The sequence below is a fragment of the Paenibacillus sp. sgz302115 genome (assembly GCF_056120445.1).
The window spans coordinates 1-50132 of the sequence record NZ_JBVYOK010000034.1 but is presented as its reverse complement, the minus strand read 5'-3'; the positions used below and the strand labels follow the sequence as shown (position 1 = coordinate 50132).

At 50.9% G+C, this 50132-nt stretch carries 38 protein-coding genes and 1 pseudogene; 14 read left to right on the top strand and 25 right to left on the bottom strand.

The features are described from left to right. The first annotated feature begins 144 nt into the window (after nucleotides 1-144). Complete coding sequence (locus AC0LWN_RS30975) at nucleotides 145-366, top strand: hypothetical protein (protein ID WP_474672193.1); 222 nt, start codon at nucleotides 145-147, stop codon at nucleotides 364-366. Nucleotides 367-446: 80 nt separating this feature from the next. Here AC0LWN_RS30975 and AC0LWN_RS30970 read toward each other — a convergent pair whose 3' ends face one another. Genes AC0LWN_RS30970 through AC0LWN_RS30960 form a run of 3 tightly spaced genes read right to left on the bottom strand, consistent with a single transcriptional unit; the run spans nucleotide 447 to nucleotide 4779 of the window. Then, complete coding sequence (locus AC0LWN_RS30970) at nucleotides 447-2030, bottom strand: glycoside hydrolase family 43 protein (protein ID WP_474672191.1); 1584 nt, start codon at nucleotides 2028-2030, stop codon at nucleotides 447-449. Next, nucleotides 2027-4006: a YjhG/YagF family D-xylonate dehydratase gene (locus AC0LWN_RS30965; protein WP_474672189.1), complete on the bottom strand. Its 1980-nt coding sequence runs from the start codon at nucleotides 4004-4006 to the stop codon at nucleotides 2027-2029. Before AC0LWN_RS30965 ends, AC0LWN_RS30970 begins: the two co-directional genes overlap by 4 nt. A 17-nt stretch (nucleotides 4007-4023) precedes the next feature. Then, the gene (locus tag AC0LWN_RS30960; RefSeq protein ID WP_474672187.1) at nucleotides 4024-4779 is read right to left on the bottom strand and encodes an IclR family transcriptional regulator; all 756 of its coding nucleotides are present in this window, start codon (nucleotides 4777-4779) and stop codon (nucleotides 4024-4026) included. 97 nt (nucleotides 4780-4876) lie between these two features. Here AC0LWN_RS30960 and AC0LWN_RS30955 point away from each other — a divergent pair, with 97 nt between their 5' ends. Next, on the top strand, nucleotides 4877-5791 hold the full coding sequence (locus tag AC0LWN_RS30955; protein WP_474672185.1) for a dihydrodipicolinate synthase family protein: 915 nt from the start codon (nucleotides 4877-4879) through the stop codon (nucleotides 5789-5791). A gap of 115 nt (nucleotides 5792-5906) precedes the next feature. Here the strand turns inward: AC0LWN_RS30955 and AC0LWN_RS30950 are convergent, their stop codons facing one another. Together AC0LWN_RS30950 and AC0LWN_RS30945 are read right to left on the bottom strand one after the other, a co-directional pair. Then, entirely contained in the window at nucleotides 5907-7484 is a 1578-nt protein-coding gene (locus AC0LWN_RS30950; RefSeq protein WP_474672183.1) for an alpha-L-rhamnosidase-related protein, read from the bottom strand. A gap of 34 nt (nucleotides 7485-7518) precedes the next feature. Further along, a complete protein-coding gene (locus AC0LWN_RS30945) occupies nucleotides 7519-7716 on the bottom strand; it encodes an ABC transporter permease family protein (RefSeq protein ID WP_474672181.1) in 198 nt (65 codons plus the stop codon). Between the two features lie 272 nt (nucleotides 7717-7988). Between AC0LWN_RS30945 and AC0LWN_RS30940 the strand changes: the two genes are divergently transcribed. After that, nucleotides 7989-8891, top strand: coding sequence for a helix-turn-helix domain-containing protein (locus AC0LWN_RS30940; protein WP_474672197.1), 903 nt, complete (start codon nucleotides 7989-7991; stop codon nucleotides 8889-8891). Between the two features lie 123 nt (nucleotides 8892-9014). Here AC0LWN_RS30940 and AC0LWN_RS30935 read toward each other — a convergent pair whose 3' ends face one another. The 17 genes from AC0LWN_RS30935 to AC0LWN_RS30855 all read right to left on the bottom strand — a co-directional run bounded on the left by AC0LWN_RS30935 (nucleotide 9015) and on the right by AC0LWN_RS30855 (nucleotide 30962). Continuing rightward, on the bottom strand, nucleotides 9015-10439 hold the full coding sequence (locus AC0LWN_RS30935; protein WP_474672179.1) for a Sapep family Mn(2+)-dependent dipeptidase: 1425 nt from the start codon (nucleotides 10437-10439) through the stop codon (nucleotides 9015-9017). Nucleotides 10440-10466: 27 nt separating this feature from the next. Beyond that, the gene (locus AC0LWN_RS30930; protein WP_474672177.1) at nucleotides 10467-11411 is read right to left on the bottom strand and encodes a D-2-hydroxyacid dehydrogenase; all 945 of its coding nucleotides are present in this window, start codon (nucleotides 11409-11411) and stop codon (nucleotides 10467-10469) included. 13 nt (nucleotides 11412-11424) lie between these two features. Further along, nucleotides 11425-12612: an aminotransferase-like domain-containing protein gene (locus AC0LWN_RS30925; RefSeq protein WP_474672175.1), complete on the bottom strand. Its 1188-nt coding sequence runs from the start codon at nucleotides 12610-12612 to the stop codon at nucleotides 11425-11427. 13 nt (nucleotides 12613-12625) lie between these two features. Continuing rightward, complete coding sequence (locus tag AC0LWN_RS30920; protein WP_474672173.1) at nucleotides 12626-13840, bottom strand: MFS transporter; 1215 nt, start codon at nucleotides 13838-13840, stop codon at nucleotides 12626-12628. Further along, the gene (locus AC0LWN_RS30915; protein ID WP_474672171.1) at nucleotides 13821-14813 is read right to left on the bottom strand and encodes a M20/M25/M40 family metallo-hydrolase; all 993 of its coding nucleotides are present in this window, start codon (nucleotides 14811-14813) and stop codon (nucleotides 13821-13823) included. Before AC0LWN_RS30915 ends, AC0LWN_RS30920 begins: the two co-directional genes overlap by 20 nt. Before the next feature lie 429 nt (nucleotides 14814-15242). After that, entirely contained in the window at nucleotides 15243-16211 is a 969-nt protein-coding gene (locus tag AC0LWN_RS30910) for an ABC transporter ATP-binding protein (protein WP_474672195.1), read from the bottom strand. After that, the gene (locus AC0LWN_RS30905; RefSeq protein ID WP_474672169.1) at nucleotides 16201-17235 is read right to left on the bottom strand and encodes an ABC transporter ATP-binding protein; all 1035 of its coding nucleotides are present in this window, start codon (nucleotides 17233-17235) and stop codon (nucleotides 16201-16203) included. The genes AC0LWN_RS30910 and AC0LWN_RS30905 overlap by 11 nt, the downstream gene beginning before the upstream one ends. Nucleotides 17236-17246: 11 nt before the next feature. Further along, a complete protein-coding gene (locus AC0LWN_RS30900) occupies nucleotides 17247-18164 on the bottom strand; it encodes an ABC transporter permease (RefSeq protein ID WP_474672167.1) in 918 nt (305 codons plus the stop codon). A gap of 4 nt (nucleotides 18165-18168) precedes the next feature. Beyond that, nucleotides 18169-19128, bottom strand: a complete 960-nt coding sequence (locus AC0LWN_RS30895; protein WP_474672165.1) for an ABC transporter permease — start codon at nucleotides 19126-19128, stop codon at nucleotides 18169-18171. Nucleotides 19129-19145: 17 nt separating this feature from the next. After that, nucleotides 19146-20768 carry a peptide ABC transporter substrate-binding protein gene (locus tag AC0LWN_RS30890; RefSeq protein WP_474672163.1) on the bottom strand — a complete coding sequence of 541 codons (1623 nt, stop codon included), beginning with the start codon at nucleotides 20766-20768 and terminating at the stop codon, nucleotides 19146-19148. A gap of 529 nt (nucleotides 20769-21297) precedes the next feature. After that, nucleotides 21298-22518 (bottom strand): PucR family transcriptional regulator, encoded by a 1221-nt coding sequence (locus AC0LWN_RS30885; RefSeq protein ID WP_474672161.1) that lies wholly within the window; start codon nucleotides 22516-22518, stop codon nucleotides 21298-21300. 185 nt (nucleotides 22519-22703) lie between these two features. Next, nucleotides 22704-24230, bottom strand: a complete 1527-nt coding sequence (gene glpK, locus AC0LWN_RS30880; protein WP_474672159.1) for a glycerol kinase GlpK — start codon at nucleotides 24228-24230, stop codon at nucleotides 22704-22706. An 11-nt stretch (nucleotides 24231-24241) separates the two neighbouring features. Beyond that, nucleotides 24242-25177: a transketolase family protein gene (locus AC0LWN_RS30875; protein ID WP_474672157.1), complete on the bottom strand. Its 936-nt coding sequence runs from the start codon at nucleotides 25175-25177 to the stop codon at nucleotides 24242-24244. Between the two features lie 20 nt (nucleotides 25178-25197). Then, nucleotides 25198-26025, bottom strand: a complete 828-nt coding sequence (locus AC0LWN_RS30870; RefSeq protein WP_474672155.1) for a transketolase — start codon at nucleotides 26023-26025, stop codon at nucleotides 25198-25200. A 24-nt stretch (nucleotides 26026-26049) separates the two neighbouring features. Continuing rightward, nucleotides 26050-27495, bottom strand: coding sequence for an L-fucose/L-arabinose isomerase family protein (locus AC0LWN_RS30865; RefSeq protein ID WP_474672153.1), 1446 nt, complete (start codon nucleotides 27493-27495; stop codon nucleotides 26050-26052). A 243-nt stretch (nucleotides 27496-27738) separates the two neighbouring features. Continuing rightward, nucleotides 27739-29613, bottom strand: coding sequence for a beta-glucoside-specific PTS transporter subunit IIABC (locus AC0LWN_RS30860; protein ID WP_474672151.1), 1875 nt, complete (start codon nucleotides 29611-29613; stop codon nucleotides 27739-27741). A 74-nt stretch (nucleotides 29614-29687) separates the two neighbouring features. Continuing rightward, entirely contained in the window at nucleotides 29688-30962 is a 1275-nt protein-coding gene (locus AC0LWN_RS30855; protein WP_474672149.1) for a glycoside hydrolase family 140 protein, read from the bottom strand. Nucleotides 30963-31207: 245 nt separating this feature from the next. Between AC0LWN_RS30855 and AC0LWN_RS30850 the strand changes: the two genes are divergently transcribed. Beyond that, the gene (locus AC0LWN_RS30850; protein ID WP_474672147.1) at nucleotides 31208-32245 is read left to right on the top strand and encodes a LacI family DNA-binding transcriptional regulator; all 1038 of its coding nucleotides are present in this window, start codon (nucleotides 31208-31210) and stop codon (nucleotides 32243-32245) included. A gap of 109 nt (nucleotides 32246-32354) precedes the next feature. Here AC0LWN_RS30850 and AC0LWN_RS30845 read toward each other — a convergent pair whose 3' ends face one another. Continuing rightward, nucleotides 32355-33857, bottom strand: coding sequence for a response regulator transcription factor (locus tag AC0LWN_RS30845; RefSeq protein ID WP_474672145.1), 1503 nt, complete (start codon nucleotides 33855-33857; stop codon nucleotides 32355-32357). Nucleotides 33858-33873: 16 nt separating this feature from the next. After that, the gene (locus AC0LWN_RS30840) at nucleotides 33874-35658 is read right to left on the bottom strand and encodes a cache domain-containing sensor histidine kinase (RefSeq protein WP_474672143.1); all 1785 of its coding nucleotides are present in this window, start codon (nucleotides 35656-35658) and stop codon (nucleotides 33874-33876) included. A 189-nt stretch (nucleotides 35659-35847) separates the two neighbouring features. Between AC0LWN_RS30840 and AC0LWN_RS30835 the strand changes: the two genes are divergently transcribed. From AC0LWN_RS30835 to AC0LWN_RS30825, 3 genes are read left to right on the top strand one after another with little or no spacing between them, the layout of a single operon-like run. Further along, entirely contained in the window at nucleotides 35848-37176 is a 1329-nt protein-coding gene (locus tag AC0LWN_RS30835) for an ABC transporter substrate-binding protein (RefSeq protein WP_474672141.1), read from the top strand. 13 nt (nucleotides 37177-37189) lie between these two features. Continuing rightward, complete coding sequence (locus AC0LWN_RS30830; RefSeq protein WP_474672139.1) at nucleotides 37190-38062, top strand: carbohydrate ABC transporter permease; 873 nt, start codon at nucleotides 37190-37192, stop codon at nucleotides 38060-38062. Further along, nucleotides 38062-38892, top strand: coding sequence for a carbohydrate ABC transporter permease (locus AC0LWN_RS30825; RefSeq protein ID WP_474672137.1), 831 nt, complete (start codon nucleotides 38062-38064; stop codon nucleotides 38890-38892). Before AC0LWN_RS30830 ends, AC0LWN_RS30825 begins: the two co-directional genes overlap by 1 nt. Before the next feature lie 740 nt (nucleotides 38893-39632). Here AC0LWN_RS30825 and AC0LWN_RS30820 read toward each other — a convergent pair. Beyond that, nucleotides 39633-40604 (bottom strand): LacI family DNA-binding transcriptional regulator, encoded by a 972-nt coding sequence (locus tag AC0LWN_RS30820; protein ID WP_474672135.1) that lies wholly within the window; start codon nucleotides 40602-40604, stop codon nucleotides 39633-39635. A gap of 128 nt (nucleotides 40605-40732) precedes the next feature. Between AC0LWN_RS30820 and AC0LWN_RS30815 the strand changes: the two genes are divergently transcribed. From AC0LWN_RS30815 to AC0LWN_RS30785, 7 genes and pseudogenes are all read left to right on the top strand, one after another. After that, a complete protein-coding gene (locus AC0LWN_RS30815; protein ID WP_474672133.1) occupies nucleotides 40733-42151 on the top strand; it encodes a glycoside hydrolase family 1 protein in 1419 nt (472 codons plus the stop codon). Between the two features lie 212 nt (nucleotides 42152-42363). After that, nucleotides 42364-44151 (top strand): cache domain-containing sensor histidine kinase, encoded by a 1788-nt coding sequence (locus AC0LWN_RS30810; protein WP_474672131.1) that lies wholly within the window; start codon nucleotides 42364-42366, stop codon nucleotides 44149-44151. Beyond that, on the top strand, nucleotides 44144-45703 hold the full coding sequence (locus AC0LWN_RS30805) for a response regulator (RefSeq protein WP_474672129.1): 1560 nt from the start codon (nucleotides 44144-44146) through the stop codon (nucleotides 45701-45703). The genes AC0LWN_RS30810 and AC0LWN_RS30805 overlap by 8 nt, the downstream gene beginning before the upstream one ends. 127 nt (nucleotides 45704-45830) lie before the next feature. Beyond that, nucleotides 45831-46787, top strand: a complete 957-nt coding sequence (locus tag AC0LWN_RS30800; RefSeq protein ID WP_474672127.1) for an ABC transporter permease — start codon at nucleotides 45831-45833, stop codon at nucleotides 46785-46787. 9 nt (nucleotides 46788-46796) lie between these two features. Next, entirely contained in the window at nucleotides 46797-47699 is a 903-nt protein-coding gene (locus AC0LWN_RS30795; RefSeq protein WP_458963938.1) for a carbohydrate ABC transporter permease, read from the top strand. Nucleotides 47700-47773: 74 nt separating this feature from the next. Beyond that, complete coding sequence (locus AC0LWN_RS30790) at nucleotides 47774-49528, top strand: ABC transporter substrate-binding protein (protein WP_474672125.1); 1755 nt, start codon at nucleotides 47774-47776, stop codon at nucleotides 49526-49528. Nucleotides 49529-49738: 210 nt separating this feature from the next. Beyond that, nucleotides 49739-50014, top strand: a pseudogene (locus tag AC0LWN_RS30785) (Rpn family recombination-promoting nuclease/putative transposase); the annotation flags it as partial. Nucleotides 50015-50132 lie beyond the last annotated feature (118 nt).

The following is a 50132-nucleotide window of genomic DNA, read 5'->3' as shown; positions in this document are numbered from 1 at the left end:
TGATCCCAGAGAGTGCTTCTTTCACAATCTCGAGTCGGATTTCCTCATAGGCTTTTCTCTTCTTCATGAAACTCGCCTCCCTCTTCTTTCAGTGTAATAAATTGGGGGGCAACTCTCCAGTTTCATTAGGGGGCCTAGGAGATAATGCTGTTGTTGACGCAGGATCGAAGGGAACAGCTGGAAATAACGGCAATAATGCCGTTGTTGGAGCAGGATTGGGTGGTACGCTCGGAAATAACAGCAATAATACCGTTGTTGGAGCAGGATCGGGAGGAACGACTGGAAATAAAAGCAATAATGCTGTTGTTGGCGCAGGATAAACTGAAGTGGAGAGACCCCACTTCAGTCTTCCAGCAGCCAGGGTGAACGCTATTTATTCCTGAAATTTGAACGCAGGGCGTAAACGATTGCCCTGAATGAACAGGGCTCTAATCACCAGATTTCTATTATTTGTGCTCCTTGTATTCAAAATAATCAAAATCAGCAAAATGACAGGAGCCGCTTAGGTCCTGGGCGCACATCCCGATGAAGGTGCCTGTAAACCTGATATAAGCCGGAAAATCATCGGATAAATGATAGATTTCCATGCTCTGGCCAATCTTCTCCCAGCTTGTATCACCGATACAGTAATAGAACTGTGCAAATTCCCGGTTGATTACTACCTTTAACTTGCAGCTTGTTGCGGCGGGCAGTGGAATCTGCTCAAACATAGAATCGTCGTACACTCCGTCCATGGAACGAACGATCCCCAGACATTTGCCTAATTCTTCATCATGAGTGATTCGCAAATACACGTAATCCTTCGTATCATAATAGACAATCAGTCCGGCCATCTGCTGAAAATGCTCCGGTTCGAACTCTAGGCTTGTTTCAGCACTGCAGCAGAAAGCCTGCTGGCGCAGGGCAACCAGGCTCTGGCGATGCAGGGAGCTCATGGACTCTCTTCCTCTCAAGCGCAAGTAGCCGGGCCGCTCCTGCAGGGAGAGCCAGGACTCATCGGCAGGAACACGCAAGGTGCTCCAGCGGACATCCAGCTCCGGGGCGTCAAAATCATCTCTCTCCGGGGGTGCTGGAAAGGGATGCGCAGGCATATCCGGGCCTTCTACCGTAAGGAAAGGCTGGTTCCCTCCACCGGAAAGGGCCAGCCATCCATCCGCTGTGAAGGCGCAGCGCTGAATCGCTGTCTCTCTGCCCAGATTGCAGTACTTATCCTTCACGGGACGGCCGCACAGATGGACCATATACCATTCATCTGTATGCGTGTGAACGAGGCAGGCGTGCCCGGCCTTTTGCAGCTCTAGTCCCCTGTCCCCGGCTGAGGTCAGCACCGGATTGTCAGGAGCGGTTTCATAAGGTCCTTCGATTTGCCGCGCCCGCGCTACGGTCACTGCATGGTTATACTGGGTGCCTCCCTCAGCCGTAATGAGATAATACCAGCCGTCTTTCCGGTACAGATGGGGACCTTCCGTCAGCCCGAGAGCTGTACCTTTATAGATAGGCAGCACCGGGCCGGTCAGCTTGTTCAGCTCTGGCGAGTATTCCTGCAGGACAATTCCGGCAAAGCTGTTGTTCCCGGTCCGATGGTCCCACCGCATATTAACCAGCCATTTGCGCCCGTCAGCATCGTGAAACAGGGAGGGATCAAATCCGCTGCTGTTCAAATAGACAGGCTCTGACCAAGGTCCTTCGATACTGGAGGCTGTTACTACATAATTGGGGGTGTCCTTGAACGCTCCCTGTCTGCTCTTGACATCGGTATACACCAGATAAAATGTCCCTGCGTCGTAGCTAAGGCAAGGAGCCCAGACTCCGCCGGAGTCGGGATCACCCTCCATATTGAGCTGCGAGCTGCGGGTCAGCACATGCGTAAGCAGCCTCCAGTTCACAAGATCACGGGAATGATGAATCCGCACTCCGGGAAACCACTCAAATGTAGATGTGGCAATATAATAATCCTCTCCCACTCTGCAAATAGACGGGTCCGGATGAAACCCGCGTAGAATAGGATTCTGAATCAGACTTCTGCTCATGATCTCCACCCCAATGCCTGCTGTCCCGCTTCTAGGACGGCAATAATTTTATCAACATCATAGACACAGCCTTGCCAGGTTCCGCCACTGGCCGCTTGCAGCGCTGCCCACAGCCGGGTATCGTCCGGCAAGCCCGGATCGACGGCCAGGGACGGGTGCGGAGTGCGGGAGGCCAGGATTCTGTCTCCTACCTCCCGCGATTCAGGCTGTTCACCCTCGCCAACCAGATTCACGCTTCCTTCAAGCCTGACAGTATCGACGAGCACTTCAACCCAATCATTATCCCGCAGTCTGCCGAGCGGTCCCCCGGCCAGCGCTTCAGGTCCCATATGGCCGATGCAGGCCCCCGTAGACACACCGGAGAAACGTGCATCAGTGATCAGAGTAACATGCTTCCCAAAGGGCAAATGCTTCAGCGCGGACGTCAATTGGTACGTCTCTTCCATTCCTGTTCCACTGGGGCCGCGTCCGATGACGGCAAGAATATCCCCTGCATGAATGAGACCGTCCTTAATGCTTCTGATCGCATCCTTTTCCGCAGTAAAAACCTTCACTCTCCCCACATGACGGTAAATGCCTTCACCGCTTAGAACCGCCGGATCAATCGCCGCCGATTTGATCACCGCACCTTCCGGGCACAGATTGCCGGTTGGAAACGTCATTGTGGAAGCAAGGCCATTCCGCTTGGCGTCCTGAGGACTCATGATAACAGTATCGGGATCAATGCCATCCGCCTCTCTCAAGCGATTGCGCATTTCCATCCGTCTCTGTGAGGTCTCCCACCAGTCCAGGTTTTCTCCCAGCGTCTTCCCGGTAACCGTCAGCACCGATTCGTCGATCAGTCCCAGCCGCCGCAGATGCAGCATAACCTCAGGAACTCCTCCGGCAAGAAAAACACGGATTGTCGGATGCGGAACGGGTCCGTTAGGAAGCACACTAACCAGACGCGGCACCTTACGGTTCACCCGATTCCAATCTTCAACCGATGGAATCCTCAGCCCTGCGGCATGTGCAATTGCCGGCAGATGAAGCAGCAGATTGGTAGAACCTCCAAATGCCGCATGAACCACCATGGCATTGGCTATCGCCTGATCCGTAAGAATATCCCTCATTACGATTCCGCTTTGGTCCATATGCAGCAGCGCGCGGAAGGATTGACGGCCTATATTCATCCACACAGGCTGTCCTGAGGGAGCCAGAGCAGAATGGGGTACCGCCATCCCGAGCGCCTCGGCAATGACCTGGGCCGTTGCGGCAGTCCCCAGGAATTGGCATCCCCCTCCCGGAGTGGCACAGGCACGGCAGCCCAGCTCTGCGGCCTCTTCCAGAGACAGCTCTCCATTGCTGAATCTCGCGCCGATACTTTGCACTTTACCTGCATCCTCTCCCTGGACCGGAGGAAGAGAAACGCCCCCGGGCACAATAATCCCCGGAAGATCACGCATTCCGGCCAGCGCGAGCATCATTGCAGGCAGCCCTTTATCGCAGGTGGCTACACCCAGCACTCCTTTACGCGTTGGCAGAGAACGGATTAACCGGCGCAGCACCGTGGCCGCATCATTCCGGTACGGGAGAGAGTCGAACATGCCCGTCGTTCCCTGGGAACGGCCATCGCAGGGATCACTGACATAACCGGCGAACGGAATGCCCTGATTGTCAGTGATTTCCCGGGCAATTTCCTCCATCATCACACCGATTTCCCAGTGGCCTGTATGATAACCAAGGGCCAGCGGACTGCCGTCCTCCCGCCGTATTCCCCCCATCGTGCCCAAGATGAGATATTGCGGCAGATTCAAGAGGAGCGGGTTCCAGCCCATTCCGGCATTCTGGGTCATTCCAAATATTTCACCGCTCGGGGCGCTGCGCAGCACCTCACCTGTAATGGGGAGGCTGCCTGTGGGGCCTTTCGCGGCTGTATGTACAGGAGCAGACTTATCCGGGGCCTCCCGCATGATCTCTTGCAAGCTCATTTCCACTCTGAACCCTTCTCTCTTTAAGAAGATAATTTCTTGGCAAGGTGAACAACTTCCGTTACCGCAGCCTCCTGTTTGTCGGCATAAGCGTGCTGCAGCATCGAGGTGCTCACTGACGCAACAGCATTCCCGGAAGCATCAAGAACCGGTGCAGCCACACAGCAGATTCCTTTAATGACCTCCTCCTGATCCACAGCGTACCCGTTATTGCGGATAGCGGCCAATACTGCGATGAATTCATTCCAATCCGTAACCGTATGTGCAGTGACCGGTGCTAAAGCTCTGTCTGGATATCGTCTTTCGAGCTCTTCCAAAGGAAGCATGGCGAGCATCATCTTGCCCATCGCTGTCGCATGTGCCGGGAACCGCATCCCTGGGCTGGACTCCAATTTTACCAGCGAAGCACCTTCCTGCTTGGCCAAATAAAGGATTTCGCTCCGGTCCAGCACAGATAACTGGAAGGTTTCACCAACATTCTTGGCACTCTCCGAAGAGAGCTTCAGAAAATGCTCCACAAGATTAATGTTCTGCTTACGGGATTCATTAAAAACCGTATTGTAATAAGAAACCCCCGCTCCCAGCGCGTATGCCTCATTCTCGTCCTTCTTCACCCAGGCCAATGCTTCCATCGTGCGCAGAAGAGAAAACATCGAGCTTTTATTGATGCCCGTGGCTTCACACAGATCCATCAGCTTATACTCCCCTGGCTTCTTGGAAATTGCCGTAAGAATCAAATCCGCCCTCTCCAGAGCGGGAACCCAATATTTTCGGTCCAAGCCTCAAGCTCCTCTCTTAAAAACCATTTGATAAAGCGTTTTTAGTTCAATATAATAATCTCATGTTTATAATAACAAACTAGGAGGCAAAAATAAAATGAATCTTATTCATGCAAATGCAGGAATCATTCCCCCTGTACCTACTATTTTGGATGAAAAAGGGAAACTTGACCGCACTGGAATGAAGACGCTAATCGACAGCTTGATTAAGAAGGGTGTACATGGTCTCTTCTTCCTGGGAACAGCCGGGGAATTCAGCCAGTTCAGCGCAGAGGAGCGGGAGGAAATTGCGAAGTTCTGTATTGATTGTACGGACGGACGCCTTCCGGTCTGGATTGGAACGGGCAGCAACACTACCTCCGAAGCTATCCGCCTTACTCAGCATGCTGCCAGAAGCGGCGCCACCGGCGTTGTCGTGATCAATCCCTACTACTGCAAGCTGAGTGAGGAAGCCTTATTCTCGCATTATTCCGCCATTGCCGAAGCGTCAGAGCTCCCCCTGATGCTGTACAACTTTCCCGCGCTTACCGGCCAGGATTTGAGTCCTGCCTTTGTCAGCCGCCTTGCGGCACGTTATTCCCATGTTATCGGAATCAAGGAAACGGTAGACCAGCTAAGCCATATCCGCCAGATGATTATGCAGGTAAAAGAGGTGAATCCGGCGTTCGCTGTATTCTGCGGATTTGATGAATATTTATTGCCTACCCTTGCGGCAGGGGGAGCCGGAGCCATTGCAGCCAGCGCCAATTTTGCCCCGCAGCTTATGCTCGGTGTGTACAGCAGCTTCCAGAATAACGATTGTGCAGAGATGCTTGAATATCACCGGAAGGTTATTGAGATCCCGCCGCTGTACAGTCTGGATGAGCCCTTTATCTCCTCGATCAAAGAAGCCGTGCGGTTGTCAGGTATTCCTGTCCCTACCTTCAGTCTTCCTCCATCAAGCCCTTGGAGTGAAGAGAAGGAGGAACAATTGAAACGAATCTTCAATAGAGCCGGTATTCCTTTTGTCTGATTAACTGGACTACTGCCAAAAAAACAGGTGAAGCACGCCATATATCAGCATGCCTCACCTGTTTTTTGCAAATTTGCCGGCCTGTCATCTTCCATCATCAGTTCAAATTAAGCCGTTATAAATGATATTTACGGATAAAATAAGACGGTGTACAGCTCCAGGCATGGCAATAGCTGTTGATTAAGTAACTTCCATAAGGAGAGAAATTTTTGTTCTCCGGATCATACAGCTCCCAGAAGGTGTCCGCTCCGTCTTTAATCATCTGTCCCCAATATTTTTTGATCTCCAGCGTTGCTCTTTCCCGTTCGCCAACCTGGATCAAGGCCTCAATCAAGTGATGCATCATATAAGGAGTGGTCAAGGATAAACCGGGTTTCTCCTCAAGCAGACGCACAAGCAGCTCTTTCCCTTTCGCTTCATCCAATACACCGGCCAGTACCATCCAGATTTGCGAGGCCCAGGAGATTTGCTGTTGTTCTCCGCTCACGAAGCAGTGCTCTGTATCACTCCATAGAAATTGCAATGCTGCCGCTGTGAGCTGTTCAATTCTCACCTTAAGGAACTCTTGATTGTGATCCTCCAGTATTGCCGCAAGCTGCAGTGCCGACTTCATATTATAGATTAGAATCGCCTGGGCGGAGGCTACTTTACTGAGCTGATCCTTCCAATCAACAAATGCCCACCACGTCTCATCGTCTTGTACGATATCACGCGTATTAATCCGTTCCAGCGACAATTCGATTTGCCGACATGCGGTTGGCCACAGCTCACGAAGCGTGTCTATATCCTGCGTGGCTTCATAATAGTCACTCAGCGTTGCAACAAAAAAGAGCGAATAGTCGAACAGATAGGTATCATCGGGAATGACCGCTGGCTTCATGAACAGGTTAGCCGAAATCAGCCCTTTATCTGTTGGATACGCGGCAAAAAGATACAGGCAGCGTTTGACCAAATCGTAATTTTTGAATGTTTCGTAATTGGCGAGCGCCTGCAGCCGCAGATCACCAAGCCAAAGTCTGCGGTCCCGCTTAGGCCCATCTTCAAAAACCTCCTGCATGCAGTCTTCCAACGTCTTGATGCTAACCTCATCAATTCGCCCAAGCTCCTCGTCCGGATGCTTCAGCGGAGCAATCAGCCCGCGCGAGGCCGACGTAACGGTAGTGCAGTAGACATTATCGAAGATCACCTTATACTTCACAGAGGTGTCGATTACCTGAAGCTTCAAATACCTGAAGCTATAGCGGCGCTCCATATGCAGTGTGTGAGGCAGCACATCCAGGTGACAGGTCTCCTCCTGCAGCCAGGAACGGCTTAACCAGCCATTGTATTCGGAAAAAACTTCCCCCATTTCAACCGGCATCTCTCCCAGGGTTACCTTTAAATACAGCGGCGAATCGGGCGGACTTCCGTCCGGCTCAATATGAAACGACAGCTTGCCTACCAAATGTTTGCCGAAATCAAGAATCACCTCATCCCCTTTCCCAAGGACAAGTGCCTGCAACTCATCTGCCGGCCCTACAACCTCCGTTCTCCATCCATGAACAGCTTCTTCATCGGCTATAACTTTAATCAAATGCTGCGGACGGCAGACCTCATGGAATAATTCAGGAATAAGCCGATCTGCCACCTGGGCAAAAGCTTCATTCTTCTCAATCCTCACTGCTACCTGCTGTTGAATGGCTTGGGACATCATCCAGCCTCCTAATTAAAATTCATCAATAAGCAGATCAACCCTTTACTGAACCAACGGTAAGCCCGCCCACAAAATATTTCTGCATGAAGGTAAATGCGATGAGCAGCGGCAGTGCGCACAGGAAGCAGGCGGCGAACAGCACATTCCACTGTGTAGGGTTCTGCTGGTCGCCCATGAAACCGAGCATAGCCAGCGGCAGCGGGGATTGCGAAGCTTTGGTAATGAAGATCATATTGAAAAAGTAATCATTCCAGATCCATACACCCTGCGTGATAATTACGGAATCAGCTGGATCAGCAAAAGCTGCTGCATCTTATCCTGGATGATCATACAGGCAAACCCCTGTCTTTTCAGTCCGAGCAGATGAACCGCTTTGCGGCTGCAAGTTACTATGTTCTGCTGACTGTATATAGTTCCGCGCAGATAGATTCGAAGCTTTTTGAAGGTGGCATTCATGAAAATTACATTTCAGTCCCGCACCCGGTGAACGAACATTTGGTATTCGTGGTATTCGCTTCTTATGAGCGGGTTACCTATAAAGGAATGGACACCAGCTTCGCGCTTCATTCCGCCGATCAATTGCTCGAACCGCTGCGCTCGATTCCCTATAATAAAGTATTTGCGGGTCTCAGCGCCGCTAGGTCCAATATGGGTGAATTAAATCAGGCGCAGAAGGAATGCTTAAGCGCAATGAATAGAAAGGGGATCATGGATTTCGGCTCCGTATTCCTGTACAACGCAGAAGACCGTCCTTCGGAAATGCCTTTATGGAATAAGACCGGGGATTTGATGTTCTATTTGGAAGCAGGACATTCCTCGAAAGTTAGGGAAAGTGTCGTTGATTTCTTTACTTTTTATATGCAGTTGCCGAGCGCCACACTATTCCAGCTCAAGCACCAATGCCGGGAACTGGCTGCGGAAATCAAACAATTGCTCGGATTACGTCTTCCGGATACTGCTTACCAAACGAGTTCTTCCAGCATGGAGACTGTACTTAATACATCATTTGACCCGGAGGAAATCCGGCAGTATTTTATAAATGTGCTGCCAGACCTGGCGGAATTGCTTAAAGACAGCACCCCTTATTCTTCACCGAATGTGATTGATAACGTGAAGGTTTATATTCACAGAAACTATTTGCAGGATCTGACCTTGGAGAAGGTCTCCTCTTTATTTTTTATGAACTCGAGTTATTTAAGTTATTTGTTCAAGGAGAAAACCGGAGAGAATTTCACGGATTTCATTAACAAACTGCGGATTGAAGACGCCAAAGCTTTGTTAAAATCCACCGACGACAAAGTATACATCATAGCAAATGCCCTGGGCTTTGAGAATGAGAAGTATTTCTTCCGCCTGTTCAAAAAGAGCACTGGACTCACACCCGAAGCTTACCGGAATCAGTCTTGAGTGCTAATCCAAAAACCCCGCCCAGATCTTGTGATTAGTCAAGCACCGGGCAGGGGCTTTGCCGCCGATGTATTGTGCGCCTAAAGATCGAATGCCAATAGCCGTGATGCCAGCTAGGCCACGTTATTCCTCAGCGCATATATCAATGATCACCTGTGTATAGATCTTGGCCGCAGTCAGCAGATCGTCTATAATCGCAAATTCATCTGCTCCATGTATCTGCATGTCCAAGTCCGGCATGGTCGGTCCGAAGCAGACGGCTCCCTCGATGCCATGCACATAGGTCCAGCCGCCGATGGACTGGCAACTGCCCTGAAGTCCGGTGTACTGAGTGTAAGCCGCCAGCAGGCATTGAACAAAAGGTGAGTCCGCGGGTGTATGATGCGCCTTGGTGAATCCCGAACGTTCCAACTGAATGCCGGACGCCGCAAGCTTCTCTGCCAGAACAAACATCGTGTTCTCCTCGGTGGCACAGACCGGAGTGCGGCAGTCCAGGAATCCGTACAATTTCACCGGCGTAAAATCGAAGATTCCGAAATTCAGCGTAAGCTTTCCAGATACCTCGTCTTGCATCGCAATTCCCGCCGCCTGGGCGTAATAATCGCCATGCGGGAAGATTTGCGCGAGGCTCCGCAGTGCACGAAAGCCTGCACTGTCGGGGAAAGGAAGCTCCGTCAGTAGCGCAATCAGGGCGGTCACAGCATTAATTCCTTGTGCCGGACCCGCAGCATGTGCCCCTACTCCTTCGGCAGCAAGCTTCACTTGTCCGTCCTCCAGTGCCGTGACCTTGAATGCTGCCCCTGTCTTCCTCCCGATCTCACGGGCATAGGCTTCAATGACCACATGATCCAATCCTTCAATGACCGCTTCAGCTTCAGCAGGCACGACATTGGAACGGGAACCGCCTTTGGCGTACACGATGGCCGGCAGCAGCCCTTCATCGGCAAATTCCGCTTCAAACGAAGTGTGAAGCCCGCCCTTCTCTGTGTTCAGCACCGGAAATTCGCCGTCCGGTGTAAAGAGATGCGGCGGTGCCTGGTGCTTGGAGAAGTAGTAGCGAATATCCCCGAAGCCGCTCTCTTCATCTGTTCCGAGAATAAGCCTGACGCCTGACTTCAGCGGAATTCCCAGTTCCTTCACAGCAGCGAGTGCGTACAATGCCGCAACTGCCGGCCCCTTGTCATCGGTCGCCCCTCTTCCAAAGATTTTCCCATCCAGAACCGTTCCCGCATACGGATCGAAGGTCCAATTAGAGCCTTCCGGCACAACATCCAGATGGGCGAGAATGCCCAGCTTGGCCTCTTTGTCATTGACCTCCACCGTGCCGACATAATTCTCGACATTAGCGGTGCGAAGCCCGAGGCCGTCGGCCAGCTCAAGCGCCAGCTTCAGGGCTTCTGCCGGCCCCTCTCCAAACGGCTTGCCCGGAAGCGCGTCACCCTTGACGCTCCGGACAGCAATCAGCTTCCTGATGTTCTCGATGAACTCGCTTCTACGCTCGGCGAAATAATACTCAATCTGTTCCCGCACGACTGCTTCCTCCTTCATTTCCGCCCTGCTCCCATGCTCTCTGCATCAATAGCATTCCACAAGATCGACGGGACTGAGCAGCTCCTGCCCGCTTCTGAACAGCAGCAGATTTTTCACAAAATGCCGGATGGAGCTTTCCACATAATTCCGGGTAATACCGGCGCTGTGCGGAGTAATGATCACATTCTCCATATTCCAAAGTGCACTTTCAGCCGGCAGCGGCTCCTGCCGGAAAACATCCAGTGCCGCGCCGGCGATCAAACCGCTGCGGAGCGCTGCGATCAGCGCTGCCTCGTCTACTGTCTCTCCGCGCGACAGATTCAGAAATACTGCCGTCTTCTTCATCGCGGCAAATTCCCGCGCGCCCATTAAATTCTCGGTCTCCTTCGTAAGCGGCGTCAGCAAAATCACGTAATCAGCCTGCCCGAGCACTTCATGCAGCCTGCTCATATCATAGACCTGCTCAAAGCCCTCAACCGGAGAGGCAAACCGCTTGAGGCCGATGACCCGCATGCCGAAGACGGATGCCGCCTTGGAAATCTCCTTGCCGATCCGGCCGGCGCCAATAATGCACAGCGTCTTGCCCGCCAGCTCGCCCAGGCGGCTGTAGTCGCCCCATTTCCGCTTGGCCTGATTGCGGATGCTGCCGCTGATATCGCGGCTGAAGGCAATCATGGCCCCCAGCGCATGCTCCGTCATCTGCTGCCCGTGAATGCCGCTTGCATTGCAGACACGGATTCCCCGTGCCCGAAGCTCCGGGAAGGGCAGCTTGTCCACACCGGCGCTCATAATATAGAGCAGCTTGAGATTTATGCATTTTTCCAGAATCTCCGCCTCAAACAGCTCGTTTCTGGCAATGATAACGTCCGCAAGGATAAGCTGCTCCTCAGGAAGTTCGGAAATTTTGCTGCACACGGCAATTTCCTCTCCCGTCTGCTCCAGCACCATACGGCGAACCTCATCATTAAGATGTACTGTCGAAATAATCATGTTAATCCTCCTGTCAGTTCTTCAGAGCCTTGAGCACAGACGCCATTTTCCCGATTCCCTCAACGATTTGCTGATCGCTCGGGGTGGAGAAATTGAGCCGGAACGCATCGGTGCAATCCGTAGGTGAAACAGCCAGCATATTGCCGGGGATGAAGGTCACCCCAAGCTCAGCGCATTTGGCGGAGAATTCAGCCGGATTGATGTCCTGGTGAAGGTTGCACCAGATGAACAAGCCCCCTTCAGGTTTGTTGTAAGTAACTCTGTCCCCGAAGCCTTCGTCCATGCAGGAGAGCATGAGATCGCATTTGCGCCCGTAAATCTTTTGCAGCATCGCTATATGTCCATCGAAGTTATAGTCATTCATGAACCTTTCCGCCAGCACCTGCGCGAACAGATTCGTATGCACATCGGCGCTTTGTTTGACGACCACCATTTTCTGTGCAATTTCCAGCGGAGCGAGCACATAACCTACCCGGATTCCGGCGGAGAGCACTTTGGAGAAAGAACCCACATAGATGACAATACCTTCGGTATCGAGCGACTTGATGCTGGGAATGTCCTCTCCGTGGAAACGGACCTCGCCGTAAGGATTGTCTTCCAGAATCATAACGCCGTAACGCTTCGCCAGCTCGTAGACGGCCTTGCGCTTCGCAAGGGACATCGTGACTCCCGTCGGATTCTGAAAATTGGGAATGGTGTACAGCAGCTTGATATTATCGTGTGTCTTGAGCATTTCTTCAAGCTGCTCTATGTTGATCCCATCCGGTTCAATATCGACGCCAAGGAGCTGCGCATTGTAGGAGCGGAAAGCGTTAAGCGAGCCGATAAAGCTCGGATTCTCGCACACAATCGCATCCCCTTCGTTGCAGAACATTTTGCATGCCAGCTCAATGCCCTGCTGCGCTCCGGAGACGATAATCAGCTCATCAAATTCCTCTCCGCAGGAAAAGCGCTTTTGCAAACGGTCCTTAAGTGTCTGGCGGAGCGGGGCATAACCTTCCGTCAAGCCATATTGCAGAAAAGAAGCAGGATTGCTGTTGAACATATAGGCCGATATGGATTGAAGCGCCTCATAGGGCAGCGTCTCCGGGGAGGGATTGCCCTGCGCAAAGGAGATGGCTCCCGGCTTGCTCATGAATTTCATTCGTTCACGGATTGCGGAAGGCTTAAGTGAAGATACTTTATTTGAAAACGCATACATATTTATATCCCCTTTACCGCTGCCGGTGCGATGGATGATGCCTGAATTCCCCCGGCTTGTTTCGGGAAACGGCTATAAACTTCAGATACACGATGATGGACATCACTGCACAAGCGCCGCAGGTAAGATATACACTCGTAAATCCCCAGCTTTGCGACATCACACCCCACAGGATAGATCCGGCACCCATGCCCGTATCCATAGCGGCGGTAAATACCGCGCTGGCTGCACCCTTGCGTTCAGGTTTCACGTTGCGGATCACTACAGCATTCATCGCCGGCTGTACACTGCCGAACCCAAGTCCGAACATTACCGCCGAGAGCAGAGAGACTGCGAGTGAATGAGAATATGCCAAAATAACAAATGAGACGGCAATCAGGATCACGCCCGGACCAACCACCCAGTTCGGCCCGGCCCGGTCAGCCAGCCTGCCGGAGAACAGTCTGCTTGCCAGCAGTGCGCATGCATAGACCGTGAAGTAAGCGCCGATGCCGGTGATGCTCCGCTCCGCTGCAAATTGCGGCAGGAAGGTAATGATGCCACCCAGACCCAGGGTGATAAAGAACATCACCAAACCCGGGAGCAGGGCGGATTTCTCAATGAGTACGGTGTCCTTTCGGGCTGGAGCCATGCCGGGGTCACGAATAATGCCTTTTTCGTAGTTGATGAACAGGATCAGCAGGAGTCCAACTGCCGTAAGTACGGAAGCGCTAGTGAACAGCGCGTCATATCCATGCTGCTTAATCAGGTACAGTCCGAGCGAAGGACCGAAAGCAGTAGGCAGCGTATTGGATATGCCATAATAGCCAATGCCTTCGGTAAGCCTTGAGCGCGGAATCACATCCGCAATCATCGTGCCGGCCGAGGTGGAGTGGGCGCTGAAGCCCACCCCCTGCAGTACACGGATCACAAGCAGCACCGTGATAGAGGCTGCCAGATGAAAGGACAGAAAGGCGGCAAGCAATATGCATCCTCCCGCCAGGAGAACCGGCCTGCGTCCCTTCGCATCCAGCAGCGCCCCGATAAACGGCCGGCACAGCAAGGCCGAGAAGGCATAGATTCCTACAACAAGCCCTGACATCGTATTGCTGCCGCCAATTTCCTTGGCGTATAGCGGCAGTGTGCTCATCAGCATGCTGATGGCGGTAAGCACCGCGAAGTTGGCAGCCATGACCAGCAGGTAGCTTCTGCTCCACAGCGGAGCACGCTCAGAAGCTGAAGACTTCATTGACGAACAGCTTCAGCAGCTTGATGGAGGCTTCCACATCCCCCATGTTCACGAGCGTATTCGCGGTATGCGGATAGCGGGTCACGACCGAAAGACCTGCAGCCTTAACACCAAAGCTCGATTGGTTGATCGAGCTGGCATCCGTGCCGCCGACATAAATCACATCAAGCTGATACGGAATCTGATGCTCCTTGCTGCACTTCACCAGCGTAGCCACCAGCTCCTCGTCGCAGATGACCGAGGTATCCGATACTTTGATAGCCGCCCCCGCACCGACCGTATTGCTGCCGGTCAAATCTCCGGGCCGGTCATGGGCCGGCGTAATATCCACGGCAAGGCCGATATCAGGCTTGATCCGCTCAGCGGAGGTGACAGCGCCCCGGCAGCCAACCTCCTCCTGCACCGTAAAGACAAAATAGACGTCATTATAGCAGGTATCAAGACCTTTAAGCGCCTCAATCATCATATAGCAGCCAACTCTGTCGTCGATGGCCTTCGACACGACATTGCCGCCGCTGAGCTCCGTGTACCCGCCCACGTAGACTGCATTATCACCGACGTTGACATATTTCTTAACCTCGGCTTCGCTGGACAAGCCGATATCAATGTAGAGCTGGGTGAAATGCTTCAGGTCATCCGCAGGCACACTGCTGCAGACTACCCCAACCGTTCCATTTGTGAATACCACCCTGGACATGAGGGCGGTTCGCACATGGGAATATCCCAGAAATTTCACCCGGATAAGCCCATCCTTCTCGATCTTGATCACCTGAAAGCCAACCTCGTCCATATGTGCCGCAGCCATAATCCTTTTTTTGTTCTCGCCAGTCCCCCGCTTGAACACAATCAGGTTGCCAATGGCATCAGTCGTTATTTCATCTGCATACGGAAGCACCTGTTCATGGATGAAATCTCGTACCTTACTCTCATATCCGCTTAAGCCGGACAACTGGGTCAATTGTTCGAACAGCATGTAAATCAATCCTTTCTATGTGTGTTATTTACTTCAAAAGATTTTCCATTTCGGGGTCTGGTCGTAACTGCGGGGAATGTTTGGACTTCCGGCCGCTGTTGTTCACAGATTTCTTGATTGGAAACCACTAATCGCGGTTGAAATCTGTGAACAAAGGCGGACGCTACCGCTCCTACAGTTCCAAACTTCCCCTCCGTCACTTCTGCCCTTTTTATGTTTTCTTTAGTTCAACTGATATAGTGATTTTCCATTTCGGGATTTGGCCGTGATTGCGGGGAATGTTTGGACTTCCGGCCGCTGTTGTCTGCAGATTTCTTCAATTTATACCGTTGTTCACGGTGGAAATCCGCAGACAAAGGCGGACGCTAGCGCTCCTCCAGTTCCAAACTTCCCCTCCACCACTCCTCCCTAATTAGATGCATAGCAGCCTCAGCCCCCCGGATACAAATGGCAGGCAACGGTATGACCGGGAGCCACCTCGACAGGCTTCGGCCTGACGGTATGGCACACCTCCATCACCTTGGAGCAGCGGGTACAAAATGCACAGCCCGGAATGACACTGGCCGGACTTGGAATTTCCCCCTTCAGATAATCCTTCTCTGCGCTCTGGGCAATATCCGGGTCGGCGGCGGGTACCGCCGAGATCAGCCCTTGCGTATACGGATGGAGCGGCTTCTCATAGATCGTTTTGCTGTCGGCCACCTCAACCACTGCCCCCAGGTACATCACCGCCACACGATCACTGATATAACGGACCATGTTCAGGTCATGGGCAATGAAGAGATGCGTCAGCGAGAGCTCCTTCTGCAGCCGTTTCAGCAAATTCACGATTTGGGCCTGAATAGACACATCGAGCGCGGAGATAGGTTCATCGCTGACAATGAACTCAGGCTCCAGCGAAAGCGCGCGGGCGATGCCGATACGCTGCCGCTGCCCGCCGCTGAACTCATGCGGGTAGCGGCCGGCCAGCTCACGCCTCAGCCCCACCAGATCAAGAAGCTCATGAATCCGTTCCATCCGCCTGCTGCCGCGGTACAGGCCGTGGATGTCGAGGCCCTCGCCAATAATGGCGGCGACAGTCTTGCGTGGATTCAGAGAGGCATAGGGGTCCTGAAAAATCATCTGCGCACGCTTCGAGAAGGCCAGCCGTTCTTTTCTGCTCTTGACCGCGAGCGGCTTGCCCGCATAATCAATGGTTCCCTCTGTTGGGGGATACACGCCGAGGAGCGCCTTGCCGAGTGTCGATTTGCCGCTGCCGCTTTCGCCGACAAGCGAGAGCGTCTCTCCCCTGCGAATCTCCAGGTCCACATCATTGACCGCTCTCAGCAGCTTCCCGCTGCCAATGGCGAAATATTTCTTAAGTCCCTTTACGCTGACCAATATCTCTTTATCTTGCAACAAGGGTCCCCTCCTTCACCGCTCTGTCTACCTTCGGAGCGCCTGGATGAAGCAGCCAGCAGGCACAGTTATGGCCCTCCGCCACCTCCTGCTCCTCAGGCTCAGCCTCGAGGCAAATCCGCATGGCATAAGGGCATCTTGCTGCAAAGCCGCAGCCAGGGGATGGATTGACCAGACGCGGAGGCGTACCTCCTATCGTCTGCAGCTCGCTGCTTGGGTCCTGGTCCGGGCTTGGCACGGAATTCATCAGCCCCCAGGTATACGGATGCTTCGGATTATGAAAAATCTCGCGCACCGTGCCGATTTCAACGATCTTGCCGGCATACATGACGGCGATCCGCTGGGCAATGCTTGCAGCCACGGCAAAATCATGCGTAATGAGCAGGATGGACATTCCGTTCGTCCTCTGGATGCTCCGCAGCAGATCAATAATCTGCGCCTGAATCGTGACATCCAGCGCCGTTGTCGGCTCATCAGCGATGAGCAGCTTGGGCTTGCAGGCAATGGCGGCTGCGATGAGCGCCCGCTGCCGCATTCCGCCGCTGAACGCCCCCGGATACTGCCTGACCCGCTCCGCCGCGCCGGGAATGCGGACCGCGTCCAGAAGATCGGCAGCCCTTTTGAAGAGCTCGTTCTTTGCCGTCTTCTGATGAATCTCCAGCGTCTCGCCAATCTGCCGCCCAACGGTCATGGTCGGGTTCAGCGAGGTCATAGGGTCCTGAAAGATCATCCCGGCAACAGACCCTCTGATCTTACGCATCGTCTTCTCATCCGCTTGAACAATGTCGCAGCCGTCCAGCATAATCTCACCGCTCTTGATATGAGTAGGCGGGATCGGATTCAGCTTCAGAATTGTTTGGGCCGTAACGCTCTTGCCGCAGCCAGACTCGCCGACGATGACCAGGGCTTCCCCCTCCTCAATATCGAAGGATACCCCTCTTACTGCCTGAAGCTCGCCGTCACTGGTATCAATCGAAACCCGAAGATCCTTGACGGATACTACCGTTCGCCGTGAATCTCCCATTCGCCATCCCTCTATTCTCTGTGTTTTGGATCAATCAGGTCGCGGAGAGTGTCGCCCAGCAAATTAAAGGTTAGCATGGTGATGCATAGAAACAGCGCTGGAATAAACAGCAGCTCCGGGTACACCTGAAAGCTCTCGGTCCCTTCGGAAGCCAGCGTCCCCAGACTGGCCAGCGGAATCTGCACCCCCAGGCCGATATAGCTGAGGAACGCTTCCGTAAAAATCGCGGAGGGGATCGTCAGCGTCAGATTGACGATGACAATGCCGAGCGTATTGGGAATCAGTCCCCGCAGAATGATTCTCCATGCCCCCGCGCCAAGCAATCTGGAGGCTAGGACATACTCCCTTTCCTTGAGCTGGATAACCTGCCCCCGCACCAGCCGGGCCATTCCGGTCCAGCCGACAGTAGCATAGGCGATAATAATCGTGGTCACACCAGGCTCAAGAACGATCATCAGCAGGATCACGATGATGAGGTAAGGGATGGCGACAACAACGTCCAGAATACGCATCATTAGTTCATCAAGCTTGCCGCCGAAATAGCCGGACACGCCTCCGTAGATCAAACCTACAATCAGATCAATCAGCACCGCCGAGAAGGCAATGGTCAGCGAGATCCGTGTGCCGTACCATACCCGGACGAACACATCCCTGCCCAGCTTGTCTGTTCCAAAGATATGTCCGTCCGTCATAAATCCCAGATTGGTTCTGGTCAGATCCTGATCGGCAATGGAGAACCGGCTCAGCAGGGGAATGAAGACCGCTCCGCATACCAGCAGCAGCAAAATAAAGAGACAGGTCATGCCGACTTTGCTTTTCCTCAGCCTTCTGAAGACATCCTTCCAATAGCTTGGCGCCTGTTGTCCCGGGCTGGACAGCGCTTCTTCCGAAGGTCCAACCCTCTCAAATAATTCCGCTTTGTACTCCATATCCTCACACTTTCGATTTAAATAGTCTGACATTGGGATCAACCAGTGTGTAAGACAAATCCACCAGCAGATTCGCACCGATCAAAAAGGCTCCAAGGAACATCGTTGTTCCCGCGATCATCGTGTAGTCATTGGTCTGGACACTGTTCACGAAATACTTGCCCATTCCGGGGATGTTGAAGATATTCTCGACGACAAAAGCGCCTGTCAGCACCGAAGCCGTAAGCGGCCCCAGCACTGTCATTACCGGCATGATGGCATTCCGCAGCATATGGCGGATAACGAGCTGCCGCTGCGAAAGCCCTCTTGCTTTGGCTGTTTTTACATAATCCTGGTTCGCCACATCGAGCAGGCTGGTCCGCATCATTCTCGCGATAATCGCCAAAGCGCTTAATCCGAGCACAAAGGGAGGAAGAATCTTATGGGCCTCCGAGGACCAGCCGCCAATCGGCAGCAGCCTGAACCCGAACGTCTCGCTGGTGTACCCCGAAAGCTTCAGCGCCACGAAATACTGCAGCAGCGTTCCGAGAATAAAGCTTGGTACCGAAATGCCGATGGCGGCAATCAGCATGGATACGGTATCCCATGCTTTTCCGTTCTTCAGCGCGGCAATGATTCCCAGCATCATGCCTGCGATAACCGCGAACAGCAGCGCCCGGATACCCAGATCAAAGGAGAACGGAAACGCCTGGAACAAAATGCTGCTCACGGATTTGCCGGTATAGATCATCGAATCGCCGAAATCTCCTTGAACGGCATTGCCCAGATACTTGAGATATTGAACAAACACCGGCTGATCGAGACCATATTTGGCGTAAAGCGCATTTTTCGCGCTGTCCGTAAGCGCCTTGCCGCCTACGAATGGATCGCCCGGGAGCATATGCATCAGGAGGAACGTCAGCGTAATCAGAACCCACAGCGTCAATACCGCAAAGGCAAGCCGTTTTAAAACATATCTAAGCAACCATAATCACCCCGCATCTACTTCTCGATATATGCCGAATAGAGATTGATGTCCTGGAAAGCACTGCGTACTACGCCCTTCAGCTTGGGCTGCACGACATACGACTGGTTCTGGAAGTAGATCGGACCGATAGGCAGATCCTTCAGCAGCTTCGTTTCCGCCTGCTTCAGCAGGTCAAAACGCTTGGAGGCGTCAGTCTCAACCGCCGCATTATGGATAAGCTCATCGTACGCGCTGTCTGCATAAGAGGAGTTGTTGTTGCCGTTGCCTGTGGTGAACATATCCAGGAACGTCATCGGATCATTATAGTCCGGCCCCCACATGCCGATGGCAATCTGGAAATCCTTCGCATACAGCTTGGACAGCATGGCCTTATAAGGCATTGTCTCCACCTGGACATCAAGCCCAAGGTTCTTCTTCCAGAACTCCTGATAGGCTGCCGCCTTCAGCTTTGTCGCTCCTCTATCATCCACCAGCAGTGTCAGCTTTGGAGCCGCAGTGAGACCCAGTTCCTTCAGACCCTGCTCCAAATATGTCTTCGCGGCAGCGGCGTCATTGTCTTTGAGCAGATCGCCGACTGCATCCTTGAAGCTGCCGTTCTCTCCGGCTACTCCGGGGTTCGTGAAGCTGAGCGCCGGAACCGAGGTATCCTTCAGCACATTGTCGATCAGCGATTTTCTGTCGATGGCGTAGGTGAGCGCACTGCGGATGTTGTTATTTTTCAGAATGCTGTTTTCGAGATTGTATACAAAATATGCGGTCGCCCCATCCGACTTCGTCTGAACCTCATAGCCAGCAGTCTTCGCCTGGGCAATCTGGTCGCCCCCTCTAAGGGTTACGGTGTCCAGCTCGCCGGATACGAACATGTTGTAGGCAGTGCCCGGTTCGCCCACAATCTTCATATTGACCTTGTCCAGCTTGATATTCGCCGCATCATAATAATCCGGATTCTTGACCAGGGTGATCTGGCTATTATGCTCCCAGCCCTCAATCTTCCAAGGTCCGTTGTAGATCAGCTTGTCCGCATCGGTTCCATAGGCATCTTTAGCCTGCTTGCCGAAGAAGGCTTCATTGATAGGCAAGTAAGGAGCTTCAGAGACGAGGAACGGAAAATAGGCGGTCGGCTGGGTTAATGTTACCTCAAGCGTCTTGTCATCTACTGCCTTAATGCCAAGCCCGTCGGCACTGCCGCTGCCCGCATTGTATTCTGTGGCTCCCTTGATCGGGAACAGCAGGTAGGCGTAAGGCGCACCGTAATCTTTACTCAGGATCGTCTTCCAGGCGAACTCGAAATCCGCAGCCTTCACCGGAGAGCCGTCAGACCACTTGGCATCCCGCAAATGAAAGGTATACGTCAGATTATCGTCCGAGACCTCCCACTTCTCAGCCATTCCGGGGATCGGATTGTTGTCCTTGTCAAGCTTGGTCAAGCCTTCCTGTACATGTCTGAGGACGTTCATTGAGACAACATCGGTGGTCTGCAAGGAATTCAACTGCGGGGGCTCGGATTCGATATTAATCGTGACTGCTTGTGCGTCTGAGACAGGAGAATCACTGGCTGTTTTCGGGCCGCAGGCTGTCGCCACCAGCATCATCACCACGGTCAACACTGTCAAAAATACAACTCTTCCTTGTTTCATCCTTTTTCCCCCTTGATTTGGAATAGCGCTACCCATGTCATCTTTCTACCACTTGCCCTGATCATACAGCTATTTAATGTCACTAATAGTAACATAAGAATTTTAGATATGTAATGTGCTCTCTGCAACATCATTCACTCCCCAACATGTGCAAAACGCTTAGCCGCAAGGTTTTTTCGTCGATTTCTCTCTGGAATTTTATAAATATACAATAAATAGAATTTCAGAACCCCATCACGTGCGTCATATTACATCACATAAAATTTCCGCACAAAAAAACCGCCCCTGAAGTCAGAGGCGGAATGGATAGTCATTATATATAAGTTGAACTATAGATTTTCATATTTGGTTTGGTCGTAACTGCGGGGAATGTTTGGACTTCCGGCCGCTGTTGTCGTAAGAATTTCTTGATTTATACCGCTGTCAGCGGTTGAAATCCGGAGACAAAGGCGGACGCTACCGCTCCTCCAGTTCCAAACTTCCCCTCCGCACTCCTACCTTTTTTATGTTTATTTTAAGTTCAACTTATCTATATTGTTTTTCGGTCAAGGTAGTTTTTGATCAGAACGCCGAACAGCAGGCCGTGAAGGGTATCGGTGTCCTTGAGGCTTTTGCCGATGATTTTTTCAATCCGGCTCAGCCGGATGTTGAGGGTGTTCCGGTGGATGTATAGCTCTGCGGCGCTGTCGATCAGATTCATCTTGTTTTTGAAAAAAACATCCAAGGTCCTGAACAGCTCAGCTCCGTTCTTGTGGTCATACTCAACCAGGCTGCCGATCCAGCGGTTGCAGAAGCGTCGCAGCTCCTCCTCTTTTAGCGAGAAAAAGAGCTGATATACCCCCAGATCATCGTATAACGAGACCCGCTGCTTCGAATGCTGCCTGCAGGTGATCTCCATACTCCGCTCGGCTTCCAGGTAGCTGTTTTTGAGTGAGGAGTACGCATAAGGCCCGCCCAGGCAGGCATATACGTCGATGCCTTTGAAATAGGTGTTGATGCTCTCGCAAATCCGCTGGATTTTCTGCATGAAACGCGCCTGTTCATCCTCTGAGCCCGTTTGCTGGGACAGGTAGACTACGTTATTGCCGTACATGGTCAGCAGACTGTCGTCATACCGTTTCACTATACTCACTACTACCTCGCGGTAGAAGGAGATAAATTTGGGCAAGGAGTGATCCCATTCCGTATTCATCTTGCTCAGGTAGCCGCTTAAATTGTCAATATAAATGACAGCCACCTGGTAGGGAATGCTCAGGTCAATACCGGAGTACCCCGCCTTGTTCACCCATTCATGCACAGACTCCGCATCTCCGAAGCATAGCCGTTCCAGCAGATTCTCCGCGATAGAAGCTCTGCTCTCTTCTTCCAGGATTTTGCTCGAAATCTCCTTGGTAATTTCTACTATAATAGATTCCCGGGGGAGCTCAAATATCGGCATCCGCAAATCGTCCGCATACGGCTTCAAGGACCCAATCACTTCAGAGGTCATTTCGTCATTGGCAAGAAAGATCACGCCTGAGGCATTTTTTTCGGCTGCTTCCTTAAGCAGCTCCACCAGGCTGTCCGCATCGCATCTTAATCCGAGGCCGCTGAAAAATAACAGCTCCCCGCCAAAAATCCACATTTTGATAGAATTCGTCTGCACAATATACGGCCAAGTCACCACCCGGTCGAGTCCAGACTCGCCTGCGACCAGACTTAGCTGCTTAAGCGTGCGGAAAGACATCACTTCCTGGCATTTAAGAGCCAATATGACTTCGCCTCCCCGATGATGTAGATGGATGAACAAGCATTCTAAGATATAGTTTACAATATATACGATTTTCGCTTTAATCAATAAACAATAAGTTATAGATTAACCATTAACTGCCTATATGAACGCAGGGAGCCTTCAAATCCTTAGTGACTGCGGACTTGAAGGCTCTTGTTTTTCATTCAAACTGTTGAGGGCAACACTTGCTGGGCTTCGGGACTTATTACTGAGCGCACCGCATTCTGCCAGCCTTTATACAATTCATCTCTTGTATGCTCGCTCATCGAAGCTTGGTAGACTTTATATTTGTCTGTACCTGAAGCAATCTGATCCAGACTGGACCAAAATGCAATTGCAAGACCTCCCAGATAAACAGAACCCATCGCCGACAATTCAGCGCGGGTGGAGCAAGCAACTGAATTCCCTAGAATATCTGCCTGAAACTGCATCAGCCAGGCATTGGAGGATGCTCCGCCATCCGTGCAAAGCTCGCTGAATGGAATCGAGGACTGCTGTTGCATAAAATCCACGGCATCACGCACCTGATAAGCGATACTTTCCAGAGCGGCGCGGATAATATGATTTTTACAGGTTCCCCGGTTCATTCCAATGATCGCCGCTCTTGCATAAGGGTCCCAGTATGGAACGCCCAAGCCAACAAAGGCCGGCACTAAATACACTCCCTCGGTGGAAGAAATCCCGGAAATTAATTGCTGCATCTCATCAAAAGAAGAGAATAACCCCAGATTGTCCCGGGTCCATTTAATACTGTCTCCTGACGTGCGTATGACCGACTCAAGGGCATAGATAACCTTTCCGGCAGCCGCCCAGGCGATAGTGGTAACAAGCCCCTCCCCGCCATCAATCGGCTTCTCTCCTGCATTCATCAGTATAGAGGTGCCTGTGCCATAGGTTGCTTTGGCCATGCCAGGCTCCCAGCACAGATGGCCGAACAGCGCTCCTTGCGAGTCTCCGATGACGCCGGCAATGGGAACCTTTTCCGCAAACAGGCTTGGCTCGTCAGTATAACCAACGACAGCATCGGAAGCCTTAAGCTCAGGAAGAATAGTAATCGGAACTCCGAACAAGGCCGCCAGTTCCTCATCCCACTGCAAAGTATGGATATTGAAGAGAGAGGTTCGGCTCGCGTTGGAATAATCCGACACATGCTCCTTGCCGCCGGTCAGCTTCCAGATCAGCCAGCTGTCTATGGTTCCGGCCAATAAACGGCCTTCTTCCAGCAGTTGTGGAGCTTCCGCCACATGATCAAGAATCCATTTGAATTTAGTGGCGGAGAAGTAAGGGTCCAGCATCAACCCGGTTTTTGAACGGACTATATGTTCTTTGCCGTCTTTCTTGAGCTGCGCACAGATTTCAGCCGTTCTTTGGCACTGCCAGACAATGGCATTATGGACAGGAAGTCCGGTGATGCGGTCCCACATAAGGGCGGTTTCACGCTGGTTGGTGATCGTCAGCGCCGCAAGCCCGCCCGCAGAAATGTCTGCCTTTTGAAGAACTGCTGCTATACATTTTTGCACATTGTTATATATTTCAATAGGGTCATGCTCCACCCATCCCGGCTGCGGGTAGTACTGCCGATGCTCCAGTGAAGCGTCATGAATTACTTCTCCCCGCCGATCCACAAGCAGGACCTTGGTCCCCGAGGTGCTCTGGTCGACAGCTAAAATATACTTTGGCTCCAGTTCCATTAGCTTCACCTTTATTTATTGATCAATTCTATTGCCACTTGTTTAAGATTGCCGCCTGTGAGGCCGTAATGCTGAAAGACTTCGGCTGTTTTACCGGCAATTGCCGGTTCATCCGGGATACCGATCACCTTCATCGGAACCGGCTCGTTCTGCACGACAACTTCAGCGACAGCGGCGCCAAGCCCTCCATAAATACTGTGTTCCTCGATAGTAATGATGCCTTTTGTTTCTTTGGCGGCTGCAATAATGGCTGCTTCATCCAGCGGCTTAATCGTATGCATATTGATCACACGGCAGGAAATGCCTTCAGCGGACAAAAGCTCAGCAGCATCCAAAGCAATGCGCACTGTTTCTCCAGCCGCGATTATCGTAACATCCGTTCCATTCTTCATGATTACAGCCTTGCCAATCTCAAAGGCATAGTCATCTGATTCGTAGACATCCTCGACAGCGTTGCGTCCGATCCGGACATAGACGCCTCCGTCATATTTGACTAATGCCTCAGTCATTTTCCTGGTTTCATGCCGGTCTGCCGGCAGTACGATAGCAAGGCCAGGTATAGCACGCGCGACAGCGATATCCTGTACCGAGTGATGCGACATGCCAAGTGCGCCATAGCTTACACCGCCGCTGATCCCGATCAATTTCACATTGGTGCGGGAATAAGCAACATCCACCTTAATCTGCTCGATACTGCGCATGCTGAGGAAGCAGGCAGGTGATGTGACAAACGGCTTCTTTCCACTATGGGCCAGCCCCGAGGACATGCCCACAATATTCTGCTCAGCAATCCCTACCTCAACGAATTGCTCCGGAAATGCATTAGCGAAAGGCGCCATAGCTGCGGAGCCGCGGGAATCGCTGGCCAATACCATAATATCGCGGTCGTCTTTAGCCAGCTCCAGCAAGGTTTCGCAGATTACCTGACGATTAGGAATTGTATTCATAGGTGGTTCACCTTTCCTTTCTATTTTAACGTGTCGATGTAGCCCTGAAGCTCGGCATGTGCAAGCTGAAGCTGCTCATCGCTAGGCACATGATGGTGCCAGGCCGGAACATTCTCAGCGAAGGATACGCCTTTGCCTTTGATTGTATTGGCCATTATAAGTGTCGGCTGGCCTGAAACCTCTGGAACCGAGCGGAAAGCATGCACCAGTTGCTCCATATCGTTGCCGTCTAGCGAAATCACATTCCAGCCAAAAGCGGACCATTTCTCTTCCAAGGGCTCGAGTCCCATGACCTCTTCGGTAGACCCGCTGATTTGCAGCCGGTTGCGGTCTATGATTCCTACGAGATTGTCCAGCTTGTAGTGGGCTCCGGCCATAGCCGCCTCCCAGTTCGAGCCTTCGGCTTGTTCTCCGTCGCCCATCAAGCAGAAGACCCGGTAAGAGCGCCCATCGCGTTTGGCGGCTAGTGCCATTCCGACGGAAATAGGCAAACCGTGGCCTAACGCTCCAGTATTCATTTCAATGCCGGGCACCTTATTATTGGGATGACCAATCAGACGTGTGCCGAATTGACTGTAGGTTTCAAGCTCTTCCTTAGGAAAAAATCCGCGATCCGCCAAGATGCACCAAAGCGATTCCACTGAATGGCCTTTACTGGCGATAAAACGGTCCCGCTCTTCCCACTTGGGCCGGTTCGGATCAATATTCATAATTTCATAATAGAGTGCAGTTAAAATATCCGTATTGCTCAGGGAACCCCCAGTATGTCCTGTCTTGGCACGATGAATGATTGTCAATAAATCCATGCGTATCTGCGCAGCTTTCATCTGCAGTTCTTGAATATTCATAAGTTCCTCCTTGAACGCAAAATTTTATCGGTTCGCAAGCAGATCTGAGCCGCGGAGCCAGCGCTGGATTTCTTGTTCGGTAGGGTCCACCGGATCCGGCTTCAGACCGGGAATATAATTGCAGGCTTCATAAATGGCCGGAATAACATTTGCATGAATACCAACGGAATGATGCACGTAAGGTCCTTTGACCAGCTTTTCTTCCCATAACGGCCAGTCGTTGACTTCAACCCAGACGTAGGAGCCGCGTGTATACGGGCCTTGAATGCCACGTGCCTTGCCTAAAAAGATAGAATAGTCGCCGTGATCACCGTCGAAGCGAGCAAGCGTCATTCCCCCGCCGCGAATTTCACCTTCATGTGTACCTGGTGAGTGATCATCGAACAAGAAATGCTTACGCAATTTAGGTTTGTTCTCAACGCTCAGGGATACCGGGAAATTGCCGCAATGGAAGAGCAATTCGCCATTGTCATTCTCGGGATGACGCACCGTAATATCGGCAAAAAAGGTAGGCGCTGTATTCATAGCAGCCGCTTGCACCATGACCGAAGTGATGGCACCGTGTATATCGGTTTCGCAGGTAACCGGAATCTGTTCGTCGGTTAGGATGGCATTAGCCAGGCAAGGCATGATACCCATGGAGTCCTGCAGCGAAGACCAGCACTGAATTGCGATAGCGCTGCTTCCGGTTTCTCTGGCAAAAGACTTCATCGCTACCTTTAGCGCAGCTATCCGCTTAACGTCATCCTCCGTCACTTCGCTGTAATCCAGCTTCTCCTTAATGTAATCAATAGTCTCTTTCAATTCGGAGCTGTTGCCGGCGGCAATTTTTTTCGTGCGAAGCTGGATATCCACCAGCGTAATCGGGTGAATCTCGATTCCGAAACGCTCCAGCAGCTCACCCTCGTTGCAGATCATCGTCCAGAAGGAAGAGGGCCGTGGTCCAATCTGCAGAATCCGCAGGCTTTTAAACTGACGGACAACATTGGCTGCAGCGATGAAGTTCGTGAATCCCCGTTCAAATACCGGATCAGTTACCCAACTGTTGGTTACATAAGTAAAAGGAACATTGAACCGGCGCAGCACCTTTCCGGTAGCAAAAATTCCACACTGGGTATCGCGCAGCCTCATCCCATCCGCCAGCGGAGCCTCATCCCTTGGCCCCCACAACAATACAGGTTTGCCAAGAGCTTTACCGACACGTGCGACCGTATCTTCCGTCCCGAAATTGCAGTGTGGAAAAAATACCGCATCCACTTCCTCCGCCTTCAAGTGCTTCGCAATCTGATCCGCATTAATGTGATCGTCATATAGAAGCCCTTCGTGATTAAGCCCGTCAATATCGACAATATCAATATCCAGATCAAAGCTCTCCATTTGCCGGCGAATTTCCACTTTGTATTTGAAAGCATCTTCGGCACTAAAAGTGAAACGTCGGGTCGGGACATAGCCAAGTTTTAGTTTTTTCATCTAAATTCTCCTTCTGAACAGTTCATAATCTCTAATATAAACTTAACTAAACTTTAGTTGGAAATAACAGATAATTCACTTAATAAAGCAATACTATCACTGAAAAAATAGATAGTCAATCGACTTTTTAGTCATTTTTAACTTAATTTAATATAAAATAATAAATATAATTTAGTTAAGCTTCGTAAAAAAAGAGGAGCATTCTAACGCTCCCCGCTTTTAAAATTTCCCGTGCTTAACTAATCACTCTTTAACAAGAAACAAAACATCGTTTAGATCAACATTGTCATATTTATTCACTGTAATCTCCGAATACATTGCCGTATTCGATACAATTACAGAGGTTGTAATATCGTATCCGGCACGGTGGATCGCATCCTTGTCGAATTCAATCAGCTTATCTCCTTTAGCAATTGAATCTCCTTCTTTGACAAAGCTGGTGAAATGCTCGCCCTTCAGCTTTACGGTATCAATTCCAATGTGGATAAGCATTTCCACGCCTTCATCAGAAATCAGGCCGATCGCATGCTTCGTTTTGAACATGGTAACTACCGTTCCATTGAAAGGCGCATATGCCACTCCAACACTTGGTACAATCGCTGCCCCTTTACCCATTGCGCCGGTGGAAAAAGCTTCATCCTGAACTTCAGTTAATGGCTTCCACTCGCCTGACATCGGGCTAAGCACAGCCTTTTCCTTCTCAGCACTCATTTGTGGTGCCTTTGCATGTGGTCTATCCTGGTTTAGTCCGGATGCAGCGACAGGAGCGTTCTTATAACCGAACAAGAGGGTAACAATAAAGGCCCCTACAAACGCAACCACCAATGAAATCAAATATCCTACAAACCCGCGGTCAACACCTTCAGGTCCGATAAACAGAGGGATACCGAATACTCCTCCCACAGCAAAGCCGTAAGCCTTCGCCCCGAACATCCCGGCAACAGATCCGGCGATACCGGCCATAATTGAAGCTAGAATAAATGGTTTCTTGGTTGGCAGGGTTACACCATAAATGGAAGGCTCAGTCACACCCATAATACCGGCGATTGTGGCAGAGGTAGCAATGGGTTTTAAACGTTTGTCCCGTGTTTTCAGGGCAATGGCAAACGCAGCGCCCGTCTGGGCAAAGGTGGTGCAGAACAGCATGGCATTAATTGGGTCGAACCCGTTGGTCACAACATTATTGATCAAGATCGGCACAAAAGCCCAGTGAAGTCCAAAAATGATGAGCACCTGCCAAACTCCGGCAAGAATAAGACCGGCAACAACAGGGCTGAGACTATACACACCCATAGCTCCATCGGCAAGCATATTACTGATAAAGGTTGCTACAGGACCTACCACAAGAAAGACAACAGGCGAAGCGATCACTAAGGTTAACAGCGGAACCACAAACATTTTGATGGACGATGGAATAAATTTGTTGAACCACTTTTCAATGGTTGCGGCAAAAAAGGCACCTATAATAATTGGAATAACAGATGAAGTATAGTTCATTAACACAACTGGAATGTTAAGAAAAGTAAGCTTAACGCCCTCAGAGTAAGCCGATACCATAGTCGGATAGACAAGTGCTGCTCCTAAAATCGCTGACAAATAGGGGTTCCCGCCAAACTTTTTCCCGGCCGAGAATCCAAGCAATACCGGTAAAAAGTAAAACAGGGCATCCGCTGTAGCGAACAAAATTTTGTATGTGCCCATATCTTCGGTTAACCAGTGCAGCGTAATAAATAAAGACAGCAGCCCTTTGAGAATCCCTGCAGCAGCCAGCCCGCCAACCACAGGCGTGAACACACCAGTGACGATATCTACAAAACGGCTGAAAATACTGCCCTTCTTCTCTTCCGCAGGCTCGGCATCGGCTTCCACCCGGATTCCCAGCTTCGCAGCCAGCTCGGAGTACACCTTCGGAACGTCATTGCCAATGACCACCTGGTATTGTCCACCGCTCTCAACAACAGTGATTACGCCATCAATTTGTTTGATCTGCTCCTTGTCCGGGATTTTGTCATCCTTGAGTTTGAATCGTAGCCGCGTCATGCAGTGTATAACACTGTTCACGTTGCCCGGTCCACCCACCGAGTCAAGGATAGCGTGTGCTGTTTTCTGATAATTCATTTTGTTCACTCCCTCTGAAGTTATAAAAATATAGAATGTATGCGTTTCCCAAAAGAACAAGAACGATCCGCGGATCAGTTCTTCTCCCCAATAAGAACAACATCAGACTCGAAACGGTGCATATAAATCGTTGTTTGGCTGCCGCTTGCAGACATTTCGGTTGCCGCGAATCTTCTATTCTCAAGATCAATCGTTGTAAAAGAGTACTTCTGAAGATCCAGATTCAGACGCAGCTTGGTATTCACCGGAACATAGATTACGATGGTGTCTCCACTAGCAGCGGCGCGTATTTCCGGCGATGGGTTTAACAGAATCTCTGCAGGCTGGAGGCCTGTAAGGTTGTAATTCTCAAATAAATATTTGATAAATGAGTAATCCCAGGCTCCCTCGAACCGCAGGGCATCTCTCCAGTCATAGGGCTGATCGAAGCCCTCTCCTTCAACAATTCCGAATTTCTTGCCTTTTTTATGCCAGCTCCAGATCCCGTGAGCTCCATAGGTTATTCCTGCGCCGCCACCGGCCAACAAGCTCTGCCACGCTGCTTTCCTTACATCAAACCGGGAATACCGGCCATACACATTCCGGCTGTAGCTTATCTGCTCATAACAAGGCTCACCATTTATGACGGGTCTGATCCATGACTTCTGATAAAAATGCCGGGCGATTTCATACGCCGTAGATTGATATTGTGAATTATGGCCGGATTGATACATATAGAAATCAATACCTTCATGCTGCTCGAGCTTTTCCGGTATTTCTCTTAACCTGCCTTGAATATGGAGCGTCTTCAGGCTGGAAGGGCTTACAGAACACGCCGTTTCCAAAGCTTTCATATAATAAGCATTTGCCGCTTCATTCGGAAAATCAGTGTCACCGCTTACTAGAAAAATAGGATTATGCTTCGAAAAACGCTTCACAACGTAGTTGACGTAAGGCTCTACACAATCCAGCGGCATTTTATTATCCTTCTGGAACATGCTTGCCCAGGTTTCCGGAACATAGTTGCACCAGAGAAGCACCAAGGCGGGAACAAATCCCTGCTCCACAGCCATGCCAAGCATTTCATCGGCCCTGTCAAAATATTGTTCATTCAGCTTATGGTAATCATAATGACCGTTTGGATCTAAGCCAAAGGGCTCGATGGCAATATCTGATTCACTGGCATCCCACTGACGTAAAATATTGATTTGCAGAACATTGAAGCCTTGCATTTTACGATATTCCAGATATTCGGCCCACTCTTGAATAGAAGCATTGGTAAATGCACTCCATACTGTATCCGCCAAATAGAAAAAAGGTTTGTCGTTTACTACGAATGACCGCCGATTCTCACTGAGGGAGACCTGCATAGAAATCACCTTTCCCTTCGAACATTTTTTACCGTCGTTCATTAAAGTTTAGATAAATTAATCCATTAAAAACGTGTGTTTAGCTTAAGTTATCCGTTTTCACTTGAATATTAGCATCATATCCACTTACAGTCAAACATTTTTTTATTTTTCTTCAGTATTAGTTTAGTTAAGTTTATTTTCTAAACTTTTGCTTATAATAGTGATATAATCTATAAAGTAATTAATAAGCAGGAGTGAATCCAATGAAAATAGATGACATAGCCAGGCTGGCCGGGGTTTCCAAAGCTGCGGTATCTCTAGCTCTGAACAATAAGCCCGGTGTGAGCGAGGCAACACGCCAACATATTTTAGATATTTCCCAAGCCAACGGCTATACTCCACGAACGTTCAAAACAAATAAAGTTTCCGCTAAAAATAAGTCAATTATGCGCTTCATCGTCTGCAAAAATACGGATATGATCACCGAGCATTACGAGTCCCAGCCGTTCTTTAATGAACTGATTCATCATTTAACCCACTATGCCAGAGAACAGGGGTATAACCTGATTATCTCTTCAATTCCTATTCAGAGCTTGAAAGAAGAGATTGAAGTTTTGGAGAATGAGCAGGCTTCAGGCGGTATTTTACTATTAGGAACGAACTTGACCGCCCAGAGTATTGAGGATGTTCTGGAGATTCACCCCTTTGTTGTTATTTTGGATACTTGTTTTGAACATGTTGATGCCAGCTTTGTTGCCATTAACAATTATCTTGGGGGTTATCAGGCGGGCAAATACCTTCTGTCTTTAGGACATAAAAACATCGGGTATATCGAGTCAGAGACGCGGATTTTTAATTTTTCAAAACGTAAAGAGGGATTTGTTGACGCGCTTAAAGAAGAGGGGATTACCCTTGAGGAACAGCTTACTTTTGCTATGAACCCTATGCTGGTATTGCCGCAGGATTCCTTCAAGAGTGAAATAAATAACCTCAGCCAGTTGCCTTCCGTCATCTTTTGTGAAACTGATTACATGGCTATCAGTGCAATAAAAGCTTTTCAGGAAATGAATATTCACGTTCCTAATCAGGTTTCCGTCATGGGATTCGATAATATTCTGGAGGCTACGGTAATCAGCCCGGAATTGACAACGATTCATGTAAGAAAAGCCACCATAGCTAAAGCTGCGATGGACACCATGCTCAAGAAGATAAACAATGAAGAGGATAGTAAGGTACAAATCCTTGTCAACACTGAAGTGGTCAAACGGAAGTCTTGCACCGAGGCTATTCAGCTCAGTTAACCGTTACGCACAATTCTCACAGCAAAAGAAGCATCTTGCCTGCGCTGCGCCAACTCAGGTAAGATGCTTTTTTCTTCATGAAGAAATCCGGGATCATGGCCGGTTTTCTCTACAAACAGCCTTCTTTATATTCGGTTGGACTGCAGCCCGTGTACTCCTTGAACACCTTGGAGAAATAGTGCTGATCCCCGAAAGACAGCACCTCTGACAGCTCCTTCACCTTCATCTCCGGTTTGGCTGCAATCAGCCGGCGGGCTTCAGCAATTTTAAGCTGCATAGTGTAGTGTACGAAGGTCTTTTGCGAATATTTCTTAATTATTCTGCTGATATACGATGGACTCACATGAAATTTGAGCGCCACATCGGTAATGGACATCTGGGCGTAGATATGCTGCTGCAAATATTGCTCAAGCTGCCGGAACAGCTCCTCGCCGCTCTTCTTGTTCTGAAGCTGCAGCCATTCAAAGCTCTGTCCGGCCCATGTGAGCACGGTCTCCACGAATGCCTCATAGCTCTCGCTCTCCAGCAGCCGCTGCACTTCATCCTCCAGCTTCAGCCCATCCCCTGAATCCTGACGGGAGCCCATGCCGAAAGCCTCGGCCAGGGACCAGATGAACCGTTCCAGCCCGGCTAGGCGGATGTTGGCATTTTTAAAATTCATCAACTGCTGCTCAAGCAACAGAAGGAAACGCTCCTTTTGCCGCTGTCCGATCATATCCGCGAAATGCCTCGTCAGCTTCTCCATTTCACCGCTGGACAATATCCCCTTCGGCATAGAATACGCCGTGTCCATAAGCCTGCTGGACACAGATAGCTCCTCATTCATCATTTTATCCAGCTTATCATAGACCGCAGCCAGCGCCCGGTTCCCTGCCAGCTGCGGCTCGGCTGCTATGGAGACCTGAATGCCGTGAACCAGCAGCGTTTCGTATATTCTCTGCATACAGTCATGGATAGACGGATAGGTATCCAGAACTGAACCGTCTACGAGAGCGAGGAACTGTTCAGGCAGCAGAGCAGGAAAGACCCGGCAGTCATGCGGGGCACAGGCTTCGGCAAGGCAGGACTGCAGCACATTCACCGTCCAGCGCTCCGGTCCCGGATCTGGCGTAAACAACTGTCTGCGCAGAAGCAGCATGATTTTGTCCCCGGCATGAAAGTCCGCTCCAAGCTCCAATGAAGCGAGAAACTGCGGTTCTACAATGCCTTCAAGATGGGCTTTTCCGCTGCCCTGCCGCTCCTGCAAATGCTCAACCAGCCGCTGCATCACTTCGGCAAGCTGATGGCGCTCCACAGGCTTCAGCAGATAATCGAACACCTGCAGATTCAACGCTTTTCGCGTATATTCGAAATCGCTGTATCCGCTGATCAGCACCGCCTTCAGCTTCGGATTCACAAGCCGGCACTGCTCGATCAGCGCAAGCCCGTCCAGCTTGGGCATACGGATATCAGTCAGCAGGATATCGACGGGATGGGCTTTTATATACTCCAGCGCCTCAATCCCGTTCGACGCGGTAGCTGCAATGCGCACGGGCAGATCCGTTGACTGCATAAGCGCTTGGATATTGCGTAGAATCGGCTTGCTGTCTTCAGCAATTATTGCAGTGTACATAGCTGTCCCTCCCGGGTTAGTAGAAGTCTTTGCTCATGGATGCGATGATCTGGACCGTGGCTCCCTTGCCCTCCTCTGAATGATTGTAGATGTTAAAGAACAGCCGGTTCTTGTACATCAGCTTCAAACGGTTCACCGTATTCACAATGCCCATATTGCCGATCCCCGAGGTATTATGCTGAAGCTCGTACACCCCTTCGTCGGAGCCATGAATATTGTCCAGAATTTCTTTGATCCTGCCCGGCTCGAAGCCGTCCCCGTTATCCCGGATTTCTATGGCCCACAGCCCGTTGTACACCTTTACCCGCACCCGGATCTTCCAAGGCGGATCAGTGTTTTTGAAAGCATGCTCAATACAGTTCTCCACGAACGGCTGGATCACCAGCCGGGGCAGCTCGATCCGGTCAAACACCTCATCTCCGTCAATCTCCCACTCCAGATCATCCTCGAAATTGTGCTGAATCAGGGATAAATAATGCTGGGTATGCTTCAGCTCCTCCGTCAAAGACACATGCTGATACGGGGAAGACACAATATACCGCAGGCTGTCCGACAAATGCTTGCACATCTCCGATACCACGGCGTTTTTGCCCTCCTGCGCAGCGATGCTGATCAGGTACAGAACGTTGTGGATGAAGTGAGGGGCAATCTGCGCCTGAAGCGCCGAATTCCGGGCCTTTACCTCTTCATGCAGCGCAAGCTTTTCCCGGTCAATAGACTCCTGCAGCCGTTCCAGCAGCTCCTGGAAAGCTTCATTCAGTTGGATCAGCTCGTTGTTGTTAGAACGCGTATCCGCCTTCACATTCATATTGCTGTAGTTGATCCGCAGAATCTGGCTGCGCAGCTTGCGGATGGGGAGCAGCAGATTTTTGGTGGAGAAGTAGATGAAGACGAATGAGAACAGAATCAGCGCTGTAATAAGCAGAATGGAGATGTATTTCACCGAATTGACCGGACCAAGCACAACACTTTTCGATGTCACAATGTAGGTGGTCCAGCCGGTTTCAGCCGATCTGTCATAGGCTACATAGTTCTGGCTGCTGTCCTGATAGATTCCGTTGACCGATGTAACCTCTGCAAATTCGGGGACCTTCTCCCCTTCCTGAAGCACTGGCGAACTTGAGATTAGCCCATTCTCCGGGTCCAAAATATAAACCCTGCTGTCGGCAAGGCCGGCTGCGGACCGTTTCAGATATTCCTGATCCAGCAGGATCGCCAGATAGCCGAACACCTGACCGTTCTGGTTCATAATCGCCCGCACAAAGGATATTCCGTTCGCGGGCTGGCGATACAGCGCGTAACCGCTTGCAATCCAGGTCGCCAGTTGACCGCTTTCCTTCAGGAACGGTACAAGCGAAGCCGGGTTGCCGGTGTAGCCGATATAAGAAGCGACCTCCGTCCCGTTTAGATCATATATAATCATGTCTTCGATGTTCTGACTGGGGCCTATCGCCTGGAACATAATATCCTTGAGCCTGCGGCTCCGTGTCAGCCCCTCAAGGGTAAGATTCGAATAATCGCCGCTGGACAGCAGCGTGAACACGTCTTTATTCGACAAAATCCGCTGGGAGAGCTGATTCTGGTTATTGATATAAATGTTCAGCTGATCGCTGACCTTGGCCGCTGCCATCTTCATTTCATTCTCGGTTTTCCCCTTCAGCGGCTGGATAACCAGAAAGTTAACATAGACCAGAAAACAGCCCAGCACAATCAGCAGGAGAAACATGAATGTCACAAAGAACTTTGTTTGCAGACTGGCCTGATACCTGCCGCCGCCAAATTTCCCGTTAAAGCTCGCCAAGCTGAAGCCCCCCTGAACCTTTTGATGATCCTACTTTACATCCAAACCGGCGAATGGACAAGCTGGCCGCAGTTCAGAATATTACACAGAAAGAGTCAAGCACAAACATGTACCTTAGGCAGGCGTCACTCTATAATCAGGAATGTAAACGGATTCAAAACAGAACAATTCAACTACGGGGGCGATGACATGAGTGACAAAATGAAAAAAATCGCAACAGGCATACTGGCTGGTGTAATGACATTATCGCTGGCAGCATGCGGCTCGGACAGCTCAGACTCCAAGAACGCTTCAGCAACTGACAACGGCAACAGCAGTAAAAGCAGCGGCAGCAAAGTGACCATTGAGCTGGCCATCTCCAAAAGCTCGCAGGATTCGGCATTTGTCGCGCAGGACCTGCTCGATGAATTCGAACAGAAAGCCAATATCAAAGTAAATCTTCAGCTCCTTCCGGCTGAACAGACGGCTACCGTGCTGCAGACCAAGCTGGCCGTTGACGAGGTGCCGGATCTTATCCAATACAACCTTGCCAGTGCCACTACGGATCTTAACCTGGAGCGCAACTTCGAAGTTCTCGACAATGAACCGTGGGTTGGAAGATTGCTGAATAAGGATGTGCTCTCCGCTTACGGACATGTCTACAGCTTTCATGTAAGCCAGGATACAGGCATGCAGGGAGTTGTGTACAACAAGGATATCTTTAAAGATCTGGGGCTTACCGTTCCGAACAATTTCGAGGAATTCCTGGCGGTGTGCGAAAAGATCAAGGCCAGTGGAATTACGCCGGTCTTCATGCCGTACAAAGATGCGTGGGCCGCGAACATCTGGCCGGCTGCCGCATTTGCCGACTTTGCCGCAAAGCAGGAACCCACACTGTTTGACGATATCAATGCCGGCCGTAAAAAATGGTCTGATGTTCCAGAGTTCGCAACCTACCTTCAGCAGCAATATGATGTCTACAAAAAAGGCTATACCAATACCGACATTCTCAGCGACAGCTACGATATGGCAGTAGGCAAATTCCTGAATAAAGAAGTCGCTATGATGTTCATGGGCGATTGGCTGATTGTGAATGTGGCCGAAAAAGATCCGAATATGCATCTGGGTCTGTTCGCCATTCCTTCTGCCGAAGGTGCAAGCCTTGGCGCAAGTCCGCTGGGCGGCCAGTTATTCATTCCGAAGAAGGCCAAGCACATGGAGGAAGCGAAGAAATTCCTGGATTTCATCGCCACCAAAGAAGTGGCACAGAAGATTGTAGACAATCAAGGGTACGTGTCCAACTTCAGCGATGTGACAACGCCTAAGCTTCCTGAATACAAGCAGGAAATTGTGGACCAATACATCACACCTAAGAAAACCGTGCTTACAACTGATGCTTACATGATCGTAGACCGCAGCGAGCTGTACCGTCTGCTTCAAGATGAGTTCGCCGGAGGCCTCGACCCTAAAGGCGTTCTTAAAGCCTGGGATGAAAAATTCAGCCAGTTGATGAAAGACAAGGGTGTTGCAGGCTTCTGAGGAGTGTGAAGAGATGAAAATAGCAAAGAAGCTATACTCGTATTATCTTATCTGGCCGGCGCTGCTGATCTACTCCATATTTTTCGTGCTTCCCGCAATCACCGGCTTGTTCTATTCCTTCACCGATTGGCGGCTGGACCGGGAAGGCATTTCATTTATCGGCTGGGACAACTTTGAACGTATATTTACCGACAAAACCCTGATCCTTGCTATCAAGAATACGGCTATCTTCGCGGTAGTTACCGTAATCGGCAAGAACCTGCTCGGAATCGCGCTTGCCGTTGGCCTAAACATGAAGCTAAAAACCCAAAACATTCTGCGGGCCATTTTCTACTCTCCGTCGATCTTAAGTGTTCTGGTAATTAGCATTGTGTTTACTCCCATGCTGCGCTCCGACGGTACGATTAACCGTATATTCGATGCCGTGGGCCTGCATTCCTTGAGCCAGGCTTGGCTGACCAATCCTTCAATCGTTATCTGGACCGTTGCCGCCGTCTCCATCTGGCAGCATACCGGATTCCAAATGGCCATCTACCTGGCCGGACTCCAGTCCATTTCCAAAGAATACTATGAAGCCGCCACTATTGACGGAGCCGGTTCATGGCGAAGCTTCCGCAGCATCACCGTGCCGCTCCTGCTCCCGGCAATCAACATCAATCTGATGCTCACGCTGATCGGCGGGCTCAAAGTGTTCTCCGAGGTATTCGTGCTGACCGGCGGTGGACCGGGCAATGCTTCACAGGTGGTAGGTACCATCATCCTGCGCTCGTTCGGGGAAGGCAGCTGGGGCCTCGGTACGGCAGTCAACACACTGCTGTTCGCCGCTGTAACCATCATTGCCATTCCGCTCTTGATCTTTATGCGGCGTAAGGAGGTATCGGAATAATGAGCTTTTCACGTAAAATGGCTTGGCGCAATCATCTGGTCGAAGCGTTCCTGATCCTTGCCTCTCTGCTGATTATCCTGCCGCTCCTGATCATGATTTTCGGAAGCTTCATGACCAGCTCGGAGGTGCTGAAATTCACCCTGCGGCTCCCGGACAAATGGATGTTCTCCAACTATTCAACGGTCTTCCGGGAAGGCGGTCTGGGCCGCGCTTTTCTGAATGGGCTGCTGATTACCAGCATCTCCTCCATTCTGAACATCTTCACCTCTTCGGCGGCTTCCTTTATCCTTGTCCGCAGAGAGAGCAAATGGTCGGGCTTTCTGTATATGTTCTTTTTCATGGGTCTGATTGCCCCGATGTCCACCATCACCACAATCCGTGTCGTGCAGTGGATGGGCTTCTACGGCAGCATTACCAGCGTTATCTTAATCTATGCCTCTCTCAACACTGCGTTCAGCGTATTTCTCTACAGCGGGTTCATCCGCTCCATACCGAAAGCGCTGGATGAGGTGGCTTTTCTGGAAGGCGCCAATACGTTCGATGTTTTCTTCAAAATCGTGACGCCGCTGATCGTTCCGGTCAACGCAACTGTAGCAATCATGGTCTTCATGTCCGTCTGGAACGACATTACGATTCCGCTCTATTTCCTGACCGACAGCTCCGACTGGACCATGCCGCTCTCTGTGTACAATTTCTACGGCAAATACAGCCGTGACTGGAATCTGATCTTTGCGGATCTGGTGCTGACCTCGCTGCCTGTACTTATCCTGTACCTGTTCTGCCAGAAATACATTGTCAGCGGACTTACAGCCGGTGCGGTCAAGGGTTAAGATTGCAGCAGTCCTTGCTCGTGGAACCTAAGCGCTTTTCCTTCAAGGAGGCCGCCAGCCTGCAACGGACTGAGCAGCCCTTAATTTCGGCGAAAGCCATAGTTTCGCTGTGCTAACGGACTCCAGTGCGTTTATGTAAGAAGATTTACCCGAAAACTGCCAAGTGGAGAGGCAATAAGCGCAGCATGGTCCGTTGGCCTGGTGAAATAGTTCCTATTGAGAAATTAAAGGCTTTACGGTCCGTAACGGTCGGCAGGTGTCATAAGCAAGGTGAAACGGAGCGGAGTACGCAGCCCGTAAGACTGGATCGGCAGATTCTGATGCTCAACGGTATAGCTTGAACTTACAATCTTCGAATTAGCACACTGCTCCTTGCTTGAACTGCAGTTTGTCTGCAGCAAGACCTATTCTTAAGCTATAACTGTATTTGCTGCAGCTAAAACGATCAATTATTGTGCCGGGAGAGCTTTAATTGTATTTTCTACAGTTAAAAAGCCTCACATGCTGTAAAAAAAGACGTTCCGCCAGTTTTAGTTGTACAGAATACAGCTAGACTTACACATCCGCTTTTTCGCCGTCTTTTAACTGCACGAAATACAATTAGCCGCAACGCGCTCGGGCACTGGCTACTCTCCAGAGACACTCGCAGGCGCGGGCGGCTGCAAAAAATCCAAAAAGACGAGGCAAGCCCATTAAATGGCCTGCCTCGTCTTTTTGATACGCTCGTACCCCGGTCAACCTCACGTAGTCTCCCGCTTGACCAGACTGAACTCCAGCTTCTGCTGCACTGCTTCCTCATGGTTCAGCTTCCCTTGCAGCAGATAGAAGGCGTTCTGCGCCTGGGCAGCAATGGGATTCTCAATCGAGGTGATTCCCAGCGTATGGGCAAGCTCCGTGTTGTCAAAGCCGACAATGGCGAGTTCTTCCGGGACCCTCACCCGCTGTCTGCGGGCTTCATTAAGCAGGCCCGCCGCCACGAGATCATTGGCGCACAGCACTGCATCCGGCCGTTCTCTGCCGTCCAGCAGCAATCGACGGACCAGCCGTTCCCCGTCGCGGATGGAATAGATGCCGGTGAGCGACCATTCGGGGCGCACAGCCAGATTGTGCTTCTTCATAATATCCTCATAGGCTCCCAGCCGGCTGAGCGTATTCATGCTGTTCGGCCTGCCAAGCGCGTTGGCAATCCGGGTATACCCTTGTTCGATGACATGCTCCACGCCCAGCTTGTACCCATCATACTGGTTCATGGCTACCGAGTGGATGTCAGGAAGCTGCATCCGCTGCCAGGAGACAATTGGCCCATATTTGCAATAGGAGCTTATCAGCGCAGGATCATTGACACAGGTAATAATGACGAGCGCATCCACTCTTTTTCTCCGCAAATCCTCAAAGGCCTTCAGCTCCTTCTTCGCATCTCCGCCCGAGGTATATACAATGGTCTGATATCCGTTCTGGCTGGCCGTCTCCACAAAGCTGTTCAGAAAAGGCAGCATCACCTCGTTAATACCCTCCGTACACATTCCAATCTGAAGGGTCCGCCCTTTGGACAAGGAGACGGCATTGCCGTTCGGAACATAGTCCAGCTCCTTCATAATCGTCAGAATTTTGTCCCTTGTCGCCGGATTGACATGAGGGGAGTGATTCAGGACCCGGGAGACGGTAGCTTTGGAAAAGCCCGCCAGCTTCGCAATTTGATCAAGATTCGACATACTGCCTCTCCTTATATCAAAAATAATACTTGACGTGTAACGCGTTACAACATTTAGCATTCAACTTGAAGAGATCAATATTAGCTTACCATATTTCAGACTACTAACCATAAAAGGCGGGATAACAAATGACTGTACAATTTCCGGACGGTTTTCTGTGGGGCGGCGCAGTAGCCGCGAACCAATGTGAAGGCGCATATCAGGAAGACGGCAAAGGCTGGTCCACCCAGGATGTGGCTCCGCAAGGAATTAAAGGCCCTGTGACCGAAATCCCTACCGAAGACAATCTGAAGCTTGTCGGCATTGATTTTTACCACCGTTATAAAGAGGATATCCGGATGTTTGCCGAAATGGGCTTCAAGGTGTTCCGCACTTCCATTGCCTGGTCACGGATATTTCCAAATGGCGATGAGACAGAGCCGAACGAACAGGGCCTTCAATTCTATGATGATCTGTTCGACGAATGCCACAAGTATGGTATTGAACCGCTGGTGACCCTCTCGCATTATGAGACGCCGCTGCATTTGTCCAAGCAATATGACGGCTGGGTGAACCGTAAGCTGGTGGGCTTCTATGAGCGTTACGCCAGAACTGTGTTTACACGCTACAAGGATAAAGTGAAATACTGGCTGACCTTCAACGAGATCAACTCCATTCTGGAGGAGCCGTTCATGAGCGGGGGGATCTATACACCGAAGAAGGAACTCAGCAAACAAAATCTCTATCAGGCCATTCACCATGAATTCGTTGCCAGCGCGCTGGCGGTAAAGATCGGCCATGAGATCAATCCGCAGGCCAAAATCGGCTGCATGGTGCTCAGTATGCCAACCTATCCGCTCACGCCGAATCCGGATGATGTGATTGCGGCGATGGAAACGGAGCACAAGAATTATTTCTTTGCCGATGTGCATGTGAGAGGCGAATACCCGGGTTACATGAAACGCTTCTTCCGGGAAAAAGGCATTGAGATCCAGATGGAGCCGGGCGATGCCGACATTCTGAAGCATACGGTGGATTTTATCTCCTTCAGCTATTATGTGAGCATTTGCGAGACAGCCGATCCGGCCAAACAGAAAGGAGAAGGGAACCTAATTGGAGGCGTGCCGAATCCATACCTGAAAGCCAGCGAATGGGGCTGGCAGATTGATCCGCAGGGCCTGCGCTATGTCCTGAACATGTTCCATGACCGCTACCAGAAACCGCTGTTTATCGTAGAGAACGGCCTCGGGGCTGTGGACAAGCTGATTACGGGGGCAGACGGCGTGCCGACGGTCGAGGATGATTACCGGATTCAATATTTGAACGATCACCTGGTTCAGGTAGGCGAAGCCATTGAAGACGGCATTGAGATTATGGGCTTCACTTCCTGGGGCTGCATTGACCTGGTCAGTGCCTCCACCGCGCAGATGAGCAAGCGTTACGGTTTCATTTATGTAGACCGCCAAGATGACGGCTCAGGCACCCTTGAGAGATACCGCAAGAAGTCGTTCCACTGGTATAAAGATGTAATCGCAACGAACGGTCAAAGCCTGCGGCGCAACAGATAGGAAATTCAGCAGAATAGCGTACCGCAGACGCGGATGACATAAACAGGACAACGGAGAAAGACGGCCGTTGTCCTCTTTGTGCTGGCTGGAGATGAAACAAAACAGCATAACTGAAGACAATAAATGCATAAATAATTACATATAGTGGGCATGAGTTTACGGTATACTTTCATGTAAGCGTTATCAATCAAATACTGGAGGTGATTCTATTCGTGTATACCCGTATTATCACGGTGATGAACAATCTGCGCCTCAGGACCAAGCTCTTCCTGTCTTTCGGCTGTGTCGCCCTAATTCCAGTGCTCATAGTGGGAGTGTTCCTGACGAGTGAGCTGCGGAATATGGCAATGGGCAATGCACTGGAGCAAATAACAGCCAATGTGGACCGGGTGAAAAAACGGACCGGCGAGATGCTCGGCGTCCCGCTCGATATCGCTTACCGGCTGTCCAATGACAGCCGTCTGGAGGAGGCCGCCAACCACCGCTATGTGTCGGTGTATGATGTTGTGCAGGCCTACCGGAACTACCCCGATTTCCGCGAATTTGTCCGGCTGTACGATGAAATCTCCAGCATCCGCCTGTATATCGACAACCCGACAGTTCTGGATAACTGGGAGTTTCTGCAGGCGGACGAGAAGACCACAGAGGAGCAGTGGTACCGGACCGCCCTCGCCCAGAAGGGCCTGGTGATCTGGAATTATATCCAGGACAACCGCAACGGCCAGTATTATCTCAGCCTGATCCGCAAGATCGATTTTCTGAAGCAGCGGACGTTCGGCGTGCTGGTTGTGAATGTGAATACAAATGAACTTAATTCCATTCTGAAGCAGGAGACCTTCGAAACCCTAATTGTGGATGAGAACGATAACATTGTCGCCTCTAACCGCGCAGATACGCTTGGCAAAACGCTGGCTGACATTGATTTTAAGGCCGTAACCGCCGCAGAGCACGGTCTCTACGATGTGGCGATTGACGGCAAACCCTTCAAAATGCTGATTGAGAACTGGCAGCCCGGGGGAAGCCTGAACAGCCTGCGCATCATCTCCATCTTCTCCGTTGACAGCATTGTGCAGGAGCCCAACCGGATTATCTTACTGGCTGCTTTGGTGATCATTTTCGCGTTAATTATGGCGATTCTGCTAATCTATTATTTCTCACGGCTGCTTACCGGACGGATGCTGCAATTAAGCAAGCATATCTCCAAGGTCTCCTCGGGAAATTTGGGTGCCACGCTCGTTATTGACGGCAAGGATGAAATCGGCCAGCTTGCGAGACAGTTCAATCATATGGTGCGCAACATTGGCGACCTGATGAACGAGGTTCAGGAATCCAACCGGCAAAAAAACGCCACCCTGCTGAAGCAGAATGAGATCAAACTCAAAATGATGGCCAGCCAGATCAATCCCCATTTTCTCTTCAATGCCCTGGAATCCATCCGCATGAAAGCACACCTCAGAGGTCAGGCCGATATTTCCCAGGTTGTGCGGCTGCTGGGGAAAATGATGCGCAAAAACCTGGAGGTTGTGGGTGGGATGATCAGCCTGCAAAGCGAGCTGGAGACCGTAAGCTGCTACCTGATCATCCAGAAATTCCGCTATGATGACAGGCTTGCTTACGAGCTTGATGTGGACCCCAAGGCTGGTGCTGTTCAGATTCCGCCCTTGATTATTCAGCCGCTGGTGGAGAACTGTGTCATTCACGGGCTGGAGAACCGGATTGACGGCGGCATGGTCCGGGTGGATATCCGCATAGAAGACGGGCAGCTCAAGGTTCAGGTATCCGACAATGGAACAGGCATTTCCAAAGCGCGGATGCAGCAAATCCGGCAGATGCTGGAGAGCAAGGATGACTATGAAACCAACAATATCGGGATGCGCAATATTCATATGCGGCTTCAGTTGACCTACGGCCCGGAATACGGCTTGACCCTGGCAAGCCAACCGGGATACGGAACACAGATCAGCTTTGCTATCCCTTTAAGGAGAGATACTTATGTATAGTGTGCTCATTGTGGATGATGAGCTGGCAATCCGTGAGGGACTTGCGGCTCTGCTGGACTGGGAGAGCCTTGGATATCAGGTCATTGACACAGCGGCTAACGCCATAGAAGCAAGGCATAAATACGAGCTCTATTCCCCCGATCTGATGATTATAGATATCCGCATGCCCGGCAGAGACGGTCTGGAGCTGATTCAAGAGCTGCGGCAGGCCGATCCGGAGATGCACATCATTATCCTCAGCGGTTATGCGGATTTCAGCTATGCCAAGCGTGCGCTGTCTTTCGGCATCGACAACTATTTGCTCAAGCCGGTGGATGAAGATGAATTGCGGCAATATCTGACAGGTCTGTCCGCTGAACTGGAAGCACAGACCGCCCACCGCAAGCAGGATGCTGCCGTCAAGGTATGGACCCGTGAAATGCTCGTTCAATCCCTGCTGATGGAGAGCAGTCCGCAGGCTCCGGCCGCAATGGAGGCATCGGTGCTGGAATCCGGCCTACGCTGGGACTCCTATCAGGTGGTGCTGATCCGGCTGCTGCTTCAGGACAATGCGGACAACGGGCCTTCAACGGCCGTTAAGACGAGGCTTGCGGCCAGTTTTGAGGAACACGGGTGGGGCGTTGTTTTCGCTCTGGACTCTTATTTGGGAGTTCTGCTGCAGCCTTCTTTTCAGAAGGAGCTTGTGCGCAAATTAATGGTCCAGGCGATACAGGAAGCCGTAACTGCCCAAGGGCTGGATTGTATCATTACCGCAGGCGACATGGTGGACACTCTGGAGGAAATCCCTCTCTCCCACCAGTCGGCGCTGGCACGGATGAAGGAGCATTTCTTCTACGATGAGCCGGGGATGATTGGACCGGATTCCCTGAAGCTGAAGGAAGGGCTCCCGATTAGGGCAGAAGAAGTGGAGAGCAGGCTTGCGTCTGTGGTGGAGCGGCTCTATTTCACCTTGGATATCGGCAGCACCGGGGTGCTGTCTTCCCTGATCGGGGAAACCGGTGAACTGATGATCGCCGCCCGTTATTCCGAGATGGCCGTGAAATCGCGTTATGTGCGGATAGCCACTTATCTGATCAACAAGCTCGCGCTTCAGCACAAGGAGTCTGTCCTGCAGATCAGCTCCGTGGATGAGCAAATCGAGCAGATTTATAAATACACCTCAATGCCCGGACTGCAGCGCTACGTCATCACTCTGCTGGAGCACTATGCCGGCGGTATCGCCCGTGATGATATGGAGGTCCTGATGAAACGGATGCTGGACCTCATCCACCGCCATTATGACGAGAATCTGAAGCTCGACACGCTGGCGGACGTGTTCACTTACAGCAGCGCCTACCTGGGGAAGCTGTTCAAGAACAGCACGGGTCTCTCCTTCAACAGCTATCTGGACAAAGTCCGCATGGAGAAAGCCAAGGAGCTGCTGGATCAGGGCTGCAAAATCCATGAGGCTGCAAGCGAGGTCGGCTTCAGCGATGTGGATTATTTTCGCGAAAAGTTCAAAAAGCTTGAAGGCATCTCCCCTTCCGACTACCGCAGAAAAAGCTCTCCATGAAATAAACGCGCTTTCAGAAAGCGCTTACGAAAAGAGCGGATTTCTCCCTGTTTTTTATAGCAAATGTTCCGGTGTTTCCTGGATTCCCGGTAGCTTATGATAGTGCCATATCGAAGGAGGGACATTAATGAAAGCGATTACTACCAAAGTGAAGCCGGAGCTGAAGAAGCCTGCCTCACGCTTTTGGCCAACCTTCTTGCAGCAGAAGTACCTCTATATGATGGCTATTCCATTTGTGCTCTGGGCATTTGTATTCAACTATCTGCCTCTATGGGGATGGACGATGGCTTTTCAGAAATACAAGCCCGGCAAATCCTTTTTCGAGCAGAAATGGGTGAGCCTCAAGTACTTCAAGGAGCTGTTTCAGGATGAGCAGTTCTTCAATGCGCTGCGCAACACGCTCGCGATGAGCATCATGGGCCTGCTGGCCGGATTTATCGTTCCCATTATCTTCGCCGTTCTTCTGAATGAGCTGAGGCAGCAGCTTCTGAAACGGTTTGTCCAGACGGTCTCCTATCTGCCGCACTTCGTGTCCTGGGTGGTTGCCGCCGGGATTATTACTAAGATGCTCTCTACTGATAACGGTGCGGTGAACGATCTCCTGATGGGACTCCATCTGATCAACGAGCCCATTCAATTCATGGCGAAAGGCAATCTGTTCTGGGGCATTGTCACGGCTTCGGATGTCTGGAAGGAAACGGGCTGGAACACGATCATTTATCTTGCGGCGATCTCGGGCATCGGACCAGAGCTATATGAAGCAGCTAGGGTGGATGGTGCAAGCCGGCTGCAGCAGGTGCGGAACATTACGCTTCCGGGCATTCGGACGACGATTATTATTCTGCTCATCATGTCGATCGGCCATCTGATCAGCATCGGCTTCGAGAAGCAGTTCCTGCTCGGCAACAATCTGGTGCGCGACTACTCGCAGACACTGGATCTATATGCACTAAATTATGGGCTGGGCATGGGGCGATTCTCCTTCGGTACAGCCATTAATATCTTCAACTCTGTAGTGAGCGTGATTCTGCTGTTCGTTGCCAACGGCATTTTCAAAAAAATAACGAAGGAAAGCATCATATAGGAGGCCCTTATGCTGAGTAAAAAACTGGCCGCCGCGTCTTGGTCGGACCGCATCTTCGATTTGGTAGTCTATGTTGTGATTACAATTGTAACTATCGCCACGTTATATCCCTTTCTGAATGTGCTGGCGATTTCCTTCAATGACTCCACGGACAGCATCAAGGGCGGAATTACGGTCTTTCCCCGTGTGTTCACCTTCAAGAACTATGAGACGATCTTTGCCTACTCCGGGCTGATGACCGGGCTGAAGATTTCCATTCTGCGCACCATTATCGGCACAATTCTCGGCCTGGTTAGTGCCTCCATGCTGGCCTTCACCCTGAGCCGGATGGATTTTCAGGCCCGCAAGTTCGTCTCCACCTTTCTCGCACTAACGATGTACGTCTCGGGCGGACTGATCCCTATCTACATTCTGATCAAAGACCTGCATATGATGGGAACCTTCAGTGTCTATGTCCTCCCCAGTCTCGTCAGCGCATTCAATGTATTCGTCATCCGTTCCTTCATTGACGGCCTGCCTTACGCCCTGCAGGAATCCGCCAAGCTGGACGGGGCCAATGACTTCACGATTTACTGGCGGGTCATTCTCCCGCTGACCAAACCGGCGCTGGCGACCATCGCCCTGTTCCTGGCCGTCGGCCAGTGGAATTCCTGGTTCGACACTTACCTCTACAACGGGTCGAAGGATTCGCTGACCACCCTGCAGTTCGAGCTGATGAAGGTCATCCAGAGCACGACCACCAATGCAGATAATTTCCGCGGCCGCAATATGACCGAGGTCATGGCGCAAATCTCCCCGGAATCGGTCAAAATGGCGATCACGATTGTCGTTACGGTGCCTATTCTGGTCGTCTATCCGTTCCTGCAGCGCTACTTCGTTAAGGGCATGACGCTCGGTTCGGTAAAAAGCTAGTCCGCTTCGGTATCGCCAGGCTCCGCCTGTGTATACAATACATTTTTGATCAGAAAAAGGGAGGGTTTCTATTCATGACAAGAAAGACAGTGAGACCGTATGTGCTGCTGATGGTCTTGACCTTGCTTCTCAGTGTGCTGGCAGGCTGCGGCGGCTCCAATAATACCAAGAATACGGCAGACAATGCCGAGGCCACTAAGGCTGCCAATACAGGCAGCAATACAAAGGCCACCGCAGAGGCTACGGCAGAAGCCGAAGATTTAAGCCCGCTGACACTCTCCTTCTTCGCGGAAGACCCGAATCCGAACTGGAATAATATGAAGGACGAGGTCAGCAAACAGATTACAGCAAAAACAGGCGTCACGCTCGATGCCGAATTTGCCGTCGGCGACCCGCAGCAAAAAATCGCTCTGATCGCAGCCGGCGGTGAATACCCGGATATCATCTCTGCCAAAGGGGATATCGGGAAGCTTGTCGATGCCGGAGCCGTCATTGATCTGACCGAATTAATCGATAAATACGCGCCCAACATCAAGCGTGTGCTCGGCGACAACCTCGCCCGGGCGAAATATACCAATGAAGACCAATCCATCTATGCCATTCCGACCTGGGCAGCGGTAGATGAGAAGAAGTTCGTGGCCGGCGGCGGATTCGAGCTGCAGCACCGCGTAGTGAAGGAAGCCGGTTATCCCGAAATCCGCACGGTCCAGGATTATGAGAAAGTGATCAAAGCCTACCTGGAGAAGCATCCTACCGATGAGAACGGCAACAAGAACATCGGGCTCTCCCTGAATGCGGATGACTGGCATATGTACATTTCCGTCACCAACCCTGCCGTGGCCACGACAGGAGGCTCGGATGACGGGGAATATTACATCGATCAGCAGACACATGAGGCGATCTACCACTTCCGCCGTCCGGAAGAGAAGGAATATTTCCGCTGGCTGAACCATATGAACGATATCGGCCTGCTCGACAAGGAGAGCTTCGTGCAGAAGTATGACCAGTACAAAGCCAAAGTAGCCACCGGACGGGTGCTCGGCCTGATTGACCAGGATTGGGACTACAATGACGCCCAGCAGGCCCTCAAGACAGCAGCCAAATTCGACCAGACCTACGGTCACTATCCGGTAACCCTGACGAAGGAATTCAAGGAAACCAGCTTCTGGCCTACCGGCTTCATGGGGGGCTACGGCATCTCGATCTCCACTACGAACCCTGATCCGGTCCGCACAATCAAATTCCTGGATTACCTCGCTTCCGATGAAGGTCAAATCCTGAACAACTGGGGCGTTGAAGGCAAGCATTACGTAGTGGAGAACGGCAAACGCGTCGTGCCTAAGGAGGTTCAAGACCGCATCAACAATGACAATACGGCATTCACCAAGGAATCAGGTATCGGCTTCTACTGGAATATGATGGTTCACTACGGAGATGGTGCCAAGGACTCCACCGGCAACTATTACACCAAAAACTTCCCGGAACAGCTTGTGCTTGGCTATAGTGATGTCGAGAAAGAAACGCTCGCTGCTTACAAGGGAACCACCTGGAAGGACCTGTTCCCGAAGGAAGAGGAATTCCCTGAAAAAGCATATGGAGCCGCATGGAATATCTCGGTTCCAGGCGAAGATGAAGTGTCCATCCTGGGCAACAAAATGAGAGACATTACGTGGAAACGCATTCCTCAGGCTATCCTCGCAAAACCGGCTGAGTTCGATAAAATCTGGGATGCCTACATGGCTGATCTGGAAAAAGCCGGCGTAAAGAAGATGGAACAAGGCTACACCAAATATGTGCAGGACCGTGTGGCTTTGTGGAGCGGTAAATAAGAGCATACGCAAGAGCCGTGCGGGCAATCCGCACGGCTCTGTTTAAATTTTGCTGCAATAAACATTAGCTAATGTTGACTATATGCAACAGAAATAAATTTCGTGATATAATCTTTACAAAATTTTTTGCTGACTTTTCTGAACTAACGCTTACAGATGATATAGAAATTCAATTTTTTGGAACTATCAAAGCTCAATGAACAATGATTCCAACTGAAGGTGGTTTATATGAATGAACCCGGAATAGAAAAAGCTATGACTGCCCTGGAGTATTTAAGTCAGGATGCAGAAGCACGGCGCTTGTACGAGATGCGACAAAAATACTTGCACGACGAAGCCTCCATGATTGAAGGTGCTAAGGAAGAAACTAAGCTTGAGGTTGCTAAAAACCTCGTACAGATGGGAATGGATCTTTCATCTATAGCCAAAGCAACCGGATTACCTGAAGATGAAATAAGAAAGCGTGAATACTCCCACCGCCTATAGAGGCGGGGGCTTCTTGTTTCGACGATCGCTGCCTTTTTGTAGAAAGGTCTTACATGATCTCCACAAGCGTTCGATGCAGTATGCATCCCGTTCGGGGCAAACCCTCCCTACGGCGATC

Excerpts from the sequence above, each read along its gene's own strand:
- glpK (WP_474672159.1), bottom strand. The coding sequence starts at position 24,230 with ATGGAACTGGAGCCAAAGTATATTTTAGCTGTCGACCAGAGCACCTCG.
- AC0LWN_RS30950 (WP_474672183.1), bottom strand. The coding sequence starts at position 7,484 with ATGATGTCCCAAGCCATTCAACAGCAGGTAGCAGTGAGGATTGAGAAG.
- AC0LWN_RS30900 (WP_474672167.1), bottom strand. The coding sequence starts at position 18,164 with ATGGAGTACAAAGCGGAATTATTTGAGAGGGTTGGACCTTCGGAAGAA.
- AC0LWN_RS30795 (WP_458963938.1), top strand. The coding sequence starts at position 46,797 with ATGCTGAGTAAAAAACTGGCCGCCGCGTCTTGGTCGGACCGCATCTTC.
- AC0LWN_RS30855 (WP_474672149.1), bottom strand. The coding sequence starts at position 30,962 with ATGCAGGTCTCCCTCAGTGAGAATCGGCGGTCATTCGTAGTAAACGAC.
- AC0LWN_RS30970 (WP_474672191.1), bottom strand. The coding sequence starts at position 2,030 with ATGAGCAGAAGTCTGATTCAGAATCCTATTCTACGCGGGTTTCATCCG.
- AC0LWN_RS30935 (WP_474672179.1), bottom strand. The coding sequence starts at position 10,439 with ATGAAGGAGGAAGCAGTCGTGCGGGAACAGATTGAGTATTATTTCGCC.
- AC0LWN_RS30890 (WP_474672163.1), bottom strand. The coding sequence starts at position 20,768 with ATGAAACAAGGAAGAGTTGTATTTTTGACAGTGTTGACCGTGGTGATG.
- AC0LWN_RS30915 (WP_474672171.1), bottom strand. The coding sequence starts at position 14,813 with ATGCTGTTCGAACAATTGACCCAGTTGTCCGGCTTAAGCGGATATGAG.
- AC0LWN_RS30875 (WP_474672157.1), bottom strand. The coding sequence starts at position 25,177 with ATGAATACAATTCCTAATCGTCAGGTAATCTGCGAAACCTTGCTGGAG.
- AC0LWN_RS30865 (WP_474672153.1), bottom strand. The coding sequence starts at position 27,495 with ATGAAAAAACTAAAACTTGGCTATGTCCCGACCCGACGTTTCACTTTT.
- AC0LWN_RS30825 (WP_474672137.1), top strand. The coding sequence starts at position 38,062 with ATGAGCTTTTCACGTAAAATGGCTTGGCGCAATCATCTGGTCGAAGCG.
- AC0LWN_RS30805 (WP_474672129.1), top strand. The coding sequence starts at position 44,144 with ATGTATAGTGTGCTCATTGTGGATGATGAGCTGGCAATCCGTGAGGGA.
- AC0LWN_RS30905 (WP_474672169.1), bottom strand. The coding sequence starts at position 17,235 with ATGGGAGATTCACGGCGAACGGTAGTATCCGTCAAGGATCTTCGGGTT.
- AC0LWN_RS30845 (WP_474672145.1), bottom strand. The coding sequence starts at position 33,857 with ATGTACACTGCAATAATTGCTGAAGACAGCAAGCCGATTCTACGCAAT.
- AC0LWN_RS30870 (WP_474672155.1), bottom strand. The coding sequence starts at position 26,025 with ATGAATATTCAAGAACTGCAGATGAAAGCTGCGCAGATACGCATGGAT.
- AC0LWN_RS30835 (WP_474672141.1), top strand. The coding sequence starts at position 35,848 with ATGAGTGACAAAATGAAAAAAATCGCAACAGGCATACTGGCTGGTGTA.
- AC0LWN_RS30945 (WP_474672181.1), bottom strand. The coding sequence starts at position 7,716 with ATGATCTTCATTACCAAAGCTTCGCAATCCCCGCTGCCGCTGGCTATG.
- AC0LWN_RS30975 (WP_474672193.1), top strand. The coding sequence starts at position 145 with ATGCTGTTGTTGACGCAGGATCGAAGGGAACAGCTGGAAATAACGGCA.
- AC0LWN_RS30925 (WP_474672175.1), bottom strand. The coding sequence starts at position 12,612 with ATGTATGCGTTTTCAAATAAAGTATCTTCACTTAAGCCTTCCGCAATC.
- AC0LWN_RS30830 (WP_474672139.1), top strand. The coding sequence starts at position 37,190 with ATGAAAATAGCAAAGAAGCTATACTCGTATTATCTTATCTGGCCGGCG.
- AC0LWN_RS30955 (WP_474672185.1), top strand. The coding sequence starts at position 4,877 with ATGAATCTTATTCATGCAAATGCAGGAATCATTCCCCCTGTACCTACT.
- AC0LWN_RS30860 (WP_474672151.1), bottom strand. The coding sequence starts at position 29,613 with ATGAATTATCAGAAAACAGCACACGCTATCCTTGACTCGGTGGGTGGA.
- AC0LWN_RS30815 (WP_474672133.1), top strand. The coding sequence starts at position 40,733 with ATGACTGTACAATTTCCGGACGGTTTTCTGTGGGGCGGCGCAGTAGCC.
- AC0LWN_RS30930 (WP_474672177.1), bottom strand. The coding sequence starts at position 11,411 with ATGATTATTTCGACAGTACATCTTAATGATGAGGTTCGCCGTATGGTG.
- AC0LWN_RS30790 (WP_474672125.1), top strand. The coding sequence starts at position 47,774 with ATGACAAGAAAGACAGTGAGACCGTATGTGCTGCTGATGGTCTTGACC.
- AC0LWN_RS30820 (WP_474672135.1), bottom strand. The coding sequence starts at position 40,604 with ATGTCGAATCTTGATCAAATTGCGAAGCTGGCGGGCTTTTCCAAAGCT.
- AC0LWN_RS30920 (WP_474672173.1), bottom strand. The coding sequence starts at position 13,840 with ATGAAGTCTTCAGCTTCTGAGCGTGCTCCGCTGTGGAGCAGAAGCTAC.
- AC0LWN_RS30850 (WP_474672147.1), top strand. The coding sequence starts at position 31,208 with ATGAAAATAGATGACATAGCCAGGCTGGCCGGGGTTTCCAAAGCTGCG.
- AC0LWN_RS30800 (WP_474672127.1), top strand. The coding sequence starts at position 45,831 with ATGAAAGCGATTACTACCAAAGTGAAGCCGGAGCTGAAGAAGCCTGCC.